This window comes from Streptomyces griseoluteus (assembly GCF_004784465.1).
Taxonomy (GTDB): Bacteria; Actinomycetota; Actinomycetes; order Streptomycetales; family Streptomycetaceae; genus Streptomyces; species Streptomyces griseoluteus.
Map to the genome: position 1 here is coordinate 1 of NZ_SRRU01000014.1, position 55,477 is coordinate 55,477.

Here is a 55,477-nt window from a genome sequence, read left to right on the forward strand (position 1 = left end):
AACACCGAGCGGACCCAAGCCCTGGCAGACTTCCTCCACACCTACAACCACCATCGCTGCCACACCGCACTGGGCGGACACCCGCCCATCAGCCGCGTCAACAACGCTGCGAGTCAATACACCTAGGGCGTCGCCGCCTGTGCGATCAAGTCCTCCGACTCGCCTGACTCCGTCGGCCTGCTCGCCAGGGTGAAGACGATGCGGGTGCCCTCGGTGTGGGTGAGGTCCACCGCGATGGTGCCGCCGTGGAATTCGACGATCTTCTTGCACATCGCGAGGCCGATGCCGCTGCCCTTGTAGTGGTCCTTGGTGTGGAGGCGCTGGAAGATGACGAAGACCTTCTCGGCGTACTCGGGAGCGATGCCGATGCCGTTGTCGGTGACGGCGAAGCGCCAGAAGTCGCCGTCCTGTTCGGCGGAGATGTGGATGACCGGGGTCTCGCCGGGGCGACGGAACTTGATGGCGTTGCCGATCAGGTTCTGCCAGAGCATGCCCATCTGCGTGGAGTCGGCGACGAGTGTGGGGAGTTCGTCACGGGTGATCACCGCTCCCGACTCCTCGATGCTGACGCTGATCGCGGTGAGGGTCCGCTTCATGACCGTGTTCAGATCGACGCTCTGGTGGGTGTTGTGGACGCGGCCCACGCGGGAGAACTCGAGCAGGTCATTGATGAGGGCCTGCATGCGGTTCGCGCCGTCGACGGCGAAGTCGATGTACTGGTCCGCCCGTTCGTCGAGCTGACCGCCGTACCGCCGCTGGAGCAGCTGCGTGAAGCTGGACACCTTCCGCAGCGGCTCCTGAAGGTCGTGCGAGGCGACGTACGCGAACTGCTCCAGCTCCGCGTTGGACCGCTTGAGGTCGGCGGACTGCTCGTCCAGGCGCAGCCGGGCCTCCTCACTGAAGTCCAGCGCCCTCAGCAGCCGCCTGCGCATGGCCTCGATCTCGTCGCTCAACTGCCGCAGGTCGGCGGGGCCGGTCTGAGTGATCGGGTGGCGGAAGTCGCCCTCCGTGATGGTCCGGGCGTCCGCGCCGATCCGCTCCAACGGCCCGGTGACACCCCGGCGCAGCGCCTCGGAGACGATCACCGCGAGGGCCATGATGACCGCCGCGATGGCAGTGAAGATCCAGTTCCGCAGGCGCATCGTGGCGGACAGGTCCGCCCTGGCCGACGCGCGCTCGGCGCGCAGCCGTTCCTGCTGGGTGGCCATGGCGGCGCGCGTGGCGTCGAAGGCCGTCCTGCCCTTGTCCGCGTTCTCGGTGGCCAGAAGAGAGGGCTTGCCGGACGGTGAGGCCGCGACCGGCCGCGCGATCTGCGCCTGCCACGTCTCGATACTGTCCTCCACGACCTTGAGGTCGCGCAGGCGGGCGGGGTTGTCCCGGAGGAGGTCCGACAGTTTCTTCGTGTACACCTTCTGCTGGCTGAGCCCCTGCCGGTACGGGTCCAGGAAATCGGGGGTGCCGGTGAGTCCGTAACCCCGGATGCCGGTCTCCTGGTTGAGCAGCGCCGACTCCAGCCGGATCGAGGTCATCAGCGCGGGGGACTTCACGTCCACGAGGTTGTCGCTGATCGCTGCGGTCCGCCCGAGCGCCCAGGCGCCGGTCGCCCCCAGGAGCACCAGGACGGACATCGCTACGGTGAGCCCGACGCGAAGCCAGCGCCGAGTCGTCCACCGGGACAGCTCCCGCGCGTGCGGCGGCTTCTCAACGACGGTCATCCTCTGTTCTCCTCCGCGGTGACGGCCGCGATCACAGCGGCGCAGGCATACCCTAAGCGACGACGACAACCGTTGTTGTCGCGGGCGATCCCGAGGGCTTACGCTCCTGGTCATGCCTGGCAAGAACTTCGTCGTGCCGACCGCCCCGGAGGAGATGGCCGCCCTCGCGGACGCCGCGGTCGACGAAGTCGCGCGGCGCATCGTCCATGAGGTCACGGCGCCAAGTGGTCGTGTTCCCTCGCCGGACGATCCCATGCACGCGCTGACCCGGCTGCACGTACTGACGCATCTCCAGCGGGCCGCCGAACGCCTCCAGCGTGCGGCGGCCGTGGAGGCCGCCCGCGCGGGTGCCGGCTACCCCCAGCTCGGCGAGGCCAGCGACATGACGCGCCAGGGCGCCCGGCGCCGCTGGCCGGGACTCTTCACCCACTCCAATGAAGCACCCACGGAGCATCCGATGATGACCACCCCCACCCGCCCCTTCGACGTCCTGCTCGTCGAGGACGACGTCGCGGACGCCCTCCTCATCGAGGAGGCCCTCTCCGAGCGCGGTGCCCGGAACCTGGTCCAGGTCACCGACGGAGTCGCCGCGCTGGAGCACCTGCGCGCCCCGGACAGCGCGCGTCCCGACCTCATCGTGCTCGACCTCAACATGCCCCGCATGAACGGCCGCGAGCTGCTTCAGATCCTCAAGGCCGACAAGGAGCTCCAGACCATCCCCGTCGTCGTCCTCACCACCTCCTCCGCCCCCGACGACGTCACCGGCGCCTACCAGGGCCACGCCAACGCCTACGTCACCAAGCCCGTCAACCTCGCCGAATTCGAACAGGCCGTCCAGAGCATCGACGCCTTCTACCTCGAAACGGCAACCCGCCCGCCGCGCGCCTGAGCCATCGTGGAGCACGGTCGTACGGACCCCGCCGGCCCGTACGACCGCACCGCCTTCACTCGCGCCGGCGCCTGAACGCGAACGCCCGGACGGAGTCCTGACCACTCAACCGGAGCGGGGGAGTGGTACCTCCCTTGATCACCTCGGTGCCGACGCTCGTGGCGGTGGCCACGCCGGCCGAATAGGCGACAGCGAGCACCTCGGCCAGCACGCTGTTGACTCCGGCCTCCGGAAGGGGTGTCAGCGAGTGAAAGACCTCCTGCCCGTAGGGCTCCAGCCAGTCCCGGTCAGCGACGACGACCAGCCAGTCCCCCTCACACTGCACCCGCACGTTCTGCGCGCCGAGGACCAGGGCCTCGGCGGCGATCATTCCCGCCAGCTCGACGGCGTCGTAGGCACCTGAGCGGAAGAACCGGCGTTCATTGCGACGCAGGTAGTCCATAACGTCGGGTCGAGTGATGTCGTCAGGGTGATACGTCACTCTCTCAGCCTGGCAGGATGACCGCATGGAACGTGTACTTGGAATCGGCGGCTGCTTCCTGCGGGCCGCCGATCCGGTGGCCCTGAACGCTTGGTACCGGGACTGCCTGGGTCTTGAGGCCGATGAGCACGGCCTGTGGCAGCAGGGGACCGGACCGACCGTGTTCGCGACCTTCGACTCCGGAACCGACTACTTCGGCTCCCGAACACAGCGGACCATGCTCAACTTCCGCGTCGCCGACCTGGACGCGATGCTCGCGCAACTCCGCGCCAAGGGGGCCGACGTCGCCGAGGAGACCCAGGACATGGAGGGCGTCGGCCGTTTCGGATGGGTGACCGATCCGGAGGGCAACCGCGTCGAGTTGTGGCAGCCCGCCTGACGGCGGGTCCGTCAGTCCAGGGCCACGTTCTTCGTCTCCGGGGCCCACGCCACCGACGCCGCCAGACCGATCGCCAGGACCACGGTCAGGGCCAGCATGGTGGGGGAGAAGCCGATGTGGTCGAGGCTGAGCGGGAGGAGGAAGGTGCCGATCGCGGAGCCGATGCGGCTCATGCCGTTGAGCAGGCCGACGCCGGAGCTGCGGAGGTCGGTGGGGAAGAGCTCGGCGGGGTAGACCTGGTCGAGGTTGACGGCCGCCGACATGGTGAAGGTGAAGACCAGGAACAGCGGGAAGAGCAGAGCCTTCGGCGCGTCGGGCCAGATCGCCATGGGGGCGAGGGCGGCGATGAGGACGACGAAGGACCAGATCGTCAGCCCGCGCCGGGTCATCTTCGCCACGAACCACAGCCCCGCCACACTGCCGCCCAGCAGGAACAGGTTCAGGATGCCGTCGCTGGTGGTGTCCTCCTCGCCGACCCCGATCTTGGCCAGCACCAGCGGCAGGAACGTATAGATGGCGAAGTACGGCACCACCTGGGCGTTGTAGAAGATGACGCCGAACGCCGTGCGCCGCCAGTACTCGGGGCCGAACAGGTCCCGGTAGCGCGCCCGGGGGCGCTCGGCCGCGGCGCGCGCGACACGGGCCAGCGAGGCGACCTCGTCCTCCTTGCCCCCGAGCCGGCGCACCACGGCCCGCGCCTGCTCCAGGTGCCCGCGCGCGACGAGCCAGCGCGGGGACTCCGGCACACCGAGCCGCAGCAGCACCACCGCCAGCGCCGGCAGACTGCTGGACGCGAGCAGCCACCGCCATGCCTCGCCGCCGAGGCCGACCACCCAGTTGCCGAGGAAGAACGCCACCACGTACCCCACCGTCCACATGACGGTCAGGGAGGCGAGCAGCCCGCCCCGGTAGCGGCGCGGTACGAACTCGGCGACCAGTGTCGGGCCCAGCGCGTAGTCGGCGCCGATGCCGATACCGATCAGCAGACGCAGTACGAACAACTGGGCGGGGCCGGTGACGAAGAACTCGGCGGCCGACGCGACCGAGATGAGCAGGAAGTTGTACGTGTAAAGGCGCTGGCGGCCGATCCGGTCGGCGCCCCAGCCGACGACCACGCTGCCGAGGAAGATGCCGATCAGCGCCGCCGCGCCGAGCAGCCCCTCCCACACGGAGCCGAATCCCAGCTGCCGGGCGATCAACGGCAGCGCGATGCTGATGATGCCGAGTTCATAGCCGTCGGAGTAATTGGCGCAGAACGTCAGCGCCGTGATGCGCAGATGGAAGCGGTTGAGGGGAGCGTCGTCGAACGCGGTCGCCGCCTCGTCGCCCCCCGAGGGTCCGGGGTTGTCACTCCCGGAGGAAGAGGTCTTGCTCTGCGGCATAGTCTTCGAAACCTTCCAGTCGTTGCCGGGCCGAGGCACCGGCCGCGTCGGCCATCGCCTCCACCAGCGCCACGGTCAGCGAGACGACCGCGGCGTGCGAGTCGAACACGAACTCGGAGGCGACTCCCGCGCTCAGCACGTCGTCGGCGAGCGGGGTGAGCGCCGTGACGAGCCGGTCCGTGATCACAAGCGTGTGCAGGCCCAGGGTGCGAGCCTGTTGGAGCGCGGCCGCGCACTCCCGCGGGTAGCGGGGGAGTGCGACCATCACCAGTGTTCGGGCGCCACACCGGTGGGCGTGCCTCAGTTGGTCGCCGAACACACTGCCCGAGTCGGTCAGCAGCCGGACGTCCGGATGGATCTTGGTGGCAAGGTAGGCGAACGAGGCGGCCTGCGCGGCGGACACGCGGTACCCCACGACGACCAGCGGCACGGACGCCATCAGCCGCTCGGCGACCGCCCGCAACCGCGTCTCGTCGGCGAGCTGGGCGCGCAGCGCGGCGAGGTTGCGCAAGTCGGCGTCGACGGCGGCCTGGAACTTGTTGCCGCCGCGCTCCAGCACCGGCTCGGTGGTCGCGTCGCGCAGATAACGCCGGAACTCCGCGTACCCCTCGAAGCCGAGCAGGGCGACGAAACGGGTCACCGACGGCTGGCTCACCTGAGCGTGCTCGGCCAGCTCGGCGCTGGTCAGCGCGGCAGCGTCGCGCGGGCGCTCGGCCAGATAGCTGGCGATGCGCCGTTGCGCGGGCGTGAGCCGGTGCGCCGTGAGCAGCTCGTGCAGCGACCGGGGCACCAGGTTCTCCTTCTCGCCTTCTCGCCGGCGGGGTTCTTGCCAGCACGATGAATCAAGAGTTACATGCTATTCGCAGTAATGAATGAACTCTTGTCAAGAGGGGTGGCGATGACCGACTCCAGCCGCATCCTGATCAGCGGCGCCGGACTGAGGTGCGCCGACGTGGTCCGCGTGGCCCGGCGCAGCGCGTGGCCGAAGCTGGCCCCCGACGCGCTGACCAGGGCGGAACAGAGTTACGAACTGGCCGTGGAGCTGGGGGCGAAGGGCGCTGTGTACGGCCGGACCACCGGTGTCGGCGCCAACCGCCACATCGTCGTCGACCCCGACGGCGCCGACCTGCACGGACTGCGCCTGCTGCGCAGCCACGCCGGCGGCACCGGCGCGCCGCTGCCCGACGACGCGGTGCGCGCGGTCATGGCCGTACGCCTCAACCAGCTCGCCGCCGCCGGCAGCGGGGTGCACCCCCGGCTGCTCCGGGCGCTCGAACAGGCCCTGCGGGTAGGTGCGTTGCCCCTTGTGCACACCCGGGGCGCGATCGGCACCGGCGACCTCACCGCGCTGGCCGAGATCGCGCTGACCCTCGCCGGTGAACTGCCCTGGGAGTCCGGCGGGATCGACCCCGTCGCGATCAGTCCCGGCGACGCGCTCGCCTTCATCTCCAGCAACGCCGCGACCCTCGCCGAGGCCGTACTCGCCTGGCACGACCTGTCCCGGCTGCTCGCGGCGAGCCATGTGGTGACCGCGCTGACCTTCTGCGCGCTGGGCGGCTCGGCGGAGGCGTACGACGAGCGCGTGCACGCCTCGCGGCCGCATCCCGGCGCCGTACGATGTGCCGCCGAGCTGCGCCGGCTGCTCACCTCGGGGGGCGACCTGCCACCCGGCCGGCGTCTCCAGGACCCGTTCGGCCTGCGGGCCTTCCCCCAGGTGCAGGGGCCCGCGCTGGAAGCCGCCGCGCGCGTGGAACAGGTGCTGGAGGTGGACATCAACGCGGCGGCGGAGAACCCGCTCATCGACACGGAGACCCAGCAGGCCTTCCACCACGGCCAGTTCTCCACCGCTCCCGTCGCGCTCGCCTTCGACTACCTGCGCGCCGCGCTCCACCACACGGCGGAGCTGTCCGCCGCCCGCCTCAGCGACCTCGTCGAACCCGACCTCAGCGGCCTGCCGCCCTTCCTCGCCGAGGGCCCGGCCGGCAGCTCCGGCGTCATGATCCTCGAGTACGTAGCCCACGACGCCCTCGGCACCCTCCGCCACGCCGCCTCCCCGGTCACCCTCGGCACCGCCGTCATCTCCCGCGGCCTGGAGGACCACGCCAGCTTCTCCACCCACGCGGTCCGCAGCACGGTCGCGGCGACGGCGGCCTACCGCAGCGTCCTGGCCTGCGAACTCCTGGGCGCGATACGCGCGTTGCGCATGTCCGACACGGAACTCCCCGACACCCCCCTCCGCCACGCCTTCGACCTGGCCTCGGCGGGCCTTCCGCATGTGGCCGAGGACCACCCGTTGAGCACGGAAATCCAGCAGGCGGAACGGCTGCTGGACCGGCTGGCGGTTCTGTGACTGCCGGACTGCTGAACCGGGCCCGTCGAGCACAGGCACTCGATCCGCGATGAGTTTCACTGGTCCCGCCAGTCTCACCACCGTTGTCGACCGTAGAGGAGGAGCTCGTGGGACAGCTGTTGCGGGTGCAGAACTTCAATGTTTCCAGTGATGGGATCGGGGCCGGGGAGGACCAGACGCTGGAGAGGCCGTTCGGACACGTCGATCCCGGCAGGCTGTTCGCGTGGGCCGGGGCCACGGCGAGTTGGCCGATGCGGACCGAGCCGGGTGGGAGCCGGGGGCTGGACGACTACCTCACGCGGGACTACGCGCGGAACATCGGCGCGGAGATCATGGGCCGGAACAAGTTCGGGCCGCATCGGGGCCCTTGGGAGGATCTGGAATGGGAGGGGTGGTGGGGTGACGAACCGCCTTTCCATACACCGGTGTTCGTGCTGACGCACCACAAGCGGCCCTCGATCACCCTGTCCGACACCACGTTCCACTTCGTCGAGGGGGAACCGGCCGAGGTGCTCGCGCAGGCCAAGGAGGCGGCGCAGGGGAAGGACGTACGCCTCGGGGGAGGGGCCACCACCATCCGGGAGTTCCTCGACGCCGACCTGGTCGACACCCTGCATGTGGTCGTCTCACCGGTGAAGTTCGGGTCGGGCGTACGGCTCTGGGACTCCCCGGACGACCTGCTCGACCGGTTCCACCGGGACGTCGTCCCCAGCCCGAGCGGAGTGACGCACCACCTGTTCTGGCGCAAGTGAACGGCGCTCAGGGCAGCTCCCGTACGGGGCTGCCCTGAGGTGGGGGGTGTCGTCCCCGCTCCTGGTCCGCTCCGGTCGCGTCACCTGGCGTGCCCTGGCGGCAGTTGGCGCCGGCGTCGGGCCGCTACGACTTCCCCTTCTTCTTCAGCACCGAAGGCTTGTGCACCGCGGTCCGCCCCGACTTGTCGCTGCGGACCTCGTACTGGGGGTCGTCGGGGGAGGCGTCGACCGTGCGGCCGGCGGCCTCGGTACGGTCGGTGATCTTCCTTTCGACCTTGCCGGTGGTCTCGGTGCCGTGGGTGCGCCAGGCGACCTTGTCACCCTTGGCGGGGCGGTCCTTGTCGGAGGCGTTCATGGGGGCTCCTGGATGAGGGGTCTCCTTCCACCCTGGCGGGACGCCGGCCCGTTCGCATCCGGGCGCGGGGTTGCGGGCGCGTCGCGGGGTACACGGTGGGGCGTAGGACCGTGGCCGATCAAGGAGGAAGTGGCGATGGACAGCGTGCGCGAGATCATGACGGGGAACCCCACGACGGTGGACGGCCGGGAGTCCGTCACGTCCGTGGCGCGGACGATGCGTGACGACGGGGTCGACGTCGTGCTCGTGGTGGAGGGCGGCGCGCTGCGGGGACTCGTCAGCGATCACGATCTCGTCGTACACGCGCTGGCCGAGGCCGCAGACGCCGAGAAGCTGACCGTGGCCGAGGTGGTGCGCGGGGGACTCGTCACCGTCGACATCGACGACGGCCTGGACAACGTCGCCCGGCTGATGGAGGAGAACTCGGTCCGGCAGGTCGCCGTCATCGAGAGTGGTACCCCGGTGGGCGTCGTCAACGCGAGCGACCCCCGCCTCCAGGGCCGCTCGGGCCGCATCGACTCTCCCACCCCGGAACACGCCCGCAAGTCACGCGGCGACAGCTAGGCGCTTCCCGGCGGCGAGCGGCACGCGCCCCGACCACGTCCCCGCTCGCCGCGCGTCCCCCCGCCCGCCCCCGTACATTGGGCCGGACACCGCTGGGAGGACTGTCATGCGGCACACCGTCACGGTCGCGGGCCCCGCGGCGCCCGAAGTGGTCTGGGAGCGGTACGCGCGATACGAGGAGTGGGCGCGGTGGGCACCGCACCTGCGCGCGGTCCGGACGGAGGGGGACGTCATCCGGCCGGGTGCCCGGGGTGAGGTCGAGGTCGCGGGATTCCTGCGCGGGCGGTTCGAGGTCACCGAGGTCGACGAGCCGGAGGGCGCCTGGGCCTGGAAGGTCGACTTCCTCGGCATCCCCGTACTGGTGGGACACACCATGCAGCCCCAGGGCACGGGCACCCGGGTCGCCGTCCACCTGACGGCACCCGCACCGGTGCCGCTGGTCTACGCACCCATGGTCGACTGGGCCCTGCACCGGCTGACCCGCGTCTGACTCACCGCCCGCGCCGCACCTGGGCCGCCCGCCGGGCCTCCGCCAGCTTGCGAGCCTCGCTCGTCTTGCGGGACGGCCGCCCCCCGGACGTGTCCTTGCTGGAGCCCATGCCGCGGAACGGCGCGTTGGTGTTCTTGGGGCGGGAGGACGGGCCGCCGTCGAGCGGGGTGCCGGAGGGCCTGCGGGCGCCGGTGATACGGGTGAGCGCGGCCTCACCGGAGCGCACCTTGGTGACCGTGGGCTCGATACCGGCCTCCGACGTCACCTTGCCCAGTTCGCGCCGCTGGCCCGACAGCACCAGTGTGACCACGCTGCCGGAGCCGCCGCCGCGCGCGGTGCGGCCGGCGCGGTGCAGGTAGTCCTTGGCGTCGGCGGGCGGGTCGACGTTGACCACGAGGTCGAGGTCGTCGATGTGGAGGCCGCGCGCCGCGACGTTGGTCGCCACCAGCGCGGTGATCTGCCCGTCCTTGAACTGCGCGAGGGTACGGGTGCGCTGCGGCTGGGACTTGCCGCTGTGCAGGGCCGCCGCGTGGACCCCGCTGGCCCGCAGGTGCCGGGTGAGCTGGTCGACGCCGTGCTTGGTGTCCAGGAACAGCAGCACCCGGCCGTCGCGCGCGGCGATCTCCGTGGTCACGGCGTACCGGTCCGGCCCGTGCACGACCAGGACGTGGTGGTCCATCGTCGTGACCGCGCCCGCCGAGGGGTCGACCGAGTGCGAGGCCGGGTCCTGGAGGTGGTCGCGGACCAGGCCGTCGACATCGCCGTCCAGGGTCGCGGAGAACAGCATGCGCTGACCCTCGGGCCGTACCTGCTCCAGCGCCTCGGTGACCTGCGGCAGGAAGCCCATGTCGCACATCTGGTCGGCCTCGTCGAGGACCGTGATCCCGACCCGGCCCAGACGGCACGCCTTGCGCTCGATGAGGTCGTGCAGCCGGCCGGGGGTGGCGACGACGACCTCGGCGCCGTCGCGCAGCGCGGCGATCTGGCGGCCGATGGACATGCCGCCGACCACCGCGGCCATCCGCAGCCCCAGCGCGCCGGCGTACGGGGTGAGCGCTTCGCACACCTGCTGGGCCAGCTCACGGGTGGGTACCAGGATCAGGGCCAGCGGCTGCTTGGACTCGGCCCGGCGGCCCGCCGTACGCGCGAGCAGCGGGAGGCCGAAGGCGAGGGTCTTGCCGGAGCCGGTGCGGGCGCGTCCCAGGATGTCGCGGCCGGCGAGGGCGTCGGGGATCGTGGCCGCCTGGATCGGGAAGGGCTCGCGCACGTCCAGTTCGGCGAGCTTGCGCTGCACCGCGGGCGGCAGGTCCAGGTCGGCGAAGGAGGTGACCGACGGCTGCGACTCGGCGGGGTCCGGGTGGTTCATGACAAGCCTTCCGCATGAGGGGAGGTACCGAGGAAGGCCCGGTAGGACGAGGTACGGCGACCGGACGGGCGGGATCACCGACCGTCACTACCGTGCAAAAGTTTCACGCTAACACAAGGCGCGTACCAGGGTCCGGTCGGCCTGATACCCCGATCCGCTCGGGCAGGAGCGGATCAGGGGGGCACGGCATAGTGGTATGAGCTGATGCAAAAGGCGCGTTCCGTGTACTCGTACCGGGGCGGTCGACGGGAAGGCGACAGGTATGGCTGCCAAGGACTCGTGGGAGCACGGGCCCGGACAGGCCGAGGACCGGGCGGTCAGGGTGTCCGGCGGTCTGCTGGACCTGCTGCACGCCTCCGCCTTGGTCACGGACGCCGGGGGCCGCATCGTCCTGTGGAGCCCCGAGGCCGAGCAGTTGTTCGGCTACGACGCCACCGAGGCGCTCGGCAGGTCGATGGCCGAGCTGGTGGCGTGTCCCGGGGACGCGCAGCGCATCCGCGAGCTGTTCCGGCAGGCCCAGGTCGGCACCAGCTTCGCGGGGGTGTTCCTCGCCCGGTGCAAGGACGGTTCGACCCGTTCGGTGGAATACCGCAAGGGCCGTCTGCACGACCCCGCGGGAAACGTGCTCGGGCTGACGCTCGCCGCCGACGTGGACACCGTGCGCCGGGTGGAGAGCGACCTCGCCCTGTCCGAACTGCTGATCAACCAGTCACCGGTCGGCCTCGCCGTCTTCGACACCGAGCTGCGCTGGATTCGTATCAATGACGCTTTGAGCACCGCCAACGGGGTGACCGAGGAGGACGTGGTCGGGCGCCGGCTCGAGGACACGCTGCCGGGCGTGGACACACAGGCCATCGAGGCGGCGATGCGGCGCGTGCTGCGCACCGGCGAGCCGATCCTCGACCACCGCACCATCGGCCGTGTCCCGGCCGACCCGGACCACGACCACGCCTGGTCGGAGTCGTACTACCGGATCGAGGACCGGCGCGGGAAGGTGCTGGGCGTCGCGGTGTCCGTCGTGGACGTCACCGCCCGCCACCTCGCCGCGGCCGAGATCGCGGCCGCGCACCGGCACCTGGCGACCCTCTCCGAGGCCAGCGCCGACATCGGGAGCACGCTGGACCTGCGGCAGACGGCGGGCGAGCTGGCCGCGGCCGTCGTGCCCCGGTTCGCGGACCTGGCCACGGTCGACCTGCTGGAGTCCGTCGCCACCGGGCGGCGCACCGCGCCGGGCGACCAGGCCCGGTTCGTCGCCGTCGCCGTCGCCCCCGCCGACCCGGACGACGACCTGGGCGGCGCCGCGCTGTGGGACGACCTCGACACCGAGGAACCGGCCCCACTGATGCGGCGCAGTGTCCGGGAGGGCACCCCGGCGATGATCCCCCGCGTGGACTCCGCCGCGCTGCGCCGGATCTCGGGCGACGAGCAGGCCGTCGCGGCGCTCCGCAAGGCAGGCGTGCGCAGCTACCTGGTGGCGCCCCTGGTCGCGAGGGGCACCGTGCTGGGCGTGCTCAGCCTGTACCGCACGGGCACCGCCCGCCCCTTCGACAGCCGTGACCTGCAGATGGTGTGCGAGATCGTCGGGCGGGCCGCCATCAGTGTGGACAACGCCCTCCTGTACGGCCGCGAGCGGGACACCGCGCTCACCCTCCAGCGCAGCCTGCTCCCGCAGACCCCGCCCGACCAGCCGGAGGGGCTGGAGATCGCGGTCGGCTACCGTCCCGCGGGCAGCGGCACCGAGGTCGGCGGCGACTGGTACGACGTGCTGCCGCTCAGCGACGGCAAGGTGGGCCTGGTGGTCGGCGACGTGATGGGCAGCGGTGTCCGGGCCGCCGCCATCATGGGCCAACTGCGCACGACCACGCGGGCGCTGGCCCGCCTCGACCTGCCGCCCGCCGAACTGCTCGGCCACCTGGACGAGACCGCCGCCACCCTCAGCGAATCCTTCGCCACGTGTGTCTACGCGGTCTGTGACCCCAGGCGCGGCACCTGCACCTTCTCCAGCGCGGGCCACCTCCCGCCGGTTCTCGTCCACCCGGACCACGAGGCCACGCTCCTCACCGTCCCGACCGCCGCACCCCTGGGCGTCGGCGGAGTGCCCTTCGGCACGCTGGAGGTCAAACTCCCCGAGGGTTCGCTGCTCGCCCTCTACACCGACGGCCTGGTGGAGACCCGGTACGACGCCATCGACGTCGGACTCCACGCCCTCTCCCGCACGCTGGAGAACGCGACCGGCTCCCTCCAGCAGACCTGCGACAGCCTCCTCGACACGGTCGACCGCACGTCGGCGGACGACGTCGCGCTGCTGCTGGCGCGGTTCGGCGGGGCGTAGTTCCGCACACGGAGGCCGGGCACGCCAACCGCTGGCGTGCCCGGCCGAGTTGGTCAGGAGCGGGGGGTGTCCGCGCCCTTCAGGCCGAAGATGTCGACGGCGTGGTAGTAGGTCCAGGCCGTGGAGTCGCAGGAGGTCCTGGTGGCACCGGAGTAGTTGTTGCAGACGCGCTTGAGGTCCTCGTAGAAGGCGGAGTCGATACGGGACTTGTTCGCGGAGAAGGTGCCGGCGGCCTTGTAGTTGCGGTAGCCGAAGTCGTGGCGGGCGCACGCGGTCTGGAAGGGGAAGCCGAAGGGGTTGTCGGGGGAGGAGCTGCAGTAGTCCGTCGACCAGTCGAAGCCGTAGGCGGCCCAGGCGCCCTGGTTGCCCCGCGCGGAGACCCAGGCGTTGTAGCTGGCGGCGCTGGTCTGGGTCCAGGAGCTGAGCACCTGGGGCTTGTCGGCGGGCGCCGCCGAGGCGTCACTGGCGAGACCCAGCACCGCGGGGAGTGCCAGAGCGGCACCGGCGGCGGCGAGGGAGACGGCGTGGGGACGGCGCATGGAAGACCTCCGAGTGTGGGGCCTGGCAGACCTCGCGGGGTTCGCGAGGCGGGGTCAGCTTGGACCACCACTCGGCGACCTGAACAGTCCATGTCAAAAAATTTCTCGCGTGAATTCAACAGATCGTCAGCCCGAACCGGGCTCAACTCGGCCAATCGGGCGCGTGAGTCAAGTAAGCGCTCGAACAAGCAAGTTGACGCTTCGTCATGTAATGCTCGGCGTTGGCCCCCTCGCCCGGTCGCGGGGCGACGACGGACCGCGGGGCAGCCGGGTCCAGCCGGGTCGGGAGGACGTCGTCCGGCTCGACGGCACCCGTCTCCGGATCGGGGCGGAGTCTGGGTAGCGTGGACGCCTGGACAGGCGAAACGGAAAAGAGGTGACCCGTTGAGGATCTCCGTCTCCTCCGACATGGACGAACCGGTGGCCCGTCTGCTCGTGGCCGAACTGCGCGAGCGGGGTCACGAGGTGCGCGCGCACGGCGCGCTGCGGGCCGGGGCCGACCCTCAGTGGGCGGTGTGCTCCGAGGCCGCCGCGCGGGAGGTCGCCGAGGGCGCGGCCGAGCAGGCGGTCGTGTGCTGCTGGACCGGCACCGGCGCCTCGATCGCCGCGAACAAGGTGCCGGGGGTGCGCGCCGCGCTCTGCGCCGACGCCGCCACGGCGGAGGGCGCGCGCCGCTGGAACGACGCCAATGTCCTCGCCCTCAGCCTGCGCCTCACTTCAGAGCCGCTGCTGAAGGAGATCCTCGATGCATGGTTCGCGGCCGCACCCAGCCAGGACGAGGAGGACCGCCGCAACGTGGCCCACGTCGAAGCACTCGACGCGCGGCCACGCTGAGACGGTCCCCGCAGGAAGGGTTCCGAGTCAGTGGGCGCCCAGACCGCCCCCGCCGAAGGAGCCGCTGGACCCCTTGCTCCAGCGCGGCCGGTCCTTTTTCTCACTGCTCCTGGTGTGCATGTTGTGGAGTTCGTACGGGGTGAGCGCGCGCCCGCCCTTGGGGGTATGCGGGATCTCGTCGGGTTCCCGGTTCTCCTGTATCTCCCGAGTCACGCCCTCCGGAGGAAGGTGCGGCTGTTCCTCGGCGCTGGGGCGGGGCGGCTCCCTGTCCTTGATCCGGCTGTTGATCCAGAAGCCGCCCCCGAGCAGCGCCAGCACGCCGACGGCCACGACGAAGAGCACCAGGCTGATGAGCCCGCTCGGTGCCGCCAACTGTGTCATTGCGGTGTCCATAGCAGTGAAGTACCCCGTACAAACAGTACGAACCGGACACTTTGCGTGGCCATTCGTAGCAACCGGTGTTCCACCGACTTTTGACGCCCACCAGGCCGTCGCCCACGCGTTTACGCCGCCGCACCACGGCTACCCGCCCCCTGTGACACCTCCGCCCCACCCTTCACGAGAGCAGCTCTACCAGTTCCTGGAGGACCGGTTCGCCTGCGCCCAGGCTTGCTCCGACTGCGCGCGGGCCTGCGCGGTGCGCGCCAGCCTCGTCGGCTCGTACGGCACCGCCGGGCAGGAGCGCGCCCGGCGCCTCGGGATCATGTGCGCCGAGGTGTGCGACACCACCTGCCGCGCGCTCTCCGAGGAGGGCCGCGCGGACGGCGAGGGCACCGAGGACGAGATCAAACTCCAGCTCGAGTGGTGCCGCTCGCTCTGTGTCGAGGCGGCCGAGGCGTTCGACGGCCAGCCCGGCGCCGAGAACGCCGCCAACGCCTGCCGCACTTGCGCCCAGGCATGCACGGACTTCATGGCGGCCCTCGCCGCCTGACCCTGTCCGGGCGCGGAAGGTACGGCGTAGCCTGCGGGCATGGACGAGGCGCGCGCATGCGATCCGGGTCTGTTCACGCCGGCCTCGGTGACCTGGCAGCTCCACGGCGACCCGATGATGTGGATCGCCGGCATCCGCGCGCTCTACCTCCAGGCCCTGCATCCGCGCGCGGTGCGCGGTGTCCTGCAGAACTCCGACTTCCGTCGTGACGCCTGGGGCAGGCTGCTGCGCACCGCGGACTTCGTCGGCGTCACCACCTACGGCACCACCGAGGACGCCGAGCGCGCCGGGGAGCGCGTGCGCAAGATCCACAGCATGCTGACCGCGACCGACCCGGACACCGGTGAGCGCTACGGGGTCGGCGAGCCGGAGCTGCTGCTCTGGGTGCACTGCGCCGAGATCGGGTCCTACCTCCATGTCGTGCGCCGCTCCGGCTTTCCGCTCACCGGCGCTCAGGCCGACCGCTACCTCGCCGAGCACCGGGCGAGCGCCCGCCTGGTCGGCCTCGACCCGGCCAAGGTCCCCGCCGACCGGGCCGCACTCGACGCCTACTTCGAGAAGGTCCGCCCCGAGCTGGCCGCCGGAGCCGAGGCCCGCGAGGTCGACGACTTCCTGCGCCGCCCGCCGATCCACTCCCTCCTCGTCCCGGCCCGCGCCCTCCTCTGGCGCCACGTCGCCGGCCTCGCCTACGCCTCCCTCCCCGCCTGGGCCCACGACCTCTACGGCCGCCCCGCGCCCCCGCCCGCCACGGTCACCCGCCACCTGCGCACCACGGGCACCCTCCTGCGCGCGATCCCTGGCTCCCTGCGCCGCCGGACCCCACCCCGGCACCTGCTGCACGCGGTCGCCCGCCTGGGCCCCTCCGCCCGCCCCGACCCGGCGCGCGTGCCGCACTGACGCCATGATCGTCTTTCGCCGGACTCCGGTAAGAACACGGGAGTTGGCGGCGCCTGCTGCTCCAGCGTCTCTACCGGGCCGGCAGCTGCCTCTTCCCTCACGGCTACCTCGGGGGACAGCCGCCAGCGGCGCACCCCGGTGACACCCGTGCGCCGGTGCGCTTCCGCCCTCCGGGAGCGCACCGGCGCCCTCGCCACCCCCCCTACTCAGGAGCAGAGTTGCCCCCCACTGCCGCCGCCATCCCCCGCTTGTTCCGCCGCACCACCCTCCCCGCCGCCCTCCTGCTGCCCGCCGTTCTGCTCACCGGATGCCCCCTCGTCGACAGCGGCGGAAGCTGTGACGGCTCGGGCGCCGCGCGCAAGGACCTCGCCGCCCAGAAGGTGCTCTCCTCGCCGCCCGCCGGTGCCGCCGACCCCGCCAACTACCGTGGCGCGGGCGTCTCCACGGGCTGCGATGACGACAGCGCGGGCCCGGCCTGGCTGCACGCCGGCCGCGTCTACGCCTTCCCCGGCACCTGTCAGGCCGTCATCGACCACTACACCCGCACCGCCGCTGCCCAGGGCTGGCAGAGCGGACCCGCCCCGCAGGCCGGCGCCGCCTGCTGGACCCGGACCGACGACGGCCGCCACCTGGTGCTCGACGTCGACTTCCAGCTCGACTCCTGGTCCCCCGTCCCCGACCCCGGCAAGGGCATCGGCTACGAGGTCACGGTCGGCTCCAACGCCGACGGCAGCGCGGCGAACTGCACCGACTAGCCCTCTACCCCGCGAAGATCAACCGTGCTACCAAGAACCATGCCTGCACACGAGGGAACCCGGACGTACGACGCCGTCATCGTCGGCGGGGGACACAACGGCCTGGTCGCGGCCGCCTATCTGGCCCGCGCCGGGCGCTCGGTCCTGCTGCTGGAGCGGCTCGGGCACACCGGGGGCGCGGCGGTGTCCAGCCGGCCGTTCGCCGGGGTGGACGCCCGGCTGTCGCGGTACTCGTACCTCGTCAGCCTGCTGCCGGACAAGATCGTCCGTGAGCTCGGGCTGGACTTCCAGGTGCGGGGACGGACCATCTCCTCGTACACCCCCGTCGAGCGCGGCGGCCGGGCCACCGGGCTGCTCGTCGGGGGCGGCGAGGAGCGCACCCGGCGCGCCTTCGCCGAACTGACCGGCGACGAGCGCGAGTTCACCGCATGGCAGCGTTTCTACGGCATGACCGGAGAGGTCGCCCAGCGGGTCTTCCCGACCCTCACCGAACCGCTGCCCACCCGCGCCGCACTGCGCGCCCGCGTCGGTGACGAGCACGCCTGGCGGGCCCTGTTCGAGGAACCGGTCGGGGTCACCGTCGAGGAGCACTTCCGTGACGACCTGGTCCGCGGTGTCGTCCTCACCGACGCGCTGATCGGCACCTTCGCCGACGCCCATGATCCCTCCCTCGCCCAGAACCGCTGCTTCCTCTACCACGTCATCGGCGGCGGCACCGGCGCCTGGGACGTACCCGTCGGCGGTATGGGCGCCCTCACCGACGCCCTCGCGGACGCGGCCCGCGCGGCCGGAGCCGAGATCGTCACCGGGCACGAGGCCGTCCGCATCGACACCGACGGTCGCACCGCCGAGGTCACCTACCGCACCGGCGACGGCGAGGGCGTCGTTGCCGCCCGGCACGTCCTGGTCAACGCCTCCCCTCGCGAACTCGCCGCCCTCACCGGCGACCCGGCGCCCGAGCCCGCCGAGGGGGCCCAGCTCAAGGTGAACATGCTGCTCAAACGGCTGCCCCGGCTCAAGGACAGCTCCGTCGACCCGCGCGAGGCGTTCGCCGGCACCTTCCACATCGCCGAGGGCTATCAGCAGCTCGCCACCGCCCACGCCCAGGCGGCCGCCGGTGAACTCCCCGCCGCCCCGCCCTCGGAGATCTACTGCCACTCCCTGACCGACCCCACCATCCTCGGCCCCGACCTCGCCGAGCGCGGCTACCAGACCCTCACCCTCTTCGGCCTGCACACCCCCGCCCGCCTCTTCGCCCACGACAACGACGCCGTACGCGAGGAACTGCTGAAGTCCACCCTGGCCCAGCTCGACGCCCACCTCGCCGAACCCCTCGCGGACTGCCTGGCCACCGACGCCGACGGCCGCCCCTGCATCGAGGCGAAGACCCCGCTCGACCTCGACCGCGACCTCGGCCTGCCCGGCGGCAACATCTTCCACCGCCCCCTCGGCTGGCCCTACGGCGAGGAGGACACCGGCCGCTGGGGCGTGGAGACCCGGCACGCCAACGTCCTGCTGTGCGGCGCGGGCGCGGCGCGCGGCGGCGGGGTCAGCGGCGTGCCGGGACACAACGCGGCGATGGCCGTACTGGGGGAGTGACCCCGGCCGCCGAAGATCTTGACCTCGCCGGGCGGCGGCCCGAGGATCGGCTCTCATGACACAGGGACACGGCAGCACCGTCGACGGGGTGCTGCGCCGCAGCGCCCGCCGCACCCCGGCACGCGTGGCGCTGAAGTACGGCGACCGCACCTGGACCTACGCGGAACTGGACGACGCCGTCTCCCGCGCCGCCGCCTGGCTGCTGGCCCAGGGCCTGGACAAGGGCGACCGGGTCGCCGCCTACGGCCACAACTCGGACGCCTACCTCATCGCCTTCCTCGGCTGCGCCCGCGCGGGCCTCGTCCACGTCCCGGTCAACCAGAACCTCACCGGCGCCGACCTCGCCTATCTGCTCGACCAGTCCGGCAGTGCCCTCACCCTCACCGACCCGGCCCTCGCCGGCCGGCTCCCGGCCGGCACCCGCGCCCTCCCGCTGCGCGACACCGAGGACTCCCTGCTCACGGGACTGGCCGCCACCGATCCGTACGACGGGCCCGAGCCGCGCACCGAGGACCTCGTCCAACTGCTCTACACCTCCGGCACCACCGCGCTGCCCAAGGGGGCGATGATGACCCACCGGGCGCTGGTCCACGAGTACCTCAGCGCGATCACCGCCCTCGACCTGAGCGCCGGAGACCTGCCCGTGCACGCGCTGCCGCTCTACCACTCGGCGCAGATGCACGTCTTCCTGCTGCCGTACCTGGCGGTCGGCGCGACCAACACGATCCTCGACGCCCCCGACGGCGACCGCCTGCTCGACCTGATCGAAGCGGGCCGATGCGACAGCCTGTTCGCACCGCCCACCGTGTGGATCGCGCTCGCGGGCCGCCCCGACTTCCCCGACCGCGACCTCGGCGGCCTTCGCAAGGCGTACTACGGGGCCTCGGTCATGCCGGTGCCCGTACTCGAGAAACTGCGCGAACGGCTGCCCGGGCTCGCCTTCTACAACTGCTTCGGGCAGAGCGAGATCGGCCCGCTCGCCACCGTGCTCGCCCCCAGCGAGCACAAGGGGCGCCTGGACTCCTGCGGCCGCACCGTGCTGTTCGTGGACGCCCGCGTGGTCGACGAGGAGGGCGCGGAGGTGCCCGACGGCACCCCCGGCGAGATCGTCTACCGCTCGCCCCAGCTCTGTGAGGGCTACTGGGACAAGCCCGAGGAGACCGCCGACGCCTTCCGCGACGGCTGGTTCCACTCCGGCGACCTCGCGGTACGCGACGCCGACGGCTACTTCACGATCGTCGACCGGGTGAAGGACGTCATCAACTCCGGCGGAGTGCTGGTCGCCTCCCGCCAGGTCGAGGACGCCCTCTACACCCACGACGCGGTCGCCGAGGCCGCCGTGATCGGACTGCCGGACGAGCGCTGGATCGAGGCCGTCACCGCCGTCGTCGTGACCCGCGGCGAGGTCACCGAGGACGCGCTGATCGCCCACGTCCGCGAGCAGCTCCCGGCCTTCAAGGCCCCCAAGCGCGTGCACTTCCTGGACGGCCTCCCGCGCAACGCCAGCGGCAAGATCCTGAAAAGGGAGCTGCGCGACCGACTGGGCTAGCGGGGGCGGAGGTCCACGATGCGGCGGATCTTGCCCACCGAGCGCTCCAGCGACTCCGGCTCCACGATCTCCACGGACACCGACACCCCGATACCGTCCTTCGCCGCCGCCGCGATCGACCGGGCCGCCGCCTCCCGCACCTCCGGCGTGGCACCCGGACGCGCCTCAGCCCGTACGGTGAGCGCGTCCATGCGCCCCTCCCGCGTCAGCCGGAGCTGGAAGTGGGGCGCCACACCGGGGGTACGCAGGACCATCTCCTCGATCTGGGTGGGGAACAGATTGACCCCGCGCAGGATCACCATGTCGTCGCTGCGCCCGGTGATCTTCTCCATCCGCCGGAACACCCGCGCCGTCCCCGGCAGCAGCCGGGTCAGGTCCCGCGTGCGGTAGCGGACGATCGGCATGGCCTCCTTGGTGAGCGAGGTGAACACCAGCTCGCCCCGCTCGCCCTCCGGCAGCACCTCACCGGTGATCGGGTCCACCACCTCCGGGTAGAAGTGGTCCTCCCACACATGCAGACCGTCCTTGGTCTCCACGCACTCCTGCGCCACGCCCGGACCGATCACCTCCGAAAGACCGTAGATGTCCACGGCGTCGATGGCGAACCGCTCCTCTATCTCCCGCCGCATGCTCTCCGTCCACGGCTCCGCCCCGAACACCCCCACCCGCAGCGAGGTGGAGCGCGGGTCCACGCCCTGCCGCTCGAACTCGTCCAGCAGCGTCAGCATGTACGACGGGGTGACCATGATGACGCCGGGCCCGAGATCCTGGATCAGCCGCACCTGCCGGGACGTCATGCCCCCGGACGCGGGCACCACCGTGCACCCCAGCCGCTCGGCGCCATAGTGCGCGCCCAGTCCTCCGGTGAACAGTCCATAGCCGTAGGCCACATGGACGACGTCACCGGGCCGACCGCCCGCCGCCCGGATCGAGCGGGCCACCATGTCCGCCCACACCGAAAGGTCGTTGTCGGTGTAGCCCACCACCGTGGGCAGCCCCGTCGTCCCACTGGACGCGTGCAGTCGCCGCACCCGCTCGCGGGGCACCGCGAACATGCCGTACGGGTAGTTCGCCCGCAGGTCCGCCTTGGTGGTGAAGGGGAAGTGCGCGAGGTCCGCCAGCGAGCGGCAGTCCTCCGGGAGGACCCCCGCCTTGTCGAAGGACTCCCGGTAGAACGGCACATGGGTGTAGGCGTGCCGCAGCGAGGCGCGCAGCCGCTCCAGCTGGAGTGCCCGCAGCTCCTCGGGCCCCAGCCGCTCGCCCGCGTCCAGCAGCTCCGTCTCATCCGCCATCGGGGCATCCCTTCGCACACGACACACTTCACGACACGCAATACGGACGACCGATCATTCGGTCGATCCTGCCAGGTCAGTAATTCAGGCCGTCGGGCCCTGGGCAAGAGGCGGGCCGGGATTTTTCCGTGCGCGACCCGGCACCCGCGTACACCCAGCCGCCACAAGGTCCCCCTCACGTGGCCTGTGCGGCGTCCTGGCCGGTCGCTAGGCTGAGCCGCGGACGACGTAATGGGAGGAGCACGGACGTGGCCGAGAGCACCATCCAGCAGCAGTCGCTCACGGGCTGGGACAAGCCGGACCTGGATCTCAGCGGGGCCGAGTGGCAGTCCAGCAGCGGGGGCCGGGGCGATGTCCAGATCGCCTTCGTCGAGGGCTTCATCGCCATGCGCAACAGCCGGCGCCCCGAGAGCCCCTCCCTGATCTTCACCCCCGCCGAATGGGGCGCCTTCGTCCTGGGGGCCCGCGAGGGCGAGTTCGACCTCACCTGACGCGACCGGGCGGACCCGGCCGGAGCCGACCGGGGGTGTTCCGGCCGCGATTGCCCAACACGCGCCCCGCGCCGCCGCCACCCGCGCCCCGCCTGAGCGAGGCTGGCCCCGACTAAAGGCCCGCCCCGGCACGGGGAGGCCGCGTCCCGGGAGGTGAGGAACGATGAGCGCTGTGCCGGTCATCGCCGCGGTCGACGGTTCCGAGGACAGCCTGCGCGCCCTCGACTGGGCCCTGGCGGCCGCCCGCCGCCGCGTCGCCCCGCTGCGCGTGGTGCATGTCCGCCAGTACGCGGCCTGGGGCCAGGCCGACATCCTCGTCGCCGGCCCGCCCGACGACAGCGGTGACCCCGTTCTGGACGAGGTCCGCGACCGGCTCGCCGGCCTGCCCGACCTGCCCACCGTGGAGTACGTCGCCGTCGAGGGCGTGCCCGGCGCGGTGCTGCCCGAACTCGGCGCCGACGCCCAGTTGCTGGTCCTCGGCTCACGCGGCCGGGGCGGCTTCGCCAGTCTGCTGCTCGGCTCCAACTCCGTCGCCGCCGCCCGCGACACCCCCTGCCCGGTGGTCGTCGTCCCCCGCCCCGGCCGCGAGGTGCACGCGGAGCCCCCGGCCGAACCCGGACGCCGGGTCGTCGTCGGGCTCCACGTCGACAGCCCCGACGACGGTGTCCTCGGCTTCGCCTTCGCCGAGGCGTCGCTGCTCGGCGCGCGCCTCCAGGTGATCGCCGCCTACCCGTGGCCCGTACAGACGTGGTCCGCCCCCGGCCAGCTCGTCCCGCCGCCCATCGACCAGGTCGCCGTGGAGAGTGAGACCCGCGTCCTGGCCGAGGGCTTCCTCGGCCCGCTGCGCGCCCAGTACCCCGGTGTCGACGCGGAGGCCGAGGCGCTGCCGGGCGACGCCGCCGGACACCTGGTCGCCCTCTCGGCCGGCGCCGATCTGGTCGTCGTCGGCCGCCACCGGCGCCGGCTGCTCGCGCCCGCCCGCATGCTCGGCTCGGTCACCCAGGCCGTCCTGCTGCACGCGGCGAGCCCCGTCGCCGTCGTGCCCTCCAGCCCCGTCGAGGAATGAGCCCGCACCGGGGCATGCCGGGAGGGCTCCCGCACGCCGCCGGGCCCCTTCGGGCACGTACCATTGGCGGCATGTCGTTCCTCCGCCGCCGCAGCGCCACTCCCGCCGGACCAGACTTCGACGTGCTGGCCATGGACCCCGGCGACTGGCCCGGCAACCTCGGCGCCGGCCTGCTGCCCGCACCCGACGGAAGCTGCCAGGGCGTATTCCTGCGCTACGACCTGTTCGGCGGCCGTGGCCCCGCCATGATCATCGGCAACCTCCCCGAGGGCTCCCCGGCCCGCGAGACCGCCGAGGGCGAGATCCCCTTCGAGGTCGCCCAGCTCCTGCTCGCGCTGGACAACGAGGAGGAGGTCACCGTCGTCGGCTCCGAGGACACCCCCGTCCTCCAGGGCGACAACCTGCTGATCGTCCGCCGCCTCAAGCTCTCCGAGGGCCGGATCTCCTGCGTGCAGTTCGACCGCAGCGACGGCGTCCTGGTGACCATCGCCGCCTGGGACCGCCCCATCACCGACGACCTGTACGCCCTGCTGAAGCCGCTCCCGGCGGAGCTGTTCCAGCAGGGCTGAGGCCGCCCGGTCCCGGTCCGCCTAGCGGCGGGCGGCCGCCAGGTCCACGTCCGCCGCGCGGACGAAGCCGACCCGGTGGCCGTACTGGATCTCGTAGTACAGGTCCTTGCCGGTGATCACCCGGTGCGAGTCCTCGGTGAAGGTGACCGCGTAGTAGTACTCGCCCGGCACCCGGTCACCGACGACGTACTTCTGCCCGGCCGGGATCGTGTACGGCAGCGGCACCACCGACTGCGCCGGGACGCCCGCCGGGTACGCCTCCTTCTCCGGGTAGGCGCGGCCGTACACCGGGACGCTCGCCAGACCCGCCTTCGGGGTGACCGTGACCCCGGACGCGGGGACCGCGGTGGCCTCGCGGTGCGGGTTCCGGAACCACGCCTTCTGCCCCAGGTACCAGATCGCGGTCCAGTCGCCCCAGCGGTCCGCGACCACGTACTGCTGGCCGGTGGAGACGCGTGAGGACAGGTCGTTGACACCGTCGGTCGGGGCGGTGCCCAGGCCGATGTCCTTGATCAGCGGCGCGTTCACGTCGTGGTCGGAGTAGAGCCGCACCTCGCCGGAACCGTGTGCCGGGCACGTCTCGCCCTTCGTCGTGCAGCCCGTGTAGACCGGCTGGTTGGCCGCGTAGTCCGGCAGGATCGTCACCAGGCCGGAACGGCTGGTGCCGGTGCGCTGGAAGGGGTGGCCGAGCAGCTGGAAGTAGTGCCGCCAGTCCCAGTACGGGCCGGGATCGGTGTGCATGCCGGGGATCGTGGACGTCGTCGGGCCGGGCACGTTCTCGTGGCCCAGGATGTGCTGCCGGTCCAGCGGCACGCCGTACGCACGGGACAGGTACTTCACCAGCCGGGCCGAGGAGCGGTACATCGCCTCCGTGTACCAGGCGTCCGGGTCGGTGAGGAAACCCTCGTGCTCGATGCCCACGGAGCGGGCGTTCACATCCCAGTTCCCGGCGTGCCAGGCGACATCCTTCGCCTTCACATGCTGGGCGATCAGACCGTCGGTCGAGCGGATGGTGTAGTTCCAGGAGACATAGGTCGGGTCCTGGATCAGGTTCATCACCCCGTCCCAGCCGCCCTCGGTGTCATGGATGACGATGTACTTCACCCGCTCGGCGGCCGGGCGCAGGCCCAGGTCGTGGTTGCCGTAGTCGTTGTCCCCGAACTCCTCGTACGGCGCCGGGACCGACACACAGGACACCGACCTCGGGCACTCGACGTCACCGGCGGGCGCGGTACGCAGTCCGGCCCGCTCCAACTGGGCCGTGTCGGGCTGGAGTTGCGGGCTCGCCTTCAGCTCGACCCGCTGGCCGGCGTCGGTGGTGCGCTGCTCGCCGGTGCGCAGCACGTCGTACACGTCGTTGGCGTACGCGGCGGCCGTCGCCTTGTCGTCGGCGGCGGAGAAGCGGGCCACCGCGCCGTACCAGGCGGCCGGGTCGGCGCTGAGGGGCTCGCCCAGCTCGCGCTGCGCGGCCGCCAGCAGTGCGGCGCCGCCCGCGATGTTGGCCGCCGGGTCGGTACGCAGCTCGGCCGCCGGACGGCCCGTCAGCTCCGCTGCGCGGCGCAGCGTGGTCAGCCGGGCGGGCAGCTTCGAGGGGGCGGGTGCTTCGGCTTCGGGGTGCAGCGCGGGACGCGTGTCGTCACCTCGGGCGTCCTCCGTGCCCTCCGCGTGGTGCTCCTTCGCGGCCAGCGCGGTACCCGCGTCGGTCAGGTGCATCGGGCCGTAGCCGCCGCTGACGCTGGGCGCACCGGCGTGCGCGTCCCAGCGGGACTGGAGGTAGGAGACGGCCAGCAGGACGCTCTGGGGTACGCGGTACTCGGCGGCCGCACTGCCGAAGGCGTGCTGGAGCCCGCCGTCCGGGGGATCGGTGGGCGCGGCCGGGGCGGCGCCGAGCAGCGGCAGCAGCAGGGCGGCCGTGGCGAGCGTTCCGGCGGTCCGCTTCAGGCGTCTGACACCGGGTGCGGACGACGGGTCGGGGGCGAATCCTCGCAATGCGGCCTCCTGTGACGGGCGGGGCGTGGCGGGACGGGCGGCGCCGAGCTGGGTCAGTGGTACCGGCTTGCCGACGATCCGTCAATGATGCCCTCGGGAAGATGATTTCCCACGTCACAAAGGGTTTCGGGCGAGTTTCGCGCTGATGGTGCGCGGGCCTGCGGGGCGTCAGTGGCGTATACCACTGACCCCCCGTCTCACAGGCCCGGCCCGGCATCAGGGACCGCGATGCGCCGCCGCTCGGGCGCACCGCGGTGGTCCGGGCCCGCTCTAGCGGGTGCCGACCGCCGCGCGCACGGCCCGGCGGGCCATGTGGCAGTCGTCGTGCAGCCGCCGCAGGAGCAGGCGCTGTTCCTCACCGGACGGGGTCACGCCCGAGGCGACCGGGGCCGGGGGAGTGCCGTGCATCGAGCGCTGTACAGCGGTCTCGTAGGCGCGGATCTCGCGGGTCAGCACCAGCATCAGGTTGACCAGGAAGGCGTCGCGGGAGGCCGGCCCGCCCGACTGGGCGAGCTGGCTGATCTGACGGCGCGCGTCCGGGGCGTCCCCGAGGACCAGCCAGAGGGTGGCCAGGTCGTATCCCGGCAGGTACCAGCCGGCGTGCTCCCAGTCGACCAGCACCGGGCCGGCCGGGGACATCAGGATGTTGGAGAGCAGCGCGTCGCCGTGGCAGAACTGGCCCATGCCCTGGCGGCCGGCCGCGTGCGCGATGCCGTGCAGCAGCTTCTGGAGGTCGCCCAGGTCGCGGTCGGTGAGCAGGCCCAGCTCGTGGTAGCGGGCGAGGCGGTCCGCGTAGTCCAGTGGTGCCCCGAAGGTGCCCGCCGGGGGCCGCCAGCCGTTCAGCCGGCAGATCGCGCCGAGCGCGGCCCGGATGTCCGCGCGCGGGGGCACCTCCAGCGGGTGGCGGCGGTGCGAGGCCACCCGGCCGGGCATCCGCTCGATCACCAGCGTGCAGTTGTCCGGGTCGGCCGCGATCAGCCGCGGCACGCGCACCGGCGGACGGTGCCGGACGAAGGAGCGGTAGGCAGCTATTTCGTGCCGGACCCGCTCCGCCGCCGTAGGTGTGTGGTCGAGCAGGCACTTGGCCACCGCCGTGCTGCGGCCGGTCGTCCCCACGAAGGTGACGGACCGTGGGCTGCGGCGGAGCACCTGCACCGGGGCGAACTCCGGGCAGATCCGCTGCACCGAGGCGATGGCGGTGCGGAGCTGGGCGCCCTGCGCGCCGGACAGGTCCAGCCTGCCGCTGAGCGGCTGGGAGCCGGGCTGCCCGGGAATGCGTGGTGCCCGGCCCACGCCCAGGAGGGGAGCTCCGGGTCGCGCCGCCGGGTCCAGATACGGTCCGCCGCCCACGGGGCGGGGACGTGGTGGCCGGGGCGGGGCGGACACGGAGGACGATGCTGCGTACATGGGAGATACAGATCCCTTCGTGTGCCTGCTGTGCCTGCCTGTGCGTCGTTTGTCACGAGCTGCGTGCCCACCTGGCCCGGTCCTCCCAGGCACACCCTGGGGAGTGCCCCTGGGAGGACCGGGCCGGGGTGGCGCTTTCCTACCTGACACCCGACGTCCACTGGCACACCATCTGGCGCACCCTGGCGAACCCTGGCGAATAGTCGCCCGGCAACTTGCACGGGGCTACTGTCAACTCAGCCGAGAACCTGGGGGCTTGACGTGAGCGGACAACCCAACACCCGCTTTGCGGACCTGTTCGGCATGGCCGGCTGGTCCAAGGGCGAACTCGCGCGACTGGTCAACCGGCAGGCGGCGGCCATGGGCCACCCCCAACTGTCGACGGACACCTCGCGGGTACGGCGTTGGATCGACATGGGAGAGATCCCGCGCGATCCGGTGCCGAGGGTGCTGGCGGCTCTGTTCACCGAGCGTCTCGGCCGTGTCGTGACCATGGAGGACCTCGGTCTGGTGCGGCACGGGCGTGCGGGAAAACGGCAGGGCGACGGGAAGAGCGAAGATCCCGACGGCATGCTGTGGGCGCCCGAACGAACCGCCGCGGTCCTCACCGAATTCACGGGAATGGACCTCATGCTCAACCGACGCGGCTTGGTGGGCGCGGGTGCCGCGCTCGCCGCGGGAGCCACACTCAGCAGCGCCATGCACGACTGGTTGCACACCGACCCCACGCTCCGGGCCGACGCCCCCGTCCTCGACAACCCACTGCACGCGGAACCCGCCGGATTCGACCGCTACGAGGCCGCGCCCATCGGGTCCCAGGAGGTCGAGGAACTGGAGGGTTCGGTCAAGGTGTTCCGGGCCTGGGACGCCGCCCGTGGTGGCGGCCTCCAGCGCAAGGCGGTCGTGGGCCAGCTCAACGAAGTGGGCGGCATGCTCGCCTACCACCATCCACCCCAGCTCCAGCGGCGCCTGTGGGGCGTCGCCGCCAACCTCGCGGTCCTGGCGGGCTGGATGTCCCACGACGTGGGTCTGGAGCCCACGGCGCAGAAGTACTTCGTCATCGCCACGCACGCCGCGCACGAGGGCGGCGACCGGCCCCGCGCCGGGGAGGCGCTGTCGCGGGCGGCCCGCCAGATGGTTCATCTGGGCCGCCCGGACGACGCCATGGACCTGATGAAGCTGGCCCAGTCCGGCTCGGGGGAGGAGCTGCAGCCCAGAACCAAGGCCATGTTCCACACCATCGAGGCGTGGGCGCAGGCCGCGATGGGCCGGGGGCAGGCGATGCGCCGCACCCTCGGCCAGGCCGAGGACCTGTTCGTCTCCGACCGCCAGGACACCCGGCAGCCGGACTGGATGCAGACCTTCAAGGACGAGGATCTGTACGGCATGCAGGCCCTTGCCTACCGCACGCTCGCCGAGCACGACCCGAGCGCGGCCGTGCACGCCCAGCACTACGCCCAGAAGGCGCTGGCCCTCAGGACCGACGGGCGGGAGCGGTCGAAGATCTTCGACCATCTCTCCATGGCCTCGGCCTGCTTCATCGCGGACGACCCCGAACAGGCGGACCGGTACGCCCGGTTGGCGCTGATGGCGATGGGAGCCAACTCCTCCCGTCGCACCTGGGACCGGCTGCGCGAGATGTACCGGCTCACCGCCGAGTACGCGAGCTACCCGAAGGTCGGTGAACTGCGCGAGGAGATCAGGGAGGCCCTGCCCAAGCCCCGGAGCCGCAACACAGGCGCGGCACCGGCGTAACAGAGGTCCGCGCTACCCGGAGACCCTGGCGACGAGCACACAGGCGTCGCCGTGCCGCCCCGCGCCCAGCTCCCCGGCCAGCAACCGCACGCACTCCCGCGCGGTAGGGGCCGTACTCAGCCGTGGGCCGAGACCGAGCAGGCGTGCCACGTCCGGCTCGCTCAGCCGCTCGGTGTGCAGCATGAGTAAGTCGCCCGGTCGCAGGGCCAGTTCGGCCTGCCCGTAGGGGGAGTCCGCACCCGGTGGCGGGTCGTCCGGTGCGGTGAGCCGGCGCCCCGTCCCGTCGCGGAACAACAGCGGGACGGGGCGCCCCGACCGGGCCCAGGTGAAGTTACGGTTCTGCGGCTCGTAACGGCAGCAGACCGCACCGCGCAAGAAGGTGGTGGTTTTCAACTGGTTCAGTATCGCGAGCAGTTGAGCAGGTGGGATGGCCGCCAGAGCCAGGCCGTGCACGGCGCCGAGCAGGGTGGCGGGGTCCGGGCCGGTGAGGTCACCGACGCTCAACAGGAGTGCTCCGCCCGGTAGTTCCAGCACATCGCACCAGTCGGCCGCCGCTGGGACGGGCGGTGCGCCGGCCGTGTGGTGTACCGCGAGGTCGAGTGTCGGCGGCCCCTGAAGCGGAGGCCGGCGAGCGGGGGGCGGTTCCGGGGCCGTGCCCGACGGCCGCGCCTGCAGCTGGAGTTCGCTCACGTCCCGGATCAGGGCCCACATGGAGACGGCGTCGCCGTCCGTGCCCAGCACCGGCTCACCCCTCATGTGCACGGTCCGTACCGAGTCGTCGGGCCGCCGCACGCGGAACTCGCCGTCGATCGGCCGGGCGTCCACCAGGCAGCCCGTCACCATCGCGGTGAGGCGTGGCCGGTCCTCCTCGTGAACCAGCGCCGGGAGTTCGTCCAGGGTGAGCGCGGGCGCGGACGGGTCCAGGCCCAGGATGCGGTACAGCTCCACCGACCAGTCGGCTTCGTCGGTGAGCAAACCCCACTCCGCCCGGCCGACCCGGCCGGACGGCACGCCCTCGGGATGCCCGGCGGGCGGGCGGTCCGCGGAGACCGAGGGCGGCATGACGCACTCCGAGGGGACGGTAGGGCCAGGGGGAACGGAGGGAGCGCTACGACTGTGGCACAGCCCGCGATGCCCCGTAAGGGATTTGGCAACACACGATACGGGGGTGCTTCTGGCATATGCCAGAGTCTTCGAGGAGTGGTTCGTGCGGTCCCGGAGGCTAAGCGCCGCGCCGGTCAAGTCGTAGTCCGCGTACGGGACTTGTCCCATAGGTGTGGACTCCGGCGCGGTGCTCGGCCATGCGTTCGCCGCTCACCTGTTCCTGTGCGTCAGCCGAGTCCGATCGCCTTGTCGGCCTTCGCACGGGTCGGCTGCCACCACGTCGTCACCGGCTCCCAGACACGGACCTCCCGGCCGGTGCCGAGGCGCGCGGCCGAGAAGTCCCGGCCGTACCGGGACGCCGAGGCCGACACCCCGATCCAGGGGGAGCGCCGCGCCTCCGGGTCGGCGGGGTCGCCGATGGTGCGCACCGCCCCATAGGCCGTCCTGCCGGCGTCCAGCCGGTAGGTGCCCCGGCCGCCCTCGGGCGTCGGCAGTGCGGCGCCGTCCAGCTCACCGAAGGTGATCGTCGGAACCCGGTCCACGAGACACGCGCGCGAGCCGGAGTTGGTCACCGAGAAGCGGACGACGGTCGTCCTCCCCTTCACCGCCTTGGCGTGGATGTCGAGCGCCTTCGCGGCACACCGGGCGGGCGCGGCCTGGTGCTGCGGGGCCGCCTGGCCGGGCGCGGCGGCCAGCAGCAGCGCGGCGGAGGCGGCGAGGACGGGCGCGGTGTGGACGGTACGGATACGCATGAAGGGGTCCCCCTGTCACGATCGGGTCCGGTCGGCGGGCTGGGGCCGCGCCTACCCAGTGTGACGCCGGACATGACCTCACAGTTGCGGCGTCACGCTGCGTTCAGGACTCACTGGCCCGTCGACAAGGTCGAGCTCCACGCCTTCCCGTCGGCCGGGCACGAGCTGCGGTCGGGCGGCAGCGTGCCGTACATCAGGAAGTCGTCGACCTTGCGGTGCACGCACTTGGACGAGGCGTAGCCGGTGTGCCCGTCGCCCTTGTTGTCGAGCACCACCGCCGAGGACCCCAGCCGCCGTGCCGTCTCCTCGGCCCAGCGGTACGGCGTCGCCGGGTCGCCGCGCGTGCCGACCAGCAGCATCCGCGAGGACGGCACGTCCTTCACCGAGTCCCTGATGTAGTCGGTGCCCTTCGGGCGGCCGTAGCACATCAGCAACTGGGTGAGCCGGTAGCGGCCGAACACCGGGGACGCGGCGTCGTAGGAGGCGCGCAGGTCGGTGAGGTCCTTGGTGAGGCGGGCGGCGGTCGGCCGGTCCGGGTCGTCCGCGCAGTTGACCGCCATCAGCGCGGCCGTCAGGTTGTCGATCGGCACCTGCCCCGGATCGGTCAGCCCGCCGTGGTTCTTCCCGGCCCCGGCCCCGGCCCCGTTCGCCCGCATCGGCAGCCCGAAGCCGCCCGAGGCGAAGCTGAGCACCCGGCGCGCGTCCCCGTCCTCCACCAGCGAGGCGAGCGCCCGCTCCAGCGACGGCCACAGCTCCTTGCTGTACAGGCCCTGCCCGATGGCGCCCACCAGATCCTGCCCGGAGAAGGTGCCGCCGAAGTCGGTCGGTACGGGGTTGGCGTCCAGCGAGCGCACGAGCTGGACGACCTGGTCGTCCGCCACCCGCCGGTCCTGGCCGAACGGACAGCCCACGTCCGTCACGCACCAGTCCAGGAAACCCTCCAGCGCCGTCTGCTGGCCCTGGGCGCCCGCCACCCCTTGCTCGGACAGCGGTTCGGTCAGCGTGTCGACCCCGTCCAGGACCATCCTGCCGGCCTTGTGCGGGAACTGCGCCGCGTACACCGCGCCGAGCCGGGTGCCGTAGGAGAAGCCCAGGTAGTCCAGCTTCTTCTGGCCGAGGGCCTGGCGGATGACGTCCATGTCGCGGGCCGCGTCCACGGTGCCTATGTGCCCCAGCACCGGCCCGGAGTGCTTGGTGCACAGTTCCGCGGCCTGTCGGAGCAAAGTCATGAGCCGCTGCGGACTGCCGGCGTCGACACCGGCGTCCGAACCGGAGGAGTCCGACGAGTCCGACGGGGGTTCCTCGCCGACGCCGCAGCTCACGGGGGAGGACCGGCCGACCCCGCGCGGGTCGAAGGAGACCACGTCGGAGCCGTTGGTGAGGTCCATGAACTCCTTGCCTCCGGCCGCGAGCTGGTTCACGCCCGAGGCGCCGGGTCCGCCGAAGTTCAGGAGCACCGCGCGGTGCCCGGAGCCGGTCGTGCGGTAGCGGGCCAGCGCCAGATCGAGCGTGCCCGCCTTGGGGTGCGCGTAGTCCAGTGGGACGGTCACCTTGCCGCACTGGAGATCCCTCGGCATGTCCGGGCCCGCGCAGCGGCCCCAGGCGACCTTCTGTTCGTAGAAGCGGGCCATGCCCGGCCGGTCGGCCTGTTCGGACCGGGACTCGGCGGCCAACGCCGCCGGCAGGCTCGCGCCGACCAGCGCCAGGGCGAGCACACCCGTACCCGCGCCGCGCCGTACCGCGGACCGTCTGGACTGCTGCTTCACCTTGGCCGGCATCGCTCGCCTCCCAGGGCGCCGCCGCCCTGAACAGGGGGGCACCGTCCTCACCATAAGCGGGTCCCGCACCGGTCGCCTCCCGGCCGTCCGGGCGTCACCTCCGGTCCGGCGCCGCCGGTGCCGCCTCCTCCGGCCGGGTGAACGGTCCACCTATCCGCGTGGCCGACGCGACAACGGCTTGACGTGTGTTTCGAACGATCGTGCCCCCCGAACGGGTGAAAGCCGCACAGGCCATAACCCGAGCGGTCCGTACGCGTTCTATGTGGTGCGGGTGACTGCCCGCTACGACTTCTGGAAGGCAGGGAACCTATGAAACGGGCTACCCGAAACGGTGTGATCGGCGTCGCCGCCGCCTCCGGTGCGATGGCCATGGCCATGCCCGTCTCCGCCGCTTTCGCGGCTGGTGGTGCCACCGCCGACGGCGCCGCTGTCGGCTCGCCCGGTGTGCTCTCCGGCAACACCGTCCAGGCCCCGGTCAGCGTCCCGCTGAACGCGTGCGGCAACAGCGTCGACGTGGTCGGGCTCCTCAACCCGGCCTTCGGCAACTCCTGCGCGAACACCGGCTCCGACAGCGGCGGCGCGGTGAGCAACGGCGGTTCCGGCAGCAACGCCGGGGGCAGCAGTACCGGTGGCAGCCAGACCGGCAACGTGGGGGGTGGCGGCGCCACGGCGCACAGCGTCACCCAGGGCTCGCCCGGCGTGCTCTCCGGCAACGACATCCAAGTGCCGGTCGACATCCCGGTGAACGCCTGCGGCAACAGCGTGGACGTCGTCGGCGCCCTCAACCCGGCCTTCGGCAACCACTGCGGGAACCACTCCGAGGCGCCGACCGCGCCGCCCATGGCGCCGCCCAAGCACCAGCCCCCCGCCCCGCCGAAGCACCAGCCTCCGGCGCCGCCGAAGTACCAGCCTCCGGCGCCGCCGAACCACCGGCCTCCGGCGCCGCCGAAGACCGTGGTGCCGCCCACCCACGAGACGCCGCCCAGCCTGGCGCACACCGGAGCGGACTTCGCCGCCCCGGCGCTGGCCGGCAGCGCGGCCTTCCTGGTGGCGGGCGCGGCCCTGTACCGGCGTCACCGCCCGGGCAGCATGGTCTGATCCCGCTCCACCGCACGGCCCCACCGACCCAGCACCACTCGGTGGGGCCTTTGTAGTGCCTGCGCCCGGTACGGACGCGCCCCGCGCGGTCCCGGCGTGACGCGGGGCCGCCCGATCGGGAAGGATGCGGCGCGAGCGACCCCCCCCGACACCCCGGAAACGGAGCGCAGCGATGACGTCACCGGCCCCCCAGGAGTTCACCGTCACCCAGGCCACCCTGGACGACTGGCCGGTGATCAGCGGCTGGGCGGCGGCCGAAGGCTGGAATCCGGGACTCTCCGACGGCCCCGCCTTCTTCGCCCAGGACCCCGAGGGCTTCTTCCTGGGCCGTATCGACGGCGACCCGGTGTCCGCGATCTCCGTCGTCAACTACGGCACGGAGTACGCCTTCCTCGGCTGCTACCTCGTCCGCCCCGACCTGCGCGGCCACGGTTATGGCCTCACCACCTGGAAGACCGCGCTCGCCCACGCGGGCGAGCGCACCGTCGGCCTGGACGGCGTCGTCGACCAGCAGGGCAACTACCGCCGCTCCGGCTTCGAACTCGCCCACCGCACCGCCCGCTACACCGGCGCCGCCCCGGCGGCCGAGCCGCCCACCGGAGTCCGCCACGCCCAGCCCGGCGACCTCGACGCCATCACCCGCTACGACAGCGAGTGCACCCCGGCCGACCGCCCCCGCTTCCTCGCCGAGTGGCTCACCGCCCCCGGCCACCACACCTACGTACGCCATGACGGCGAGCACCTCACCGGCTACGGCGTGATCCGCCCCGGCGCGGACAGCCTGCGCATCGGCCCCCTCTTCGCCGACACCCCCGAGGACGCGCGCGCCCTGTTCGCCGCCCTCACCGCCGACCACACCGGACGGCAGATCGCCATCGACGTACCCGAGCCGAACAAGGCGGGCGTCGAGATGGCCCTCGCGGCGGGGCTCACCCCTTCCTTCGAGACCGCCCGCATGTACACCGGCCCGGTCCGCGAGCACGCCGCCGAGCGGGTTTTCGGCATCACCACGCTCGAACTCGGCTGACCGCGGAGCTGGTTCGGGGTAATTCCGTTGCCCGGTCCCGGCCCGGATGCTGGAGTGACCGCATGGATCACGCCGCGGTACTCGCCCGCTACGACCTCGAGATGCGGCAGAACGCCCGCCCCGACGCGCCCGGCGCCCGGATCGAGCGGGCGGGCGCCGTGGTGCGCCAGGTCGCGGGCGAGCGGGGCTGGAACGGCGTCGTCTGGTCCGGCCTCGACGCGGCCGGAGCCGATCGCGCGATCGCGGAGCAGATCGCGTACTTCACGGACCTGGGCCGGGACTTCGAATGGAAGCTCTACGGCCACGACGGGCCGGAGGATCTGGGCGAGCGTCTGATCGCGGCGGGGTTCCGGGCCGAGGACCCCGAGACTTTGATGGTCGGCGCGATCGCGGACCTCACCCTGGAGGAACGGCTCCCGGACGGCGTCCGCCTGGTCCGGGCCGCCGACGCGGCCGGCGTCGACCTCGTGGTGACGGTGCACGAGAGGGTGTTCGGCACCGACGGCACCGCCCTGCGCGACCATCTCCTGGCCCGGCTCGCGGCCGACCCCGGTACGGTCCTCGCCGTCGTCGCGCTGGCCGCGGACGAGCCGGTGGCCTCCGCCCGGCTGGAGCTGGTGCCGGGCGGAGACTTCGCCGGACTCTGGGGCGGCGGCACCGTCGCGGAGTGGCGGGGCCGGGGCCTGTACCGCGCCCTGGTCGCCCATCGCACCCGCGTCGCCGCCGCCCACGGCTGCCGTCATGTCCAGGTGGACGCCTCCGCCATGAGCCGTCCCGTCCTGGAGCGCCTCGGGCTGCATGCCCTGACCACCACGACGCCGTATCTGTACGAGAGGTGACCCTGGGGGTCAGCGGCGGCGGCCCACTGTCCGGTCCAGCGCGGCGATGCCGACCGCGGCCAGCGCGATCTGGATCAGCCACTCGATCCAGTCCGGCCCGTCGGTGTTCGCGACACCCAGGGCCGCCGCGATGGCCGTTCCCAGGAGTGCGGCCACGATGCCGACGAGGATGGTGACGATCACGCCGATGTGCTGGCGTCCCGGCACGACCAGCCGTCCGAGCACACCGATCACGATGCCGATGATGACGGCGCTGATGAGTCCTGAAATCTCCATGTCCACCCCTAGTGGTCTCGGCCCTTGCTGCTGTGCCGTGTGCCCGCTGCCGATGGGGTCACTCCACTCCGGCGCCGCCCCGGCGCACCCGCACCTGGAGAGTGCCCGTGGCGGCGGCTGTCGACGCGGCTGGAGGCGGGATGTCAGGAGGCGGGGACCGTCCGTTCCGGGGTGTTCCACCCGGAGACCCGTACCCGTGGTGCCGAGCCGCACAGGTCCGCCGTGCGGTAGGAGGCGGTGAGCGTCACCGACTCGCCCGGCCAGAGCCCGACCTGGTTGTCCGACCAGCGCACCGGCAGCACCGGCCGGCCCTTGGTGTCGACCAGATGGACGTCCGTCAGCAGGGCGGGCGTCCGGCCGCCGCCGGTGCGGCGCAGGGTCACCTTCGTGATGGACAGCGCGCCCGAGGAGCGGGTGGTGGCGGTGGCCGACACCGGCACCCGTGCCATGGCGGAGAGGCCCCTGAGGTCGGCGTAGGCGGTCGTCGGGGTGTAGTACCAGTCGGTGTGCGCCCAGTCGAGGGTGTCGGGGAGGGTGGAGAGCCAGTACACGTTCCGGCTCACCTCCCGGCCGTCGGGGCCGGTGAGCACCAGGCGCAGCAGGTGGGTCCGGGAGGTGCCGCCGACCCTCTCGGGCAGCGTGAACGCGGTGCCGTGCGCACCGTCGCCGGGGACGCGCAGCCCGGTCAGGGTGCGGTCGTAGCGCGGGGTGCCGTCCGGGTCGAAGAGGGTGGCCCGCGCGGTGAGGCCGGCGGCGGGGGAGTGGTGGTCGTTGACGACGACCACCGAGCGGTCGTCGTAGGAGTACTGGACGTGCAGTGGCTCGCCCGCTTTCTTGGCACCGAAGTAGGCGCCGTTCTGGTCGAGATAGCGGTCCATGAGCTGCCAGTGCAGCGAGGTCCAGCCGCTGTTGAGCATCCAGTGGACGATCCCGGTGGCCGGCTTGCCGGCGTCGTGCGCGTTGCGGCGGTACGCCTCGAACTCGGCGCGGACGTTCTCGTACTGGGCGATCTGCGCCTTGCGCACGTAGTCGGTGAGGCCGGCCGGGGCGCCGTAGCGGGCGGTGAGGGCGTCGTTGTAGAGCTTGAGGGTGGAGAAGATCGCCGACGGGGAGCGGTGGTACTGCTTGGCCGCCGGGGTCTTCCACAGGGTGTCCAACTCGGCGGGGGTCATCATCCGGCGCAGGGTGTCCAGGGTGGGGATGCTGGGGCCCGCGCTGGTCTCGGAGTTGAAGCCGGTGGCGCCGCCCTCGCGCTTGGCGTACCAGTAGGCGGGCGGTACCCAGTCGTAGGGGCCGCTCATCTTCATGCCCGAACGGCCCAGTTCCGGCGAAGCCTCGTCGGAGGCGGCCGGGACGACGGGGGTGGGCCAGTCGGCCGCTGTCAGCGCGTCCAGGTAGTTCTTCTCGATCGTGGCGTTCGGTGCCGCGTCACTGCCGATCAGGAAGGAGATGACACTCGGGTGGGCGCGCAGCCGCGCCGCCTCGGCGGCCATGGACGCCTTCGCCACCGCGTGGTCGTCCGCGTCCCACTTCTCCCCGGAGCCGTCCTCGTTGACCTGGCCCTCCCACTTGTCGCAGCACTCCCAGCCCGGCAGCGTGAGCACACCGAGCCGGTCGGCCAGGTCGAAGAACTCGTCCGGCTCGATGTGCCCTTCCAGCCGGACCGTGTTCAGCCCGAGGTCGAGGACGTACCGCAGCCGGTCCTCCACATAGCGCCGGTCCCAGCGCAGGAACTGGTCCGGCGACCAGCCGCCGCCCCGGATCAGCAGCGGGCGCCCGTTGATCCGGTACTGGCGGGCGCCGTCCTTGTTCAGGGGCGCCCGGACGTCACGGATGCCGAAGGTCTCGTGCGCGCTGTCGGAGACGGCACCGGCGACGGAGGCGGTGAGCCTGAGGTCGTACAGCGGCTGGCCGCCCATTCCCGCGGGCCACCATACGCGCGGGGACCGCAGGCGCAGGCCGGGGACGTCGGCGGGGGAGAAGGCGATGCTGCGCGACTCGTGTGGGGCGAGCGGGACCCGGCGGGCGAGCGTGGTCCCGGCGACGCTGCCGGTGACCAGGGCGGTGACCGCGCGGCCGGTGTCGTTGCGCACCCGTGCCCTCACGGTCAGGTCGGCGGTCGCCAGCGACGGCACGGCCAGATCGGTCACCACATGGGCGTCGCCCAGCGCGACCGGGCCACCCCGCCGGACCAGGACGTCCCGGACCAGCCCCATGTTCTGGTCCGGGGGCGGCTGGAGCCAGTCGAGCCAGCCCATGCTGAGGTCCCGGTCGGGATCGTTGGGCCGGACCCGGAAGGCGACCGTGTTCCGGCCGGGCCGCACCAGCTGGGTGATGTCCAGCTCGTGTCGCGTGTACGCGCCCTTGACCTGCGCGTCCGTCGCCACCCGGTGGCCGTTGACGTACACCTCGGCGGCCGGGACGACTCCGCTGAAGTCGAGCCGGGTGCGCCGGGAGGTGTCGTCCACAGTGAAGTCGGAGCGGTACCACCAGGGCACCTTGAAGTCGGCCTTCGGAATCTTGCTCAGGTTGGTCGAGCGGAACGGGTCCGGGTAGCGGCCCTCGGCCAGCAGGGCGGCGAGGACCGTGGAGCGGGGGCCCGCGTGGTGCCAGCCGCGCGCCGGGTAGCCGGGGGAGGAGACGGTGGCCGCCGAGTCGCTCACCTTCGCCGTGGACTGCAGGGCGAAGGAGGCCAGCGGACTGACCGAGACCGCTGTGTCCGGGACGCGGGTCGCTCCGGGGGCCGGAAGCGGTGCCGGCGCGTGGGCCTTCGGGTCCGCCCGGGCGGTGCCGGTGAGGGTGCCGATCAGGCCGAGGAACGCGGCGGCCGTGGCGAGGCGGCGGCCGGGGGCGGGGCGAGCGGACAGGGCGGTCTCCAGCCTCGTGAGGTCAAGGAACGCTATGGCCCGGCTCAAGCTAGAAAGTGCCGCGAACCCTGTCAAAGACCTCCGGCCAGGACGCGCCGCCCGCGCGCACGAGGAGGCCGGTCCGCTCCGGCGGACCGGCCTCGCGTCCTTCGTTGTCGGTGGGAGTCTGCGTACGGTCCTCCTTCCGTCGAACCGAGCGGACTCGACCGCGTCCGGTGGGCCTGCGGTGGAGTGCCGCGTATCGCGTATCTGGCTATTCTGCGCCTTTTATTCCCGTATGGGTAGGGGTGTTCGCACAATACTTCGACCGGATTCCGACCCCCGTCCCCCCTCGTCCGGGTCCCGCTCAGACGGCCGCCTCCAGCGGCTCCCGTCGCTCCATGCCGGAGCGCAGGCGGTGCAGGCCCCGGCGGGCGTGGCTCTTTACCGTGCCGAGCGGCCAGCCCGTGCGGGCGGCGATCTGCGGCTGGGTGAGGTCCTCGTAGAAGGCCAGGTAGAGCACCCGGCGCTGGGCGGCCGGCAGCCGTCCCAGCTCGCGGCGGACCACAAGCCGGTCGAGCACCGTCTCCGGGTCGGCGGCGGTCTCGGCGCCGAGGGCGGCGCGGGACAGGGACGCGGCCGCAGCCGCGACCAGCTCGCCCCGCCGGGCACGTGCCGCCAGCGCGTCGAAGATCTTGCGTCGGGTGATGCCGACGATCCAGCCGCCCAGCGGGCCCCGGTCCGGCCGGTAGCCCGCACGGCCCCGCCACACCCCGAGGAACACCTGCTGGGTCACGTCCTCCGCCTCACCGGCGTTCCCCAGCGCGCGGCGGGCGAGGGCGTACACCAGCGAGGACCAGCGCCGGTACACGGCCGCGAGACAGTCCTCGTCCCCCGCGACCAGGCCCCGCGCCAGCTCCTCGTCGTCACAGCCGTCCCCGGCCGGGGCCACGGGCGGCGCGGCGGTGGCGGGCGGGGACGGGTACGAGCTCATGGCCTGGCTCCTCGGGTGGGACGGTCAGGTCATCGTGGGAGCCGGTACCGGGCGCCGACAACTCGCATCGTTTCTGCGTCGTTCCCGGCGTACAGTCGACGTATGGACGACGAAGCCCCCGGCGCCGGACTGACCACCGGCGCCCTGGCCCGCAGGCTCGGTGTCTCGCCCACCACTCTGCGGTCCTGGGACCGCCGCTACGGCCTCGGCCCCGCCGCCCGCGCCGACGGCAGACACCGCCGCTGGACCCCGGACGACGTGGCTGTGCTGGAGACGATGTGCCGCCTGACCTCATCCGGCGTACCCCCCGCCGAGGCCGCCCGCACCGCCCGCGCCGCCACCCGCCCGCCCGCCGACCGGACCCCGGCCCCCGCACCCCGCTCCCGCGCCCCCGGCGCCCTGCCGCTGGGCGATGTGCGCCAGGAGTGCAGGGGCCTGGCCCGTGCCGCCGTCCGCCTGGACGCCCGGGCCGTGGAGGAGCAACTGGACGGGGTGATCACCGAGTACGGCATCACCGTCGCCTGGCAGGACGTGATGGCGCCCGCCCTGCACGCCGTGGGCCGCAAGTGGGTCTCCTCCGGGGACCGGTACATCGAGGTGGAGCACCTGCTGTCCTGGCAGGTCTCCACCGCCCTGCGCCGCCACACCCCCCGGCTCGGCCCGCCCGGCACCCCCGGCGCCGGGCCGGTGCTGCTCGCCTGCGCCCCCGACGAACAGCACACCCTCCCGCTGGAGGCCCTCAACGCCGCGCTGGTCCGGCACGGCGTCCCCACCCGGATGTTCGGCAGCGCCGTCCCCGCCGACGCGCTCACCGCCGCCGTTCGGCGCCTCGGTCCGGCAGCGGTCGTGCTGTGGTCCCAGTCCCGCGCCACCGCCGGCCTGCCGCTCGCCCGGCATGTCGCGGGCATCGAGTGGGGCGTACGCGGCGCCCGCGGGCAGGCCCTGATGATGCTCGGCGGCCCCGGCTGGACGGGCCGCTCCAGTCACGGCATGCTCCGCCCGACCGGACTCGCCGACGCCCTCGACACCCTGACCGCCGCCTACGGCACCGAGCCCGGCCGGGACCTCACTCCAGCCCGCGCGCGTGCCTGAACCGGTCCAGCCCGTCCTTGAGGTCGACGATCGGGTCCGGGTAGTCCCCGAGCTTCGCCCGGTCCGGCCCGCTCAGCTTCCACGGCTCGTGCACCGCCGCCCCCTCCACGTGCGCCAACTCCTCGACCCAGCGCCGGACATAGGCACCGTCCGGGTCGTACCGCCTGGCCTGGGCCGTCGGGTTCAGCACCCGGTTGGGGCGGGTGTCGGTGCCCGTGCCGGCCGTCCACTGCCAGTTGAGCTGGTTGTTGGCCACGTCCCCGTCGACCAGCAGGTCCAGGAAGTGCCGGGCGCCCACCCGCCAGTCCACGTACAGCGTCTTGGTCAGGAAGCTCGCGGTGAGCAGCCGGCCCCGGTTGTGCATCCACCCCTCGTGCCGCAACTGCCGCATCGCCGCGTCCACGACCGGATAGCCGGTACGGCCGTCCCGCCACGCCTGGATGTCCGCCTCGGCCTTCCTGCCGGTGCGCCAACGGTCGCGCCGGGTGCGGTAGTCGGCGCGGGACGCCTCGGGACGCACCGCCAGCAGCTGCCGGTTGAAGTCCCGCCAGGCGACCTGCCGGACGAACGCCTCCGCGCCCGCGCCACCCTCCAGCCGTGCCCGGTGCACGAGTTCCACCGGGGAGACGGTGCCGAAGTGCAGGTGCGGGGAGAGCCGGGAGGTGCCGTCGCCGGCCAGGTCGTCGTGCCGGTCCACGTACGCGTCGATCCCCGCGCGCAGCCAGTCGGCCACCATCCGGCGCCCCGCCACCTCACCGCCCTCCGCCAGCGCCGGGGAAGTGCCCGGCACCGCGTCGCGGGACGGGAGTTCCCCGGACTTGACGCCCTCCGGCACGCTCACCCTCCGGGGCGCGCCGAGCGGGTCACGCTGCGAATGCCCCGACCAGTGGCGGAAGTACGGGGTGAACACGGCGAAGTGGTCCGAGGCCGTCGGGGTCACCGCGCCCGGCTCCACGGCGGCGGTCACCGTGTCGTGGACGTGCAGCCTGCGGCCGTCCGCCTCCAGCGCGGTGCGCAGGGCGTGCTCGCGGTGGTGCGCGTAGCCGCTGGCGTCGGCTGCCATGTGCACCTCGTCGGCGTCCGCCTCGGCCACCACCCTCAGCACCTCGGCCACCACGTCACCGGAGCGCACCACGAGCCGGCCGCCGCGCTCGCGCAGCCCGGCGTCCAGGTCCCGCAGGCAGTCGGCGAGGAACGCCAGCCGGTTGGGCGCGGCGAACCCCGCGCCGTCGATGCCGTCATCGCGCACGAACAGCGGCACCACCTGCCGGGTCCCGTCCAGGGCGGCGCGCAGTGGCGGATGGTCGTGCAGACGCAGGTCGGCGGTGAAGAGGACGACCGAGGTGTTCATCGAACGGCTCCGGAGCAGGGGATGCTTACGGTGGACTCTTCCGGGCGAGCCCCCCGTATGGACGCGGACGTCAACGCCGTGCCCGCTTTTTCAGCCTCCGGTGCTGGAGTCCCAGGTTCTTGATACCGCGCTTCCGCAGTCCCCGGTTCCTCATCGTCGGGACCGGACCGTGGACCGCGGCCCGCGCGATGTTCCGGGCCATCCCGCCGAACACGATCGCGTGGAACGGCGACACCGACCACCAGTACGCCTGGCCTAGCAGCCCGCGCGGGTGGAACAGGGCGCGCTGACGGTACCGGCTGCGGCCCTCGCCGTACGGCTCCGCGTACATCTCCAGCCAGGCCAGGCCCGGCAGCCGCATCTCGGCCCGCAGCCGCAGCAGATGGCCCGGCTCGATCTCCTCCACCCGCCAGAAGTCCAGCGAGTCGCCCACCCGCAGCCGCTCCGCGTCCCGGCGGCCCCGGCGCAGGCCCACCCCGCCCATCGCCCGGTCCATCCAGCCGCGCAGGGACCAGGCGAGCGGGAAGGAGTACCAGCCGTTGTCCCCGCCGACCCCCTCGATCACCCGCCACAACCGGTCCAGCGGCGCGTCCACCACCGTCTCGCGCTCGTCGGTGTACAGGCTGCCGCCCGCCCAGGCCGGGTCGGTCGGCAGCGGATCGCTCGGCGCGCCCGGCACCGACGCCGACGACCAGCGGGTGGCCACCTTCGCCTCCCGCACCCGGCGCAGCGCCAGCCGGACCGACTCGTCGAAGGTGAACGGATGCCCGGGCGGCTCCGGCAGATACCGCCGGATGTCGTGCTCGCGGCACACCACCTCATACCGCAGCGACTCCGTCAGCGGGCGGGCGATCGACGCGGGCACGGGAGTCACCAGTCCCACCCAGTGGCTGGACAGACCCGGCGTCAGCATCGGCACGGACAGGATCAGCCGGTGCGGCAGACGGGCGAGCCGGGCGTACCTCAGCATCATCTCCCGGTACGTCAGTATGTCCGGGCCGCCGATGTCGAAGCTCCGGTTCACGTCCTCCGGCAGCAGCGCGGAACCCACCAGCAGCCGCAGCACGTCCTTCACACCGATCGGCTGGATACGGGTGTGCACCCAGCTCGGCGTCACCATCACCGGCAGCCGCTCGGTGAGGTAGCGCAGCATCTCGAAGGAGGCCGAGCCCGAGCCGATGATCACCGCCGCGCGCAGGACGGCCGTCGGCACCCCCGACTCCAGCAGGATGTGCCCGACCTCCGCCCGCGAGCGCAGATGCGGGGACAGCTCCCCCTCCGGCACCCCGGCCGGGGTCAGCCCGCCGAGGTAGACGATCCGGCGCACCCCCGCCGCCTTCGCCTGCTCGCCGAAGTACCGGGCCGCGCGCCGGTCGGTCTCCTCGAAGTCGTCCCCGCTGCCCAGCGCGTGCACCAAGTAGTACGCCACGTCGACGTCCCGCATCGCCTCGGCCAGCGAGTCGGGGTCCGTCACATCACCCCGCACCACCTCCACGTCACCGGCCCACGGATGGTCGCGCAGCTTGCCCGGCGTACGGGCCAGACAGCGCACCCGGTGTCCGGCGGCGAGCAGCTCCGGCACGAGCCTGCCTCCGATGTAGCCGGTCGCCCCGGTCACCAGGCAGCGCAGCCCGTCCTCGGGCTCGTCGTCGTTCATCGTCTCCGGCTCCTCGGCATCGGTGTCCGCCCGTGGTCCGCCACGGCCTCCCCGTGATCCCTTCCCGCCCGGCGCCACCAGCGGATGCGGTTGTGCCGAACGGCGTACAACGGCATGTCCGTGCGATGGCCGGGCAGCCGATGAGGTACAGGTTCCGTGTCCCGTCCGAACCTTCCGCCGGAGGTGTCCGCCGCCATGAATTCGACAGTACTGGAGCGTTTCCCCGCAGGCTCACCGCGCGGCTCCTGGCCCGCCGAGGAGTACGCCGCCGCCCGCCGGGCCGAGGGTGAACCCGCGACGGTGGTCATGGACCTCAACTCGGACGCTTTCCTCGTCGTGGTCGAGGGCCGCACGGACGACTAGGGCCTTCCTTCCGGATCAGGCCGGCTCATGACGACCCCGCCACTCCGGCAAGATCCGGAAGACACGCCCCAAGTCCCGAGCGCCTCCAGATGGGCCTTCCGGGTCTCCGCCGTCTGACCCTGGATCAGCAGGAACATCCCCTCGCGGGCGAGGCGCTGGGCCTTGGACGTGAGGGACATCGAGCGTCCGCCCCCTGCTACGACCGCCGCCGTGGTGGCGGTGTTCAGCGCCGCGTACGCCTCCGCCCGTACCGCCAGGCGGTCCGCCACCCGCTCCAGCGGGGCCGGATGGTCGGCCAGGGCGTAGGCACGGGTGCGGACGTCCGCCACACGGTTCCGTAGCGGGGCTGCCGTCCGTTCGTCCAGCAGGGACAGGGCCGCCGAGGCGATGCCGAAGACCGCCGGGTTGGTGTTCAGGGTCTTCGCCCGGTCGGTGGGGGCCCACTCGGCGTACGGGATGCGCAGGGCCACCGACTCCTCGGGGACGCGCAGGCCGTCCAGCTCCAGGGAGACCGTGTGCGCGGCGGTCAGGGCGGCCAGACGCAGGGGGTCGGAGGGGCGCAGGCCCGGCTGGTCGCGGGCGTCCACGAAGGCGAACACCGCCTCGTCGTCCTCGGTCAGGCCGGCCAGGAGGAACACGTCGTTCAGGCTCCAGCCGGTGTACCAGGGGACCGTGCCGTCGAAGCGCCAGCCCGTGCCGTCGTGGCGGGCCCGTACGGGTGCCGCGGGGTGGGCGCGCAGCTGTGCGTACGCCACGCCGGACAGCAGCTCGCCGCGGGCCAGCGGGCCCAACAGACGCTCGCGGGCGGCCGGTTCGCCGCGCGCGAGGATCTGGACCGGGGTGTGGTGCTGCGACTGGACGAACCAGGTGGAGCCGCACGCGCCCGCCAGGATCTCCGAGACCTCCCGCACCACGGCGGGCGGCGCCGCCGAGCCGCCGTATGCGGCCGGTGCCGTCAGGCCCAGCAGCCCGGACCGCTTCACGGCCTCGATGTGGCTCGCCGGCACGCCCTCCTGGTCCACCCGCTCCGCCTCGGGCTCCAGCAGCTCGGCGGCGAGCAGACGGGCGCGGGCGACGAGCGGGTGATCGGTGATCGTCATGCGTCCCTTCCTACCCCGGCCGCACCGCCCGGCATCCGTGGCACACTCCGCCGATGACCACCGAAACGATCACCGCGGCAGCTTCCGGCACCCTCACCCTCGGCGACCTCACCGTCCACCGCGTCGGCCTCGGCGCGATGCGGCTGACCGGCAACGCCGCCTTCCACCTCGGCACCCCCAGCGACCGGACCCGCTCGCTGGCCGTCCTGCGCCGGGCCGTGGAACTCGGGGTGAACCACATCGACACCGCCGCCTTCTACTTCTCCTCCCTGCGTTCCGCCAACGAACTGATCAACACCGCCCTCGCCCCCTATGCCGACGACCTGGTCATCGCCACCAAGGTCGGCCCCTTCCGTGAGCAGGACGGCTCCTGGGGCACCGCCGCCCGCCCCGACCAGCTGCGCGGCCACGTCGAGGAGAACCTCCGCCAGCTCGGCCGCGACCACCTCGACCTGGTGTACCTGCGCCGGATGCGGCAGAACTCCGTCGCCGAACACTTCGGCGCCCTCGCCGAGTTGCGGGAGGAGGGCCTGATCCGGCACCTGGGCATCTCGGCGATCGAACCCCGCCACCTCGACGAGGCCCTGGCCATCGCACCGGTGGTCGCCGTGCAGAATCGGTACGGGCTCGACGCCTCCGGTCCCGAGGGGAAGGAACTGCTCAAGCTGTGCGGGGAGCGCGGCATCGCCTTCGTCCCGTTCTACTCCGTCGCCGGGGAGACCGGCGAACGGGGCAGGCATGAGCGCGTCCCGGCCGACGCGGACGCCGCCGTCGCGGAGATCGCGGAGGCGCACAGCGTCAGTCCCACACAGGTCCGGATCGCCTGGACCCTCCACCAGGGCCCGCACGTCCTCGCCATCCCCGGCACCGGCGACCCGGCCCATCTGACGGAGAACACCGCGGCGGGCGCCCTGAAGCTCACCGACGGCCAACTGGGCCGCCTGAACGCCTTCCACCAGTAGCGGAGCACCCCGCCGGTCCCCTCTCAGGAGGAGACTGGCGCCCCGGTAGTTTTACGTATAACCTCTCCCGCTAACCACCCCCACCGGAAGGCTCCGATGCGCCGCGTTGCCCTGGTCACCCTCGTCGTGGACGACTACGACGACGCCATCCGCTTCTACACCGAGGCCCTGGGTTTCCGGCTCGCCGAGGACGAGCCCCGCCCGGACGGCTCCCGGTGGGTCGTGGTGGAGCCCGGCACCGAAGAGGGCAGTGGCAGCGGTCTGCTGCTCGCCCGCGCCAAGGACGACGGCCAGCGCGCCCGCGTCGGCGACCAGACCGGCGGCCGGGTCGGCTTCTTCCTGCACACCGACGACTTCGCCCGCGACCACGCCCGCATGACCGCCCACGGGGTGACCTTCCTGGAGGACCCCCGCCACGAGCCGTACGGCACGGTCGCCGTCTTCCAGGACCTCTACGGCAACCGCTGGGACCTGCTCCAGCCCGCCGCCTGAATCCCCATCCGCACGATCCGCCGAGGAAGCACGCCATGACCGCGCCCCGCATCGACACCGAGACCCTCCGCCGGCTCCCCAAAGCCGTCCTGCACGACCACCTCGACGGCGGCCTGCGCCCCGCCACCGTCATCGAACTCGCGGCCGCGGTCGGCCACACCCTGCCCACCACCGACCCCGGCGAACTGGCCGCCTGGTACGTCGAGGCCGCGGGCTCCGGTGACCTGGTCCGCTACATAGGCACCTTCGAGCACACCCTCGCGGTGATGCAGACCCGCGAGGGGCTGCTGCGCGTGGCCGAGGAGTACGTGCTCGACCTCGCCGCCGACGGCGTGGTCTACGCCGAGGTGCGCTACGCCCCCGAGCTGAACACCCGTGCCGGGCTGAGCCTGGCCGAGGTCGTGGAGACCGTGCAGGAGGGCCTCGCGGCCGGCATGGCCAAGGCGGCCGCCGCCGGGACGCCGGTACGCGTCGGCACCCTGCTGTGCGGCATGCGGATGTTCGACCGGGTCGGCGAGGCCGCCGAACTGGCCGTCGCCTACCGCGACGCCGGGGTCGTCGGCTTCGACATCGCCGGCGCCGAGGACGGCTTCCCGCCCGCCGACCACCTGGCCGCCTTCGAGCACCTGCGCGCCGAGAGCGTGCCGTTCACCATCCACGCGGGCGAGGCGTACGGCCTGCCCAGCATCCACCAGGCCGTCCAGGTGTGCGGCGCCCAGCGTCTCGGGCACGGCGTCCGCATCACCGAGGACATCGTCGACGGCAAGCTCGGCCGTCTGGCCGGCTGGGTCCGCGACCGCCGGATCGCCCTGGAGATGTGCCCCACCTCCAACCTCCAGACCGGCTGCGCCACCTCCATCGCCGAGCACCCCATCACCGCGCTGAAGGACCTCGGCTTCCGGGTCACCCTCAACACCGACAACCGCCTGGTCTCCGGCACCACCATGACCCGCGAGATGGCGCTGCTGGTCGAGGAGGCGGGCTGGACGGCGAAGGACCTGCGCACGGTCACCGTCAACGCGGTCAAGAGCGCCTTCATCCCGTTCGACGAGCGCAAGGCGCTCATCGAGGACGTCATCCTGCGGGGCTACGCCGAAGCGCTCTGAAGCAGCCCCTTGACGTAGGCGGCCTGTCCGACGTGCTGGAGATCGTCGGACAGGACGCTCACCAGGCGTACGCCCAGTGTGACCGGGGGCTCCCAGCGCTCGTCCACGACCCGCTCCAGGTCCTTGGCGGCCAGCGTCCGCAGCACGCCGATGGTCTGGTCGTGCACCGCGTCGTAGTACCCGGCCAGCAGCACCGTGGAGGGGACCCGCACCTTCGCGGCCTGCTCGGGGGTGTGGCCGTAGCCGGTGTCGTGGTGCGGCAGCTCCAGGTCGAAGCGGTCGGCCCAGTCCCGCGCCAGCCACACCTGCTCCAGCCCGAAGGCGTCGGCGATGTGGTCGTCCTGCACCCGGCTCAGGTGCCACAGCAGCCAGGCGATGGAGTTCGCGCCGGGCGCGGGGGAGCGGTCCAGGTCGTCCGCGCCGAGTCCGTCGAGCACGGTGTGGACTTCTTCCCGGATACGGTCGTAGCCCTCGATGAGGATCTCCTTCGCGTGCATGTTCCCACCCTCGCGCATCCCCGCCCCCGGCGCGAGAGCGTGGGGTCACCCGGGTTCGCCGGGCTCCGCCTGCGGGGTGCCGAGCAGGGCGATCAGGGCGCGGGCGGCCGGGCTGGTGGCGCGCTCCGGGGGCAGCAGGGCCACCGTCTCGTACGCGGCCTCGTCGACGCCCTTCAGCGGGAGCGCGGTGAGCGAGGTCCGCTTGTGCCGGAAGTGCCGGGGGACGACGGCGACGCCGAGGTTCTCGTCCACCAGGTCCAGCAGGCTGTGCACGTCGTTGACCTCCAGAGCGACCGTACGGCGCACCCCGGCCGCAGCGAAGGCGGCGTCCGTGGCCCGGCGCGGCCCCCAGTCCGGGTGGAAGTCCACGAACACCTCACCGGCGAGGGCGGCGGGGTCCGGCACCGCGCCCAGTTCTGCGAGCGGGTGCTCCGGATGGCACAGCACGGTCATCGGTTCGCTGGTGAGCGGCACCGACCGCAACTGGTCGCCGTCGGCCGGGACGCGGTAGGCGAAGGCCAGATCCAGCCGGCCCGCCGACACCCCCTCCGCCAGCGCGCCCGAACCGCTCTGCCGCAGCCGGATCTCCACGTCCGGGTGCTCCCGCCGGAAGGCGGCCAGCAGCCCCGCCACATGCACCCCGGCGATGCACTGCTCGGCGCCCAGCGCCAGCGTGCCGCGCAGCACCCCCTGCACCGCGGCCACCGCCTCGTGCGCGGAGCGCACCTGCGCGAGGATGCGCTCGGCCTCCACCAGCAGCGCCCGCCCGGCCTCCGTCAGCGTCACGCGGCGCGTGGTGCGCACGAACAGCGGCGCCCGCAGCTCCCGCTCCAGGGCGCGGATAGAGGCCGAGAGCCCCGACTGGGACACCATCAGCCGCTCGGCGGCACGGGTGAAGTGCTGGTCCTCGGCGACCGCGACGAAGTGCTGGAGATGACGCAGTTCCATGATTGAGAAGCCTAGCCGCTGAAATCCATCGGATTCTTCTGTTGGACCACTGACCGCGCTCCGGGGAAGAGTTGGGGGAGGCTGCCGGACACCGCCGTGTCCGGCGCCGGGAAGACCGTGTGCCAACCCCTTATGGAGTCGCGTTGTACACCGCCCACCCCGACCGCTACGCCGACCTGCCCTACCGGCGCTCCGGACGCAGCGGACTGAAGCTCCCCGCGCTGTCGCTCGGCCTGTGGCACAACTTCGGCCCCGACCGGCCGGTGGAGACCCAGCGCGCGATCCTGCGCCGCGCCTTCGACCTCGGGATCACCCACTTCGACCTGGCCAACAACTACGGCCCGCCGCCCGGCGCCGCCGAGTCCGCGCTCGGCGAGGCGCTGAAGGCCGACTTCACGCCGTACCGCGACGAACTGGTCATCTCCACCAAGGCCGGCTATCTGATGTGGCCCGGCCCGTACGGGGAGTGGGGCTCGCGCAAGTCCGTGCTGTCCTCGCTCGACCAGAGCCTGACGCGGATGGGCCTGGACCACGTCGACATCTTCTACTCGCACCGCTTCGACCCCGAGACCCCGCTCGAGGAGACCATGGGCGCGCTGCACACGGCGGTCCAGCAGGGCAAGGCGCTCTACGTCGGCGTCTCCAACTACTCCGCCGAGCAGACCCGCGAGGCGGCACGCATCCTGGGCGAGCTGGGCACCCCGCTCCTCATCCACCAGCCGCGCTACTCCATCCTGGACCGGCGCCCGGAGGAGGAGGGGCTGCTGGACACCCTGGACGAACTTCAGGTCGGTTCGATCGTCTACTCCCCGCTGGAGCAGGGTCTGCTCACCGGCCGGTACCTCGACGGCATCCCCGAGGACTCCCGCGCGGCGAGCGACAGCCCGTTCCTGCGGTCCGACGCCGTCACCGAGGACCTCGTCGGCCGGCTGCGCGCCCTGAACGACATCGCCGCCTCGCGCGGCCAGACCCTGGCTCAAATGGCGCTCGCCTGGGTGCTGAGGGGCGGACGGATTACTTCCGCTCTTGTCGGGGCGAGCAGCACCAAGCAACTGGAAGACAGTGTCGGCGCCATCCGGAATCTGGAATTCGACGCGGATGACGTGGCCCGAATCGACGCCGCCGTGCAGACTTGAACTCGCCGGAACAGTAGCGGCGGAAGGCGGAAGTTTTTTCCGCCTTCACAATTTCTCCGCGTATTCCGGTGCGGGCGGCGCTGAATTCCTGCCACGCCCGCCCGCGGAGCCGCACAAGAGCCCAGGGGAGCCCCGCCCCTGGGCTCTTGCCCTGTAAGGGCTGCCGGGCAGGGCTGCCGTGCGCCGCCCACGGTCGATAATCCGCCAACTAATGCGGGGCGGTCCCGCGCCTTACATGATTCGGCCAGAATCGGGGCATCGCATATGCCAGCAGAGTGGCCGGAAAGGCATGGTGACAGTGTTTCCATTGGGGCGATACTCAAAATGCCAGGGGCACTTCACCGCACAGGAGCCGCACGGATAAGAGAGGGACCGGTCGGCACACCGGCGAGGCAACGGGGGAGTGATCGTGCACGATGAATTCCTGTGCCATGTCACCGCGTACGGGATCTGCGGCGGCCAGCGGGTAGGCGTACCGCTCGGCACCTACCGCGCGCCCACCCTCGCGCTCGCCCTGTGGTGGCTGCGGGACCGCGCCTCCTGGATCGCCGAGCGGCTGGACCCCAGTCCCGAGGGCGAGAAGATCCCGGCGGGCGCCCTCGTCCCCGTCCCGGACACCGTGGCCGACGTCCCCACCCTGCTGCGGGCCTGGTGTTCCGACGACGCCCGGCAGGAACTGGTCGCGGACGAACTGGCCGGCGGACGCCTGGTGCGGATCGCCGCGAGCGACGACACCACGGAGTACGAACTCCTCGCCGAGTCGATCGACGCCCTGCGCATGCAGCGCACCGTCCCCGCCTTCGTCGTCCCCGTGGCCTGAGCGCGAAACCGCAGGCCCGGCGCGGCCGCGCCGCGCCGGGAAGAGGTCGCACACAGCCAAGGCATTGGGTGGAATGCGTCGGCCGAGTCGGGGTACGAGCATCACAGGCAACAGGCGACCGGCCGTACCGGGCATTTCGAGAGAGACACCATGACCAAACACCTGGGCGTGGCAGTGGCAGCGATACCGAGTGGTTTCGACGTACCCGTGGAACCCCTTCGGCGTGCGGCGCACTACACCGGGGAACCAGGATGCATCGCCGAGGCGCGGGCCTTCGCCGGGCGCTTCCTGGAGCAACTGCGGACCGAGTGGTGCGCCACCGTGGACAGCCGGACGGGCGGGGAGCTGCTGCTGGTCGTCAGCGAGCTGGTCACCAACGCCGACCGGCACAGCAGGGGCCCGTACATCCTGGAGCTGGAGGGCACCGACAGCGCGGTCAGCGTCTCGGTGTACGACAGCAGCGTGGCGCTGCCGCGCTTCTTCCCCAAGGACCCCAAGCGGGTGGGCCATCACGGCCTGGAGATCGTGCGCGCGGTCGCCTCGGAGATCACCGTGGACCGCATACCGGTAGGGAAGCGTGTGCGCGCCCTGATCCGGCTGGACGGCTGAGCGAACCTCTTCACACCCCCGGAGCAAGGAACGCCGACCGCGACCCGGTCGGCGTCTTCGTGTGTCCGGAAACCGGCCTTCACGCGTCCGGCTGCGGTGGAAGAAGGCATGAAGAAGGGCGGCCCGGCAGAACCGGACCGCCCTTTTCCACGTCAAGGGGTCGGAGTCTGGTGCTCAGGCGCAGCCCAGCTCGCCCAGCATGCCCTCGCGCAGCCGCGCGATGATGCGCTTGATCAGGCGGGAGACGTGCATCTGCGAGCAGCCCAGCTTCTCGCCGATCTCGGCCTGGGTGGCCTCCTCCACGAACCGCATGTGGATGATCTGCCGGTCGCGGTCGCTCAGCTCGGCCATCAGCGGGGCGAGGGCGTGGAAGTCCTCCACCAGCTGCAGGCCCTCCTCCTCGACGCCGATGAAGTCCGCCAGGACCGCCTCGCCGTCCTCGCGGCCGTCGCCGGTGAGGGCGGCGTCCAGCGAGCTGGAGTTGTAGCCGTTCGAGGCGAGCTGGCCCTCGACGACCTGCTGCTCGGTGATGTTCATGAGCGTGGCCAGCTCGGCCACGGTCGGGTCGCGGTCCAGCCGGCTCGACAGCTCCTCGCGGGCCTTGGCCAGCTCCACGCGCAGCTCCTGGAGCCGGCGCGGCACGTGCACCGCCCAGGTGGTGTCACGGAAGAAACGCTTGATCTCACCCACGATGTAGGGCAGCGCGAAGGACGTGAACTCCACCTCGCGCGAGATCTCGAACCGGTCGATCGCCTTGATCAGGCCGATCATGCCGGTCTGGACGATGTCCTCCATGTCGTCGCCCCGGCCCCGGAAACGCCCGGCGGCGAAGCGCACCAGCGACATGTTCATCTCGATGAGGGTGTTGCGCGCGTACTGGTATTCGTGCGTGCCCTCTTCCAGCTCCGCCAGCCGGCGGAAGAACTGGCGGGACAGCGCCCGCGCGTCACGCGGGGCGACGGACGCGGGGTCCGCGATACCAGGAAGGGTCTCCTCGTCCGTCATGTCCTGCGCGGCCTTGTCCGCGACCTCTGCTTGCGACCGGATGCCGACGGCGGTGTCCATTAACCTCTCCCACGTAAGTCACGGTTCGACGACTGCTCCCGTGGGCCCGGTTGCCCGAGGCCACGGTTGCCGCGTGGTCCCCGGCTACCCGGAAAACCCCGCCCCATGCACGTCTTCTCTCACGGGCCGGGTACCCCCGGTCACGCGACGCATGCAGACGAATTTCGACCTGGCTCGAAATCGCCGAAGTGGCTCGATCTTATCGGCCCGCGACCGATGAGTCCGGGGCCGGGGCCCGGTCGGTACAGGTGAGCGCGCGACCGGCGCCGCGACCCGTACAGGAGGTCCCCATGTCCCACGGTGGTTTCACCACATGTCTCTGGTTCGACGGCCAGGCCGAGGAGGCGGCGCACTACTACGTCTCCGTCTTCAAGGACTCCGGCATCGGCCGGATCACCCACTGGAGCGAGGCCGGCCCCGGTGAGGCCGGGACCGTGCTCACCGTCGAGTTCACCGCCAACGGCCAGAAGTTCGTCGCTCTCAACGGCGGCCCCGAGTTCAAGTTCAGCGAGGCCGTCTCGTTCATGATCCGCTGTGCCGACCAGCGGGAGATCGACCACTACTGGACCCGGCTGACCGAGGACGGCGGCGAGGGCGGCCCCTGCGGCTGGCTCAAGGACAAGTACGGCGTCTCCTGGCAGGTCTGCCCCGAGCGGCTGCTCGAGATGACCAACGACCCCGACCCGCAGAAGGCCGCCCGTGCCTTCGGCGCCATGATGAAGATGGGCAAGCTCGACCTCGCCGCCCTGGAGAAGGCGTACGCGGGCGAGTGACCGGAACCGGTGCCCGGTCACGCGCTCTCGGCGAGCACCTCGCCGATCGTGTGCCGGGCGTTCTTTGCCAGGACCGGGTTGGTGCGCCAGTAGTAGGGGAGCTGGACCAGGGCGATGGACAGCGCCCAGCCCCGGCCGCGCGCCCACTCGGCGTCTTCCGCGCCCACCGCGTCGCGGAAGACGCCCCGGACGGCGGCGGGGAGCAGGTTCCAGGCCACGATCAGGTCCACGGCCGGATCGCCCACCCCGGCGCAGCCGAAGTCGATCACCGCGCTCAGCCTGCCCCCACCGGCGACCAGGACATTGCCGGGGGAGAGGTCGGCGTGCGCCCAGGCCGGCGGGCCGGTGTGCGTGGGAGCGGCCAGCGCCCGCTCCCAGCGTGCCGTCGCCCCGGCGGTGTCGATACGGCCGGCGAGCCGGGCCAGCGCCTCACGGGTCGACTCGTCCTGCCCGGCGAGCGGGCCGCCCCGGTAGCTCCGGGGGGCGTCCGCGGTCGCGGTCCGGCGCAGGGCGGCCACGAACGCGCCCAGTTCCTTGGCCAGTTGCTCCGGCTCCTCCACCGCTCCCGCCACCGGGTTGGCGCCGTCCAGCCAGCGGTAGACCGACCAGGGCCAGGGAAAGCCGCTGTCCGGCTCCCCGAAGCCCACCGGTTCCGGGACGGCCACCGGCAGGCCGGGGCCCAGGCGGGGCAGCCAGTCCCGCTCGTGCGCCACATCCGCCACCGCGCCCGGATGGCGGGGGAGCCGTACCACCAGCTCCGGTCCCAGGCGGAACATCGCGTTCTCCGTGCCGGACGACCTCAGCCGGGTCACCGGCAGTTCCGCCCACGCGGGGAACCGCCGCGCCACCAGACGCTCCACCAGCGGGGCGTCGATGTCGAGTTCACCGTCACGCATCTTCTGGGTACTCACCGGCCCCATCCAAGGGCCGGTGTGTCCCCGCTGTCGACCGAAAAAACCTGACCACACCGTCCCCGAGCGCCCCGCGCACCGAGTGGCTAACGTGACAATCCGGGACGAACCGCCAACACGAAAGGGCCGACCATGGCCGTGCAGTCCGAAGGAACGCCCTGCTGGGCCGACGCGATGTTCACCGACCTGGAGGGCGCCAAGCGGTTCTACGGCGACGTCCTCGGCTGGACCTTCGGCCAATCGTCGTCCGAGTACGGCAACTACACCCAGGCGTACGCGGACGGCAAGGCCGTCGCCGCCATCGTCCCGCCCATGCCCGGCCAGGAGAGCACGTCGCAGTGGTGTCTCTACTTCGCCTCGCCGGACGCCGCCGCCACCGCCGCGAAGGTCGAGGAGAACGGCGGCGAGGTGCTGATGGAGCCGATGCGGGTCGGTGACTTCGGCACGATGGCGATCGCCCGCGAGCCCAGCGGCGCCGTGTTCGGCATCTGGCAGGGCGACGCCCACGAGGGCTTCGAGGCGGTGGCCGAGCCCGGCGCATATTGCTGGTCGGAGCTGTACACCCGCGAACCGGAGAAGGCGGACGCGTTCCTGTCGGCCGTCTTCCCGTACCGGATGAAGGACATGGCGGACGAGCACGTCGACTTCCGCCTCTTCGACCTGGGCGCCGACCCGGTGCTCGGCCGGATGCGGATGGGGGAGGAGTTCCCCCCGGAGGTCCCCTCCTACGTCAACGTCTACTTCACCGTCGACGACTGCGACGCGGCCGTGGCGCGCGCCACCGAGCGCGGTGCCGTGCTCCGGTTCGGCCCGATGACCAGCCCCTTCGGCCGGTTCGCCGCCCTCACCGACCCGCAGGGCGCGAGCTTCTCGGTGATCGACGTCACCACGACGGAGGGCGGCATGCCCGACTTCAAGGACGCCTGACCCGGCCGGTCGGATCCCGCGCGCGGCCATGGCATGATCGGGCACATGCGTGAACGTGTGGTGGCCGCGTGCGACGGGGCTTCGAAGGGAAACCCCGGACCGGCCGGATGGGCCTGGGTGGTCTCCGGCGACGACGAGCGGACCCCGGCCCGCTGGGAGTCGGGCCCGCTCGGCCGGGCCACCAACAATGTCGCCGAACTCACCGCGCTGGAGAGGCTGCTGACCG

55 protein-coding genes and 1 pseudogene (1 of these 56 cut by a window edge) are annotated in these 55,477 nt (G+C 72.2%); 32 read left to right on the top strand and 24 right to left on the bottom strand.

From position 1 onward, the window contains the following. Positions 1-126, top strand: a pseudogene (locus E5082_RS29430) (IS481 family transposase); the annotation flags it as partial. Here the strand turns inward: E5082_RS29430 and E5082_RS29435 are convergent. Next, on the bottom strand, positions 123-1,715 hold the full coding sequence (locus tag E5082_RS29435) for a sensor histidine kinase (RefSeq protein WP_167514176.1): 1,593 nt from the start codon (positions 1,713-1,715) through the stop codon (positions 123-125). The pseudogene E5082_RS29430 and the gene E5082_RS29435 overlap by 4 nt on opposite strands. Before the next feature lie 112 nt (positions 1,716-1,827). On the opposite strand from E5082_RS29435, the gene E5082_RS29440 reads away from it, so the two are divergent. Continuing rightward, entirely contained in the window at positions 1,828-2,604 is a 777-nt protein-coding gene (locus E5082_RS29440; protein WP_135794297.1) for a response regulator, read from the top strand. Between the two features lie 55 nt (positions 2,605-2,659). Here E5082_RS29440 and E5082_RS29445 read toward each other — a convergent pair whose 3' ends face one another. Continuing rightward, positions 2,660-3,046, bottom strand: a complete 387-nt coding sequence (locus E5082_RS29445) for a hypothetical protein (protein ID WP_135794298.1) — start codon at positions 3,044-3,046, stop codon at positions 2,660-2,662. 64 nt (positions 3,047-3,110) lie between these two features. On the opposite strand from E5082_RS29445, the gene E5082_RS29450 reads away from it, so the two are divergent. After that, positions 3,111-3,464, top strand: coding sequence for a VOC family protein (locus tag E5082_RS29450; protein WP_135794299.1), 354 nt, complete (start codon positions 3,111-3,113; stop codon positions 3,462-3,464). An 11-nt stretch (positions 3,465-3,475) separates the two neighbouring features. Here E5082_RS29450 and E5082_RS29455 read toward each other — a convergent pair whose 3' ends face one another. Together E5082_RS29455 and E5082_RS29460 are read right to left on the bottom strand one after the other, a co-directional pair. Next, complete coding sequence (locus tag E5082_RS29455) at positions 3,476-4,846, bottom strand: MFS transporter (RefSeq protein ID WP_135794300.1); 1,371 nt, start codon at positions 4,844-4,846, stop codon at positions 3,476-3,478. Beyond that, positions 4,812-5,636, bottom strand: a complete 825-nt coding sequence (locus E5082_RS29460) for a MurR/RpiR family transcriptional regulator (RefSeq protein WP_135794301.1) — start codon at positions 5,634-5,636, stop codon at positions 4,812-4,814. The genes E5082_RS29455 and E5082_RS29460 overlap by 35 nt, the downstream gene beginning before the upstream one ends. Before the next feature lie 108 nt (positions 5,637-5,744). On the opposite strand from E5082_RS29460, the gene E5082_RS29465 reads away from it, so the two are divergent. Both E5082_RS29465 and E5082_RS29470 read left to right on the top strand, forming a co-directional pair. Further along, on the top strand, positions 5,745-7,196 hold the full coding sequence (locus E5082_RS29465) for an aromatic amino acid ammonia-lyase (protein WP_135794302.1): 1,452 nt from the start codon (positions 5,745-5,747) through the stop codon (positions 7,194-7,196). 107 nt (positions 7,197-7,303) lie between these two features. Further along, positions 7,304-7,948, top strand: coding sequence for a dihydrofolate reductase family protein (locus E5082_RS29470; RefSeq protein WP_135794303.1), 645 nt, complete (start codon positions 7,304-7,306; stop codon positions 7,946-7,948). Positions 7,949-8,072: 124 nt separating this feature from the next. Here E5082_RS29470 and E5082_RS29475 read toward each other — a convergent pair whose 3' ends face one another. Then, positions 8,073-8,303: a hypervirulence associated TUDOR domain-containing protein gene (locus tag E5082_RS29475; RefSeq protein WP_135794304.1), complete on the bottom strand. Its 231-nt coding sequence runs from the start codon at positions 8,301-8,303 to the stop codon at positions 8,073-8,075. A gap of 135 nt (positions 8,304-8,438) precedes the next feature. Between E5082_RS29475 and E5082_RS29480 the strand changes: the two genes are divergently transcribed. Beyond that, the gene (locus E5082_RS29480; protein ID WP_167514177.1) at positions 8,439-8,867 is read left to right on the top strand and encodes a CBS domain-containing protein; all 429 of its coding nucleotides are present in this window, start codon (positions 8,439-8,441) and stop codon (positions 8,865-8,867) included. A 106-nt stretch (positions 8,868-8,973) separates the two neighbouring features. Continuing rightward, positions 8,974-9,357, top strand: coding sequence for an SRPBCC family protein (locus tag E5082_RS29485; RefSeq protein ID WP_135794306.1), 384 nt, complete (start codon positions 8,974-8,976; stop codon positions 9,355-9,357). Between the two features lies 1 nt (position 9,358). On the opposite strand, the gene E5082_RS29490 is transcribed toward E5082_RS29485, so the two are convergent. Beyond that, a complete protein-coding gene (locus E5082_RS29490; protein WP_135794307.1) occupies positions 9,359-10,723 on the bottom strand; it encodes a DEAD/DEAH box helicase in 1,365 nt (454 codons plus the stop codon). Positions 10,724-10,985: 262 nt separating this feature from the next. Between E5082_RS29490 and E5082_RS29495 the strand changes: the two genes are divergently transcribed. Then, positions 10,986-13,055: a SpoIIE family protein phosphatase gene (locus tag E5082_RS29495; protein WP_135794308.1), complete on the top strand. Its 2,070-nt coding sequence runs from the start codon at positions 10,986-10,988 to the stop codon at positions 13,053-13,055. A 53-nt stretch (positions 13,056-13,108) separates the two neighbouring features. Here E5082_RS29495 and E5082_RS29500 read toward each other — a convergent pair whose 3' ends face one another. Further along, entirely contained in the window at positions 13,109-13,594 is a 486-nt protein-coding gene (locus E5082_RS29500; RefSeq protein ID WP_135794309.1) for a phospholipase, read from the bottom strand. Positions 13,595-13,978: 384 nt separating this feature from the next. On the opposite strand from E5082_RS29500, the gene E5082_RS29505 reads away from it, so the two are divergent. After that, the gene (locus tag E5082_RS29505) at positions 13,979-14,428 is read left to right on the top strand and encodes an RpiB/LacA/LacB family sugar-phosphate isomerase (RefSeq protein ID WP_086693859.1); all 450 of its coding nucleotides are present in this window, start codon (positions 13,979-13,981) and stop codon (positions 14,426-14,428) included. A 27-nt stretch (positions 14,429-14,455) separates the two neighbouring features. Here E5082_RS29505 and E5082_RS29510 read toward each other — a convergent pair whose 3' ends face one another. Further along, on the bottom strand, positions 14,456-14,809 hold the full coding sequence (locus E5082_RS29510; protein ID WP_135794310.1) for a DUF6479 family protein: 354 nt from the start codon (positions 14,807-14,809) through the stop codon (positions 14,456-14,458). A gap of 154 nt (positions 14,810-14,963) precedes the next feature. On the opposite strand from E5082_RS29510, the gene E5082_RS29515 reads away from it, so the two are divergent. The 5 genes from E5082_RS29515 to E5082_RS29535 all read left to right on the top strand — a co-directional run bounded on the left by E5082_RS29515 (position 14,964) and on the right by E5082_RS29535 (position 20,159). Beyond that, positions 14,964-15,359, top strand: a complete 396-nt coding sequence (locus E5082_RS29515) for a four-helix bundle copper-binding protein (RefSeq protein WP_135794311.1) — start codon at positions 14,964-14,966, stop codon at positions 15,357-15,359. A 39-nt stretch (positions 15,360-15,398) separates the two neighbouring features. After that, positions 15,399-16,256, top strand: coding sequence for an oxygenase MpaB family protein (locus tag E5082_RS29520; protein ID WP_135794312.1), 858 nt, complete (start codon positions 15,399-15,401; stop codon positions 16,254-16,256). A 218-nt stretch (positions 16,257-16,474) separates the two neighbouring features. After that, entirely contained in the window at positions 16,475-17,011 is a 537-nt protein-coding gene (locus tag E5082_RS29525) for a hypothetical protein (RefSeq protein WP_229919042.1), read from the top strand. Positions 17,012-17,050: 39 nt separating this feature from the next. Next, positions 17,051-18,610, top strand: coding sequence for a phytoene desaturase family protein (locus E5082_RS29530; protein ID WP_135794313.1), 1,560 nt, complete (start codon positions 17,051-17,053; stop codon positions 18,608-18,610). 55 nt (positions 18,611-18,665) lie between these two features. After that, positions 18,666-20,159, top strand: coding sequence for an acyl-CoA synthetase (locus E5082_RS29535; RefSeq protein WP_135794314.1), 1,494 nt, complete (start codon positions 18,666-18,668; stop codon positions 20,157-20,159). Here the strand turns inward: E5082_RS29535 and paaK are convergent. Next, positions 20,156-21,451 carry a phenylacetate--CoA ligase PaaK gene (paaK, locus tag E5082_RS29540; RefSeq protein ID WP_135794315.1) on the bottom strand — a complete coding sequence of 432 codons (1,296 nt, stop codon included), beginning with the start codon at positions 21,449-21,451 and terminating at the stop codon, positions 20,156-20,158. The two genes, E5082_RS29535 and paaK, sit on opposite strands and share 4 nt — an antisense overlap. 248 nt (positions 21,452-21,699) lie before the next feature. Between paaK and E5082_RS29545 the strand changes: the two genes are divergently transcribed. The 3 genes from E5082_RS29545 to E5082_RS29555 all read left to right on the top strand — a co-directional run bounded on the left by E5082_RS29545 (position 21,700) and on the right by E5082_RS29555 (position 23,577). Further along, on the top strand, positions 21,700-21,942 hold the full coding sequence (locus tag E5082_RS29545) for a DUF397 domain-containing protein (RefSeq protein WP_135786690.1): 243 nt from the start codon (positions 21,700-21,702) through the stop codon (positions 21,940-21,942). A gap of 163 nt (positions 21,943-22,105) precedes the next feature. Beyond that, complete coding sequence (locus E5082_RS29550) at positions 22,106-23,008, top strand: universal stress protein (protein ID WP_135794316.1); 903 nt, start codon at positions 22,106-22,108, stop codon at positions 23,006-23,008. A gap of 71 nt (positions 23,009-23,079) precedes the next feature. Next, the gene (locus tag E5082_RS29555) at positions 23,080-23,577 is read left to right on the top strand and encodes a hypothetical protein (RefSeq protein WP_086695114.1); all 498 of its coding nucleotides are present in this window, start codon (positions 23,080-23,082) and stop codon (positions 23,575-23,577) included. 21 nt (positions 23,578-23,598) lie between these two features. Here the strand turns inward: E5082_RS29555 and E5082_RS29560 are convergent, their stop codons facing one another. Next, on the bottom strand, positions 23,599-25,566 hold the full coding sequence (locus E5082_RS29560) for an N-acetylmuramoyl-L-alanine amidase (RefSeq protein WP_135794317.1): 1,968 nt from the start codon (positions 25,564-25,566) through the stop codon (positions 23,599-23,601). A gap of 270 nt (positions 25,567-25,836) precedes the next feature. After that, positions 25,837-26,973 carry an aminoglycoside phosphotransferase family protein gene (locus tag E5082_RS29565; protein WP_135794318.1) on the bottom strand — a complete coding sequence of 379 codons (1,137 nt, stop codon included), beginning with the start codon at positions 26,971-26,973 and terminating at the stop codon, positions 25,837-25,839. Between the two features lie 261 nt (positions 26,974-27,234). Between E5082_RS29565 and E5082_RS29570 the strand changes: the two genes are divergently transcribed. Continuing rightward, entirely contained in the window at positions 27,235-28,728 is a 1,494-nt protein-coding gene (locus E5082_RS29570) for a DNA-binding protein NsdB (RefSeq protein ID WP_135794319.1), read from the top strand. A gap of 12 nt (positions 28,729-28,740) precedes the next feature. On the opposite strand, the gene E5082_RS29575 is transcribed toward E5082_RS29570, so the two are convergent. The 3 genes from E5082_RS29575 to E5082_RS29585 all read right to left on the bottom strand — a co-directional run bounded on the left by E5082_RS29575 (position 28,741) and on the right by E5082_RS29585 (position 32,362). After that, positions 28,741-29,790 (bottom strand): SpoIIE family protein phosphatase, encoded by a 1,050-nt coding sequence (locus E5082_RS29575; protein WP_229919041.1) that lies wholly within the window; start codon positions 29,788-29,790, stop codon positions 28,741-28,743. Positions 29,791-30,059: 269 nt separating this feature from the next. Continuing rightward, entirely contained in the window at positions 30,060-30,584 is a 525-nt protein-coding gene (locus E5082_RS29580) for a DUF4232 domain-containing protein (RefSeq protein WP_135794321.1), read from the bottom strand. Between the two features lie 110 nt (positions 30,585-30,694). Next, positions 30,695-32,362, bottom strand: a complete 1,668-nt coding sequence (locus E5082_RS29585; protein ID WP_135794322.1) for an alpha/beta hydrolase — start codon at positions 32,360-32,362, stop codon at positions 30,695-30,697. A 333-nt stretch (positions 32,363-32,695) separates the two neighbouring features. Between E5082_RS29585 and E5082_RS29590 the strand changes: the two genes are divergently transcribed. From E5082_RS29590 to E5082_RS29600, 3 genes are all read left to right on the top strand, one after another. Then, positions 32,696-33,460, top strand: a complete 765-nt coding sequence (locus E5082_RS29590) for a chaplin (protein ID WP_135794323.1) — start codon at positions 32,696-32,698, stop codon at positions 33,458-33,460. Positions 33,461-33,632: 172 nt separating this feature from the next. After that, positions 33,633-34,487 carry a GNAT family N-acetyltransferase gene (locus E5082_RS29595; protein ID WP_135794324.1) on the top strand — a complete coding sequence of 285 codons (855 nt, stop codon included), beginning with the start codon at positions 33,633-33,635 and terminating at the stop codon, positions 34,485-34,487. A 62-nt stretch (positions 34,488-34,549) separates the two neighbouring features. Continuing rightward, positions 34,550-35,326 (top strand): GNAT family N-acetyltransferase, encoded by a 777-nt coding sequence (locus E5082_RS29600; RefSeq protein ID WP_135794325.1) that lies wholly within the window; start codon positions 34,550-34,552, stop codon positions 35,324-35,326. 9 nt (positions 35,327-35,335) lie between these two features. On the opposite strand, the gene E5082_RS29605 is transcribed toward E5082_RS29600, so the two are convergent. The 3 genes from E5082_RS29605 to E5082_RS29615 all read right to left on the bottom strand — a co-directional run bounded on the left by E5082_RS29605 (position 35,336) and on the right by E5082_RS29615 (position 39,442). Further along, the gene (locus E5082_RS29605; RefSeq protein WP_135794326.1) at positions 35,336-35,602 is read right to left on the bottom strand and encodes a GlsB/YeaQ/YmgE family stress response membrane protein; all 267 of its coding nucleotides are present in this window, start codon (positions 35,600-35,602) and stop codon (positions 35,336-35,338) included. Between the two features lie 143 nt (positions 35,603-35,745). Further along, entirely contained in the window at positions 35,746-38,469 is a 2,724-nt protein-coding gene (locus E5082_RS29610; protein WP_135794389.1) for a glycoside hydrolase family 2 protein, read from the bottom strand. Positions 38,470-38,815: 346 nt separating this feature from the next. Continuing rightward, positions 38,816-39,442 carry a sigma-70 family RNA polymerase sigma factor gene (locus E5082_RS29615; protein ID WP_135794327.1) on the bottom strand — a complete coding sequence of 209 codons (627 nt, stop codon included), beginning with the start codon at positions 39,440-39,442 and terminating at the stop codon, positions 38,816-38,818. Between the two features lie 102 nt (positions 39,443-39,544). Between E5082_RS29615 and E5082_RS29620 the strand changes: the two genes are divergently transcribed. Then, positions 39,545-40,534: a MerR family transcriptional regulator gene (locus E5082_RS29620; RefSeq protein ID WP_135794328.1), complete on the top strand. Its 990-nt coding sequence runs from the start codon at positions 39,545-39,547 to the stop codon at positions 40,532-40,534. On the opposite strand, the gene E5082_RS29625 is transcribed toward E5082_RS29620, so the two are convergent. Then, positions 40,509-41,885, bottom strand: coding sequence for a cryptochrome/photolyase family protein (locus E5082_RS29625; RefSeq protein WP_135794329.1), 1,377 nt, complete (start codon positions 41,883-41,885; stop codon positions 40,509-40,511). The two genes, E5082_RS29620 and E5082_RS29625, sit on opposite strands and share 26 nt — an antisense overlap. 70 nt (positions 41,886-41,955) lie before the next feature. Continuing rightward, positions 41,956-43,542, bottom strand: coding sequence for an SDR family oxidoreductase (locus E5082_RS29630; RefSeq protein WP_135794330.1), 1,587 nt, complete (start codon positions 43,540-43,542; stop codon positions 41,956-41,958). Positions 43,543-43,737: 195 nt separating this feature from the next. On the opposite strand from E5082_RS29630, the gene E5082_RS32530 reads away from it, so the two are divergent. Continuing rightward, entirely contained in the window at positions 43,738-43,905 is a 168-nt protein-coding gene (locus E5082_RS32530) for a hypothetical protein (protein WP_167514178.1), read from the top strand. Here E5082_RS32530 and E5082_RS29635 read toward each other — a convergent pair. Then, positions 43,902-45,005: an acyl-CoA dehydrogenase family protein gene (locus tag E5082_RS29635; protein WP_135794331.1), complete on the bottom strand. Its 1,104-nt coding sequence runs from the start codon at positions 45,003-45,005 to the stop codon at positions 43,902-43,904. The genes E5082_RS32530 and E5082_RS29635 overlap by 4 nt on opposite strands. A gap of 53 nt (positions 45,006-45,058) precedes the next feature. Here E5082_RS29635 and E5082_RS29640 point away from each other — a divergent pair, with 53 nt between their 5' ends. The 3 genes from E5082_RS29640 to E5082_RS29650 all read left to right on the top strand — a co-directional run bounded on the left by E5082_RS29640 (position 45,059) and on the right by E5082_RS29650 (position 47,565). Beyond that, positions 45,059-45,967 (top strand): aldo/keto reductase, encoded by a 909-nt coding sequence (locus tag E5082_RS29640; protein WP_135794332.1) that lies wholly within the window; start codon positions 45,059-45,061, stop codon positions 45,965-45,967. A 96-nt stretch (positions 45,968-46,063) separates the two neighbouring features. After that, a complete protein-coding gene (locus E5082_RS29645; RefSeq protein WP_135794333.1) occupies positions 46,064-46,459 on the top strand; it encodes a VOC family protein in 396 nt (131 codons plus the stop codon). Positions 46,460-46,494: 35 nt separating this feature from the next. Next, positions 46,495-47,565 (top strand): adenosine deaminase, encoded by a 1,071-nt coding sequence (locus E5082_RS29650; RefSeq protein WP_135794334.1) that lies wholly within the window; start codon positions 46,495-46,497, stop codon positions 47,563-47,565. Here E5082_RS29650 and E5082_RS29655 read toward each other — a convergent pair. Next, positions 47,547-48,062: a mycothiol transferase gene (locus tag E5082_RS29655; protein ID WP_135794335.1), complete on the bottom strand. Its 516-nt coding sequence runs from the start codon at positions 48,060-48,062 to the stop codon at positions 47,547-47,549. The two genes, E5082_RS29650 and E5082_RS29655, sit on opposite strands and share 19 nt — an antisense overlap. Positions 48,063-48,107: 45 nt before the next feature. Then, positions 48,108-49,010 carry a LysR family transcriptional regulator gene (locus E5082_RS29660; protein WP_135794336.1) on the bottom strand — a complete coding sequence of 301 codons (903 nt, stop codon included), beginning with the start codon at positions 49,008-49,010 and terminating at the stop codon, positions 48,108-48,110. Positions 49,011-49,153: 143 nt separating this feature from the next. On the opposite strand from E5082_RS29660, the gene mgrA reads away from it, so the two are divergent. From mgrA to E5082_RS29675, 3 genes are all read left to right on the top strand, one after another. Continuing rightward, positions 49,154-50,146, top strand: a complete 993-nt coding sequence (gene mgrA / locus E5082_RS29665; protein WP_135794337.1) for an L-glyceraldehyde 3-phosphate reductase — start codon at positions 49,154-49,156, stop codon at positions 50,144-50,146. 409 nt (positions 50,147-50,555) lie between these two features. Next, positions 50,556-50,966, top strand: a complete 411-nt coding sequence (locus tag E5082_RS29670) for a hypothetical protein (protein WP_135794338.1) — start codon at positions 50,556-50,558, stop codon at positions 50,964-50,966. A 150-nt stretch (positions 50,967-51,116) separates the two neighbouring features. After that, on the top strand, positions 51,117-51,575 hold the full coding sequence (locus E5082_RS29675; RefSeq protein WP_135794339.1) for an ATP-binding protein: 459 nt from the start codon (positions 51,117-51,119) through the stop codon (positions 51,573-51,575). A gap of 174 nt (positions 51,576-51,749) precedes the next feature. Here the strand turns inward: E5082_RS29675 and E5082_RS29680 are convergent, their stop codons facing one another. Beyond that, a complete protein-coding gene (locus E5082_RS29680; RefSeq protein ID WP_135794340.1) occupies positions 51,750-52,640 on the bottom strand; it encodes an RNA polymerase sigma factor SigF in 891 nt (296 codons plus the stop codon). A gap of 290 nt (positions 52,641-52,930) precedes the next feature. On the opposite strand from E5082_RS29680, the gene E5082_RS29685 reads away from it, so the two are divergent. Beyond that, a complete protein-coding gene (locus E5082_RS29685; protein WP_135794341.1) occupies positions 52,931-53,413 on the top strand; it encodes a VOC family protein in 483 nt (160 codons plus the stop codon). Between the two features lie 17 nt (positions 53,414-53,430). Here the strand turns inward: E5082_RS29685 and E5082_RS29690 are convergent, their stop codons facing one another. Beyond that, positions 53,431-54,333, bottom strand: coding sequence for an aminoglycoside phosphotransferase family protein (locus E5082_RS29690; protein WP_229919040.1), 903 nt, complete (start codon positions 54,331-54,333; stop codon positions 53,431-53,433). Between the two features lie 123 nt (positions 54,334-54,456). Here E5082_RS29690 and E5082_RS29695 point away from each other — a divergent pair, with 123 nt between their 5' ends. Both E5082_RS29695 and E5082_RS29700 read left to right on the top strand, forming a co-directional pair. Then, positions 54,457-55,251, top strand: a complete 795-nt coding sequence (locus tag E5082_RS29695) for a VOC family protein (protein WP_135794342.1) — start codon at positions 54,457-54,459, stop codon at positions 55,249-55,251. A 33-nt stretch (positions 55,252-55,284) separates the two neighbouring features. Then, positions 55,285-55,477, top strand: partial view of a ribonuclease H family protein gene (locus tag E5082_RS29700; protein WP_135794343.1) — the beginning only. 509 nt of this gene lie beyond the right edge of the window; 193 of the gene's 702 nt are visible here — the first part of the coding sequence; its start codon is at positions 55,285-55,287; its stop codon lies off the right edge, out of view.

Excerpts from the sequence above, each read along its gene's own strand:
- E5082_RS29580 (WP_135794321.1), bottom strand. The coding sequence starts at position 30,584 with ATGCGTATCCGTACCGTCCACACCGCGCCCGTCCTCGCCGCCTCCGCC.
- E5082_RS29685 (WP_135794341.1), top strand. The coding sequence starts at position 52,931 with ATGTCCCACGGTGGTTTCACCACATGTCTCTGGTTCGACGGCCAGGCC.
- E5082_RS29495 (WP_135794308.1), top strand. The coding sequence starts at position 10,986 with ATGGCTGCCAAGGACTCGTGGGAGCACGGGCCCGGACAGGCCGAGGAC.
- paaK (WP_135794315.1), bottom strand. The coding sequence starts at position 21,451 with ATGGCGGATGAGACGGAGCTGCTGGACGCGGGCGAGCGGCTGGGGCCC.
- E5082_RS29455 (WP_135794300.1), bottom strand. The coding sequence starts at position 4,846 with ATGCCGCAGAGCAAGACCTCTTCCTCCGGGAGTGACAACCCCGGACCC.
- E5082_RS29435 (WP_167514176.1), bottom strand. The coding sequence starts at position 1,715 with ATGACCGTCGTTGAGAAGCCGCCGCACGCGCGGGAGCTGTCCCGGTGG.
- E5082_RS29680 (WP_135794340.1), bottom strand. The coding sequence starts at position 52,640 with ATGGACACCGCCGTCGGCATCCGGTCGCAAGCAGAGGTCGCGGACAAG.
- E5082_RS29445 (WP_135794298.1), bottom strand. The coding sequence starts at position 3,046 with ATGGACTACCTGCGTCGCAATGAACGCCGGTTCTTCCGCTCAGGTGCC.
- E5082_RS29630 (WP_135794330.1), bottom strand. The coding sequence starts at position 43,542 with ATGAACGACGACGAGCCCGAGGACGGGCTGCGCTGCCTGGTGACCGGG.
- E5082_RS29490 (WP_135794307.1), bottom strand. The coding sequence starts at position 10,723 with ATGAACCACCCGGACCCCGCCGAGTCGCAGCCGTCGGTCACCTCCTTC.
- E5082_RS29550 (WP_135794316.1), top strand. The coding sequence starts at position 22,106 with ATGAGCGCTGTGCCGGTCATCGCCGCGGTCGACGGTTCCGAGGACAGC.
- E5082_RS29625 (WP_135794329.1), bottom strand. The coding sequence starts at position 41,885 with ATGAACACCTCGGTCGTCCTCTTCACCGCCGACCTGCGTCTGCACGAC.
- E5082_RS29695 (WP_135794342.1), top strand. The coding sequence starts at position 54,457 with ATGGCCGTGCAGTCCGAAGGAACGCCCTGCTGGGCCGACGCGATGTTC.
- E5082_RS29635 (WP_135794331.1), bottom strand. The coding sequence starts at position 45,005 with ATGACGATCACCGATCACCCGCTCGTCGCCCGCGCCCGTCTGCTCGCC.
- E5082_RS29440 (WP_135794297.1), top strand. The coding sequence starts at position 1,828 with ATGCCTGGCAAGAACTTCGTCGTGCCGACCGCCCCGGAGGAGATGGCC.
- E5082_RS29645 (WP_135794333.1), top strand. The coding sequence starts at position 46,064 with ATGCGCCGCGTTGCCCTGGTCACCCTCGTCGTGGACGACTACGACGAC.
- E5082_RS29555 (WP_086695114.1), top strand. The coding sequence starts at position 23,080 with ATGTCGTTCCTCCGCCGCCGCAGCGCCACTCCCGCCGGACCAGACTTC.
- E5082_RS29640 (WP_135794332.1), top strand. The coding sequence starts at position 45,059 with ATGACCACCGAAACGATCACCGCGGCAGCTTCCGGCACCCTCACCCTC.
- E5082_RS29595 (WP_135794324.1), top strand. The coding sequence starts at position 33,633 with ATGACGTCACCGGCCCCCCAGGAGTTCACCGTCACCCAGGCCACCCTG.
- E5082_RS29575 (WP_229919041.1), bottom strand. The coding sequence starts at position 29,790 with ATGCCGCCCTCGGTCTCCGCGGACCGCCCGCCCGCCGGGCATCCCGAG.
- E5082_RS29585 (WP_135794322.1), bottom strand. The coding sequence starts at position 32,362 with ATGCCGGCCAAGGTGAAGCAGCAGTCCAGACGGTCCGCGGTACGGCGC.
- E5082_RS29475 (WP_135794304.1), bottom strand. The coding sequence starts at position 8,303 with ATGAACGCCTCCGACAAGGACCGCCCCGCCAAGGGTGACAAGGTCGCC.
- E5082_RS29530 (WP_135794313.1), top strand. The coding sequence starts at position 17,051 with ATGCCTGCACACGAGGGAACCCGGACGTACGACGCCGTCATCGTCGGC.
- E5082_RS29650 (WP_135794334.1), top strand. The coding sequence starts at position 46,495 with ATGACCGCGCCCCGCATCGACACCGAGACCCTCCGCCGGCTCCCCAAA.
- E5082_RS29605 (WP_135794326.1), bottom strand. The coding sequence starts at position 35,602 with ATGGAGATTTCAGGACTCATCAGCGCCGTCATCATCGGCATCGTGATC.
- E5082_RS29565 (WP_135794318.1), bottom strand. The coding sequence starts at position 26,973 with ATGTACGCAGCATCGTCCTCCGTGTCCGCCCCGCCCCGGCCACCACGT.
- E5082_RS29500 (WP_135794309.1), bottom strand. The coding sequence starts at position 13,594 with ATGCGCCGTCCCCACGCCGTCTCCCTCGCCGCCGCCGGTGCCGCTCTG.
- E5082_RS29615 (WP_135794327.1), bottom strand. The coding sequence starts at position 39,442 with ATGAGCTCGTACCCGTCCCCGCCCGCCACCGCCGCGCCGCCCGTGGCC.
- E5082_RS29510 (WP_135794310.1), bottom strand. The coding sequence starts at position 14,809 with ATGACACAGTTGGCGGCACCGAGCGGGCTCATCAGCCTGGTGCTCTTC.
- E5082_RS32530 (WP_167514178.1), top strand. The coding sequence starts at position 43,738 with ATGAATTCGACAGTACTGGAGCGTTTCCCCGCAGGCTCACCGCGCGGC.
- E5082_RS29620 (WP_135794328.1), top strand. The coding sequence starts at position 39,545 with ATGGACGACGAAGCCCCCGGCGCCGGACTGACCACCGGCGCCCTGGCC.
- E5082_RS29465 (WP_135794302.1), top strand. The coding sequence starts at position 5,745 with ATGACCGACTCCAGCCGCATCCTGATCAGCGGCGCCGGACTGAGGTGC.
- E5082_RS29450 (WP_135794299.1), top strand. The coding sequence starts at position 3,111 with ATGGAACGTGTACTTGGAATCGGCGGCTGCTTCCTGCGGGCCGCCGAT.
- E5082_RS29520 (WP_135794312.1), top strand. The coding sequence starts at position 15,399 with ATGGACGAGGCGCGCGCATGCGATCCGGGTCTGTTCACGCCGGCCTCG.
- E5082_RS29675 (WP_135794339.1), top strand. The coding sequence starts at position 51,117 with ATGACCAAACACCTGGGCGTGGCAGTGGCAGCGATACCGAGTGGTTTC.
- E5082_RS29660 (WP_135794336.1), bottom strand. The coding sequence starts at position 49,010 with ATGGAACTGCGTCATCTCCAGCACTTCGTCGCGGTCGCCGAGGACCAG.
- E5082_RS29600 (WP_135794325.1), top strand. The coding sequence starts at position 34,550 with ATGGATCACGCCGCGGTACTCGCCCGCTACGACCTCGAGATGCGGCAG.
- E5082_RS29535 (WP_135794314.1), top strand. The coding sequence starts at position 18,666 with ATGACACAGGGACACGGCAGCACCGTCGACGGGGTGCTGCGCCGCAGC.
- E5082_RS29485 (WP_135794306.1), top strand. The coding sequence starts at position 8,974 with ATGCGGCACACCGTCACGGTCGCGGGCCCCGCGGCGCCCGAAGTGGTC.
- E5082_RS29690 (WP_229919040.1), bottom strand. The coding sequence starts at position 54,333 with ATGGGGCCGGTGAGTACCCAGAAGATGCGTGACGGTGAACTCGACATC.
- E5082_RS29480 (WP_167514177.1), top strand. The coding sequence starts at position 8,439 with ATGGACAGCGTGCGCGAGATCATGACGGGGAACCCCACGACGGTGGAC.
- E5082_RS29655 (WP_135794335.1), bottom strand. The coding sequence starts at position 48,062 with ATGCACGCGAAGGAGATCCTCATCGAGGGCTACGACCGTATCCGGGAA.